The sequence below is a fragment of the Butyrivibrio fibrisolvens genome (assembly GCF_023206215.1).
GTDB lineage: Bacteria > Bacillota > Clostridia > Lachnospirales > Lachnospiraceae > Butyrivibrio > Butyrivibrio fibrisolvens_C.
This window is the reverse complement of record NZ_CP065800.1, coordinates 3,920,600-3,978,270: the sequence shown is the minus strand read 5'-3', so window position 1 is coordinate 3,978,270 and position 57,671 is coordinate 3,920,600. Positions and strand designations below refer to the sequence as shown.

The 57,671-nt window shown below is 39.8% G+C and carries 50 protein-coding genes and 1 riboswitch (2 of these 51 running past the window's edge); of the genes, 41 read left to right on the top strand and 9 right to left on the bottom strand.

What is annotated here, in order from left to right; all coding sequences use genetic code 11:
- On the bottom strand, positions 1-221 hold the beginning of the coding sequence (locus tag I7804_RS16705; RefSeq protein WP_248404241.1) for an aspartate ammonia-lyase. 1,174 nt of this gene lie to the left of the window's left edge; only the first 221 of its 1,395 coding nucleotides appear in the window; the start codon lies at positions 219-221; its stop codon lies off the left edge, out of view.
- A 401-nt stretch (positions 222-622) separates the two neighbouring features.
- Here I7804_RS16705 and I7804_RS16700 point away from each other — a divergent pair, with 401 nt between their 5' ends.
- Complete coding sequence (locus I7804_RS16700) at positions 623-1,093, top strand: Lrp/AsnC family transcriptional regulator (RefSeq protein WP_073388562.1); 471 nt, start codon at positions 623-625, stop codon at positions 1,091-1,093.
- Positions 1,094-1,118: 25 nt separating this feature from the next.
- On the opposite strand, the gene I7804_RS16695 is transcribed toward I7804_RS16700, so the two are convergent.
- Positions 1,119-2,039: a LysR family transcriptional regulator gene (locus I7804_RS16695; RefSeq protein WP_248404240.1), complete on the bottom strand. Its 921-nt coding sequence runs from the start codon at positions 2,037-2,039 to the stop codon at positions 1,119-1,121.
- 399 nt (positions 2,040-2,438) lie between these two features.
- Between I7804_RS16695 and I7804_RS16690 the strand changes: the two genes are divergently transcribed.
- The 11 genes from I7804_RS16690 to hisC all read left to right on the top strand — a co-directional run bounded on the left by I7804_RS16690 (position 2,439) and on the right by hisC (position 13,819).
- The gene (locus tag I7804_RS16690; RefSeq protein ID WP_022757708.1) at positions 2,439-3,425 is read left to right on the top strand and encodes a 2-hydroxyacid dehydrogenase; all 987 of its coding nucleotides are present in this window, start codon (positions 2,439-2,441) and stop codon (positions 3,423-3,425) included.
- A gap of 92 nt (positions 3,426-3,517) precedes the next feature.
- Complete coding sequence (locus tag I7804_RS16685; RefSeq protein WP_248404239.1) at positions 3,518-3,856, top strand: P-II family nitrogen regulator; 339 nt, start codon at positions 3,518-3,520, stop codon at positions 3,854-3,856.
- Between the two features lie 15 nt (positions 3,857-3,871).
- Positions 3,872-5,083, top strand: a complete 1,212-nt coding sequence (locus I7804_RS16680; RefSeq protein ID WP_248404238.1) for an ammonium transporter — start codon at positions 3,872-3,874, stop codon at positions 5,081-5,083.
- 35 nt (positions 5,084-5,118) lie between these two features.
- A complete protein-coding gene (locus I7804_RS16675) occupies positions 5,119-5,457 on the top strand; it encodes a P-II family nitrogen regulator (protein ID WP_022757711.1) in 339 nt (112 codons plus the stop codon).
- Between the two features lie 46 nt (positions 5,458-5,503).
- Positions 5,504-6,997, top strand: a complete 1,494-nt coding sequence (locus I7804_RS16670; protein WP_248404237.1) for an MATE family efflux transporter — start codon at positions 5,504-5,506, stop codon at positions 6,995-6,997.
- A gap of 17 nt (positions 6,998-7,014) precedes the next feature.
- Complete coding sequence (locus I7804_RS16665; protein ID WP_022757713.1) at positions 7,015-7,929, top strand: ABC transporter permease; 915 nt, start codon at positions 7,015-7,017, stop codon at positions 7,927-7,929.
- 12 nt (positions 7,930-7,941) lie between these two features.
- Complete coding sequence (locus I7804_RS16660) at positions 7,942-8,859, top strand: ABC transporter permease (protein ID WP_248404236.1); 918 nt, start codon at positions 7,942-7,944, stop codon at positions 8,857-8,859.
- Positions 8,860-8,883: 24 nt separating this feature from the next.
- On the top strand, positions 8,884-9,948 hold the full coding sequence (locus I7804_RS16655; RefSeq protein WP_022757715.1) for an ABC transporter ATP-binding protein: 1,065 nt from the start codon (positions 8,884-8,886) through the stop codon (positions 9,946-9,948).
- Between the two features lie 11 nt (positions 9,949-9,959).
- A complete protein-coding gene (locus I7804_RS16650) occupies positions 9,960-10,970 on the top strand; it encodes an ABC transporter ATP-binding protein (protein WP_051217033.1) in 1,011 nt (336 codons plus the stop codon).
- A 20-nt stretch (positions 10,971-10,990) separates the two neighbouring features.
- Positions 10,991-12,628, top strand: a complete 1,638-nt coding sequence (locus I7804_RS16645; protein WP_248404235.1) for a peptide ABC transporter substrate-binding protein — start codon at positions 10,991-10,993, stop codon at positions 12,626-12,628.
- A 93-nt stretch (positions 12,629-12,721) separates the two neighbouring features.
- Positions 12,722-13,819 carry a histidinol-phosphate transaminase gene (hisC, locus tag I7804_RS16640; protein WP_248404234.1) on the top strand — a complete coding sequence of 366 codons (1,098 nt, stop codon included), beginning with the start codon at positions 12,722-12,724 and terminating at the stop codon, positions 13,817-13,819.
- Positions 13,820-14,072: 253 nt separating this feature from the next.
- Here the strand turns inward: hisC and I7804_RS16635 are convergent, their stop codons facing one another.
- Positions 14,073-15,656, bottom strand: coding sequence for a family 43 glycosylhydrolase (locus I7804_RS16635; protein WP_248404233.1), 1,584 nt, complete (start codon positions 15,654-15,656; stop codon positions 14,073-14,075).
- A 298-nt stretch (positions 15,657-15,954) separates the two neighbouring features.
- Between I7804_RS16635 and I7804_RS16630 the strand changes: the two genes are divergently transcribed.
- From I7804_RS16630 to I7804_RS16560, 15 genes are all read left to right on the top strand, one after another.
- Complete coding sequence (locus tag I7804_RS16630; RefSeq protein ID WP_248404232.1) at positions 15,955-17,679, top strand: ABC transporter ATP-binding protein; 1,725 nt, start codon at positions 15,955-15,957, stop codon at positions 17,677-17,679.
- A gap of 110 nt (positions 17,680-17,789) precedes the next feature.
- Positions 17,790-18,413: an IS607 family transposase gene (locus tag I7804_RS16625; protein WP_248405985.1), complete on the top strand. Its 624-nt coding sequence runs from the start codon at positions 17,790-17,792 to the stop codon at positions 18,411-18,413.
- Positions 18,376-19,536: an RNA-guided endonuclease InsQ/TnpB family protein gene (locus tag I7804_RS16620; protein WP_248404231.1), complete on the top strand. Its 1,161-nt coding sequence runs from the start codon at positions 18,376-18,378 to the stop codon at positions 19,534-19,536. The genes I7804_RS16625 and I7804_RS16620 overlap by 38 nt, the downstream gene beginning before the upstream one ends.
- Before the next feature lie 179 nt (positions 19,537-19,715).
- A complete protein-coding gene (locus I7804_RS16615) occupies positions 19,716-20,030 on the top strand; it encodes an isochorismatase family protein (protein WP_248404230.1) in 315 nt (104 codons plus the stop codon).
- 106 nt (positions 20,031-20,136) lie between these two features.
- On the top strand, positions 20,137-20,727 hold the full coding sequence (locus I7804_RS16610) for an HD domain-containing protein (RefSeq protein ID WP_248404229.1): 591 nt from the start codon (positions 20,137-20,139) through the stop codon (positions 20,725-20,727).
- 49 nt (positions 20,728-20,776) lie between these two features.
- Positions 20,777-21,046 carry a helix-turn-helix domain-containing protein gene (locus I7804_RS16605; protein ID WP_248404228.1) on the top strand — a complete coding sequence of 90 codons (270 nt, stop codon included), beginning with the start codon at positions 20,777-20,779 and terminating at the stop codon, positions 21,044-21,046.
- 144 nt (positions 21,047-21,190) lie between these two features.
- The gene (tnpA, locus tag I7804_RS16600; protein ID WP_034490426.1) at positions 21,191-21,619 is read left to right on the top strand and encodes an IS200/IS605 family transposase; all 429 of its coding nucleotides are present in this window, start codon (positions 21,191-21,193) and stop codon (positions 21,617-21,619) included.
- Between the two features lie 20 nt (positions 21,620-21,639).
- On the top strand, positions 21,640-22,980 hold the full coding sequence (locus I7804_RS16595; protein ID WP_248404227.1) for an IS200/IS605 family accessory protein TnpB-related protein: 1,341 nt from the start codon (positions 21,640-21,642) through the stop codon (positions 22,978-22,980).
- A 159-nt stretch (positions 22,981-23,139) separates the two neighbouring features.
- Positions 23,140-23,697 (top strand): flavodoxin family protein, encoded by a 558-nt coding sequence (locus tag I7804_RS16590; RefSeq protein ID WP_248404226.1) that lies wholly within the window; start codon positions 23,140-23,142, stop codon positions 23,695-23,697.
- A gap of 52 nt (positions 23,698-23,749) precedes the next feature.
- A complete protein-coding gene (locus tag I7804_RS16585) occupies positions 23,750-23,992 on the top strand; it encodes an AbrB/MazE/SpoVT family DNA-binding domain-containing protein (RefSeq protein WP_248404225.1) in 243 nt (80 codons plus the stop codon).
- A complete protein-coding gene (locus I7804_RS16580; protein WP_248404224.1) occupies positions 23,992-24,297 on the top strand; it encodes a type II toxin-antitoxin system PemK/MazF family toxin in 306 nt (101 codons plus the stop codon). Before I7804_RS16585 ends, I7804_RS16580 begins: the two co-directional genes overlap by 1 nt.
- Positions 24,298-24,729: 432 nt before the next feature.
- Positions 24,730-25,188: an NUDIX domain-containing protein gene (locus tag I7804_RS16575; RefSeq protein ID WP_051212981.1), complete on the top strand. Its 459-nt coding sequence runs from the start codon at positions 24,730-24,732 to the stop codon at positions 25,186-25,188.
- Positions 25,189-25,463: 275 nt separating this feature from the next.
- Positions 25,464-26,237, top strand: a complete 774-nt coding sequence (locus I7804_RS16570) for a CPBP family intramembrane glutamic endopeptidase (protein ID WP_248404223.1) — start codon at positions 25,464-25,466, stop codon at positions 26,235-26,237.
- 125 nt (positions 26,238-26,362) lie between these two features.
- Positions 26,363-26,728, top strand: coding sequence for an Imm1 family immunity protein (locus I7804_RS16565; RefSeq protein WP_248404222.1), 366 nt, complete (start codon positions 26,363-26,365; stop codon positions 26,726-26,728).
- 236 nt (positions 26,729-26,964) lie between these two features.
- A complete protein-coding gene (locus I7804_RS16560) occupies positions 26,965-27,615 on the top strand; it encodes a class I SAM-dependent methyltransferase (RefSeq protein ID WP_248404221.1) in 651 nt (216 codons plus the stop codon).
- A 97-nt stretch (positions 27,616-27,712) separates the two neighbouring features.
- Here the strand turns inward: I7804_RS16560 and I7804_RS16555 are convergent, their stop codons facing one another.
- Positions 27,713-28,717 carry a DUF3048 domain-containing protein gene (locus tag I7804_RS16555; RefSeq protein WP_022754602.1) on the bottom strand — a complete coding sequence of 335 codons (1,005 nt, stop codon included), beginning with the start codon at positions 28,715-28,717 and terminating at the stop codon, positions 27,713-27,715.
- 144 nt (positions 28,718-28,861) lie between these two features.
- On the opposite strand from I7804_RS16555, the gene I7804_RS16550 reads away from it, so the two are divergent.
- Entirely contained in the window at positions 28,862-32,413 is a 3,552-nt protein-coding gene (locus tag I7804_RS16550; protein ID WP_248404220.1) for a PD-(D/E)XK nuclease family protein, read from the top strand.
- The gene (addA, locus tag I7804_RS16545) at positions 32,400-36,371 is read left to right on the top strand and encodes a helicase-exonuclease AddAB subunit AddA (protein WP_248404219.1); all 3,972 of its coding nucleotides are present in this window, start codon (positions 32,400-32,402) and stop codon (positions 36,369-36,371) included. The genes I7804_RS16550 and addA overlap by 14 nt, the downstream gene beginning before the upstream one ends.
- Before the next feature lie 172 nt (positions 36,372-36,543).
- On the opposite strand, the gene thiT is transcribed toward addA, so the two are convergent.
- Positions 36,544-37,254 carry an energy-coupled thiamine transporter ThiT gene (thiT, locus tag I7804_RS16540; protein ID WP_248404218.1) on the bottom strand — a complete coding sequence of 237 codons (711 nt, stop codon included), beginning with the start codon at positions 37,252-37,254 and terminating at the stop codon, positions 36,544-36,546.
- Positions 37,255-37,363: 109 nt separating this feature from the next.
- A riboswitch (TPP riboswitch) is annotated at positions 37,364-37,478 on the bottom strand.
- A gap of 230 nt (positions 37,479-37,708) precedes the next feature.
- On the opposite strand from thiT, the gene I7804_RS16535 reads away from it, so the two are divergent.
- Positions 37,709-38,380, top strand: a complete 672-nt coding sequence (locus I7804_RS16535; protein ID WP_110072881.1) for an HAD hydrolase-like protein — start codon at positions 37,709-37,711, stop codon at positions 38,378-38,380.
- Here I7804_RS16535 and hflX read toward each other — a convergent pair.
- Both hflX and asnA read right to left on the bottom strand, forming a co-directional pair.
- A complete protein-coding gene (gene hflX / locus I7804_RS16530; protein ID WP_248404217.1) occupies positions 38,364-39,677 on the bottom strand; it encodes a GTPase HflX in 1,314 nt (437 codons plus the stop codon). The genes I7804_RS16535 and hflX overlap by 17 nt on opposite strands.
- Positions 39,677-40,687, bottom strand: a complete 1,011-nt coding sequence (gene asnA / locus I7804_RS16525; RefSeq protein WP_022754596.1) for an aspartate--ammonia ligase — start codon at positions 40,685-40,687, stop codon at positions 39,677-39,679. The genes hflX and asnA overlap by 1 nt, the downstream gene beginning before the upstream one ends.
- Before the next feature lie 504 nt (positions 40,688-41,191).
- On the opposite strand from asnA, the gene I7804_RS16520 reads away from it, so the two are divergent.
- The 9 genes from I7804_RS16520 to I7804_RS16480 all read left to right on the top strand — a co-directional run bounded on the left by I7804_RS16520 (position 41,192) and on the right by I7804_RS16480 (position 52,544).
- Positions 41,192-41,425: an HPr family phosphocarrier protein gene (locus I7804_RS16520; RefSeq protein WP_022754595.1), complete on the top strand. Its 234-nt coding sequence runs from the start codon at positions 41,192-41,194 to the stop codon at positions 41,423-41,425.
- Between the two features lie 123 nt (positions 41,426-41,548).
- Complete coding sequence (locus I7804_RS16515; RefSeq protein ID WP_248404216.1) at positions 41,549-43,954, top strand: ATP-dependent DNA helicase; 2,406 nt, start codon at positions 41,549-41,551, stop codon at positions 43,952-43,954.
- 883 nt (positions 43,955-44,837) lie between these two features.
- Complete coding sequence (locus tag I7804_RS16510) at positions 44,838-47,510, top strand: valine--tRNA ligase (RefSeq protein WP_110072883.1); 2,673 nt, start codon at positions 44,838-44,840, stop codon at positions 47,508-47,510.
- Positions 47,511-47,652: 142 nt separating this feature from the next.
- On the top strand, positions 47,653-49,113 hold the full coding sequence (locus I7804_RS16505) for a bifunctional folylpolyglutamate synthase/dihydrofolate synthase (RefSeq protein WP_248404215.1): 1,461 nt from the start codon (positions 47,653-47,655) through the stop codon (positions 49,111-49,113).
- Positions 49,106-49,279 (top strand): hypothetical protein, encoded by a 174-nt coding sequence (locus I7804_RS16500; protein ID WP_022754591.1) that lies wholly within the window; start codon positions 49,106-49,108, stop codon positions 49,277-49,279. Before I7804_RS16505 ends, I7804_RS16500 begins: the two co-directional genes overlap by 8 nt.
- Positions 49,276-50,691: a tetratricopeptide repeat protein gene (locus I7804_RS16495; RefSeq protein ID WP_074755123.1), complete on the top strand. Its 1,416-nt coding sequence runs from the start codon at positions 49,276-49,278 to the stop codon at positions 50,689-50,691. The genes I7804_RS16500 and I7804_RS16495 overlap by 4 nt, the downstream gene beginning before the upstream one ends.
- A 9-nt stretch (positions 50,692-50,700) precedes the next feature.
- The gene (locus I7804_RS16490; RefSeq protein ID WP_022754589.1) at positions 50,701-50,955 is read left to right on the top strand and encodes a hypothetical protein; all 255 of its coding nucleotides are present in this window, start codon (positions 50,701-50,703) and stop codon (positions 50,953-50,955) included.
- A gap of 89 nt (positions 50,956-51,044) precedes the next feature.
- The gene (locus I7804_RS16485) at positions 51,045-51,419 is read left to right on the top strand and encodes a RidA family protein (protein ID WP_022754588.1); all 375 of its coding nucleotides are present in this window, start codon (positions 51,045-51,047) and stop codon (positions 51,417-51,419) included.
- Positions 51,420-51,464: 45 nt separating this feature from the next.
- On the top strand, positions 51,465-52,544 hold the full coding sequence (locus I7804_RS16480; protein ID WP_248404214.1) for a tetratricopeptide repeat protein: 1,080 nt from the start codon (positions 51,465-51,467) through the stop codon (positions 52,542-52,544).
- 296 nt (positions 52,545-52,840) lie between these two features.
- Here the strand turns inward: I7804_RS16480 and I7804_RS16475 are convergent, their stop codons facing one another.
- Entirely contained in the window at positions 52,841-53,329 is a 489-nt protein-coding gene (locus I7804_RS16475; RefSeq protein WP_022757741.1) for a PH domain-containing protein, read from the bottom strand.
- Positions 53,330-53,598: 269 nt separating this feature from the next.
- Between I7804_RS16475 and I7804_RS16470 the strand changes: the two genes are divergently transcribed.
- Positions 53,599-55,260 carry an EAL domain-containing protein gene (locus tag I7804_RS16470; RefSeq protein WP_022757742.1) on the top strand — a complete coding sequence of 554 codons (1,662 nt, stop codon included), beginning with the start codon at positions 53,599-53,601 and terminating at the stop codon, positions 55,258-55,260.
- A gap of 230 nt (positions 55,261-55,490) precedes the next feature.
- On the opposite strand, the gene I7804_RS16465 is transcribed toward I7804_RS16470, so the two are convergent.
- A complete protein-coding gene (locus I7804_RS16465; protein WP_022756060.1) occupies positions 55,491-56,915 on the bottom strand; it encodes an amidophosphoribosyltransferase in 1,425 nt (474 codons plus the stop codon).
- A 368-nt stretch (positions 56,916-57,283) separates the two neighbouring features.
- Here I7804_RS16465 and I7804_RS16460 point away from each other — a divergent pair, with 368 nt between their 5' ends.
- Positions 57,284-57,671, top strand: the 5' portion of a protein-coding gene (locus tag I7804_RS16460; protein WP_022756059.1) for an ABC transporter ATP-binding protein. Its footprint extends 320 nt past the window's final position; only the first 388 of its 708 coding nucleotides appear in the window; the start codon lies at positions 57,284-57,286; its stop codon lies beyond the right edge, outside the window.

The window sequence follows — 57,671 nt, the reverse complement described above, 5'->3', positions numbered from 1 at the left end:
CTGCATATTGCCTTGGCTTTGTCATAGTCTAAAAGTCCGGCTTTATAATTGGTTATTGCCGCAGCTTTTTTAATAAGTGCCAGATTATTCAAAAATTCTGAATTCATCATATTGCCTGTTATTGCAAAGTTTTGTTTGGCTCTAAGAGCCTGTACTCCATAATATGCCTTTTCAGGTACTTCGAGTGATCCGATTGAATCTGATTCGATTCTCTTTTTCATAATAATCTCCTTTTGAAAAAAAGCGCTCTAACAGGACTTAGTGTCTTGTTAAAGCGCCGTTGCTTTGTTGATCATATTTAACCTCATGTCGCGAGTGAAACGAGCGACTAATGGTTCAAATTGATGGAGCTCGCGTCATCAATTTGGTTTTGAAAGTGGAACACTTTCAATCTTAATACCTTTGAGAGCTTATTGTAAATACTTAAGTCGTTTTGATGATTTTATAACGAATAATAGGTCTTCAACTTAATTAAATAAACTTTTTAGACAGAATAGTTTGAAAAATTAGTTTGCAAGGATAAAACCAAAAGTGCTAACATCATTTTATGCAAAGGAGCAGAAGCATTTTGTTTTCTGCTCCTTCTTTTTTATTAGTAATATATCATGAGGAGGATTTTATTATGTATGATATAAAACTTGATAAGACAGATCTGAAGATTCTTCAGATGATAGAAAATGATGCAAGGGTATCTTTAAAAGAGCTTGCCAGTGCCAATTATATGTCTTCTCCCGGAGTAGCGGCACGTATGCGGAGATTGGAAGAACTGGGACTGATCAAAGGTTATCATACAGAAGTTGATTATTCACTTCTTGGTTACAATATCAAGGCTTTTATCAACCTTGAAGTAAACCCCAAAGATAAAGTTTCATTCTACCCGTATATAAAGGAAATACCAAACGTGGTCGAATGTAGCTGTGTCACAGGTGATTATTCAATGCTGCTTAAGGTTCTTTTTAGAAAACCAGAAGAACTGGATCATTTGATCAATGAGCTTCAGCAGTTTGGAAGAACTAAAACGCTTATAGCATTTTCAACTCCTGTGGAACACCGTCCATTACCCTTGGAAAAAATAGGAAAGAGTAATATTTAACAATAAAGATAATGACTTATAGTGCTTAGGTATTAGATGAGCTTTTACTTAGCATATCATTGATAGCTTTTACAAATTGAATAGCGGTGGGACTTAGAGTCTGATTTTTGGACCAAACAAGGGATGTGCCTGAACTTATAGATGGGTTTATTAGTCTTTTGACAATAAGATTTTCACCACCTACAAGCAGGGAAGTGAGTTTAGCTGCGCTGTAAGGAATGATCGATATGCCCATATCACACAGGCACCAGTTAAGTGATGTCATAACACTTTCATGAGAACAGATAATATTAGCATCAAATCCGCAATCAATGCAGGCGTTCTTTATAGGCGTTTCGTAAAATCTCTGAACAATTAGAGATTTATCTTTGAGATCATTAAAACCAAAATCATCATTAGCTGAAGCAAAGTATTTAGGAAGCGCTACAGCGCAGAGACTGTCTTCAGAATCAGAAACAAGACAGTCGATGCTTATATAGTTATATTTACTTTTATCAAAATTGTTCTTAATGATACACAGTTCTGCTGTGCGTTGATCCAGAAGTCTTAAAAGCCCCGAAGTATTACTTTCATACATTTGAAGGTTGAGCTTGGGGTTTTCTTTTACAAAGTCTTTTATAAAATTAGGGAAAAAGAGAATAGCAAGAGATGCGATACATCCTATATGCAGAGTTCCGCTGATACCATTTTTCATATCATCAAATAACTGAATAGTCTGATCAAAATCATGGGAGATAAGACTGGCCTGCTGATATAAGACTCTTCCTTCGTTTGTAAGTTCCAGGCTCTTGTTTTTGCGCTCAAAAAGTTTTACTCCAAGTTCACTTTCAAGAAGCATGAGCTGTTTACTAAGAGGCGGCTGTGACATATGGAGCTTCTTGGCTGCCGCAGTAATACCACCCTCATCCGTTATAGTCAGAAAATATTTTAGTTGTCTGATATCCATACAGATTTCCATTCCTTACAATTCTATATTTGTATCCGTGTAACTTTAAATCTGAATCTTCTATTAATGTATTTTTGAGATCGGCGCCTCAAAATGTATATTTATACTCACTTGGCTGGGGTTTAAACAAAAATCACACACCCTGAATATAAAAAATCCCCGATAACGAATTATTTTTATGTAATAAATTGAAAACGATAGTAGCATTTAATCAGCTGTTGGTCAATATGTTTTGAAAATATTTTAAATTTTTAAATTATTGTGCGGTATGACTAATACTCTTTGTCCCATATCCAAAAGATATGAATAGATATTCAAAAGATATTAGATTTTATCTGATAAATCCTGTACTATTTAAATCAATAAATAACCAAAGACAAAACAGGAAGGGGTGAAAGTATGAAAGTAGCGGTGTGTCAGGGAGATGCTGTTGGTGGTTATCCTAATAAAGAAGACCTTATCGAATACTGGAAACAGCAGTTAGGTGCGATTCCTGAAGTTAGTGATATAGATTTCTATGAAATGTTTGATGAATCCTGGGCTGGTAAATACGATGCGGTAATTGGCGCATGGATAAGAGACGGATATTTCGGAGAAGAATTCTTTAGTAAACATCAGAAACTCAAATATATAGCAACGCTTGGACATGGTTTTGGTAAGATCGATGAACTGGCAGCCAGAAGACATAATGTAACATTTACCAATACTGTATATGGTGATATGACGATCGCACAGTTCGGTTTTGGGCTTCTGATGAATATATGCCACCATATAGAAGATGAAGCAAGGTTCTATAAACAGATGATTGATGAAAATCATGGATTTACAGGAAGAAAAAAAGTTTGTACAAGACAGATCGAACTTTATGAAAAGACTATCGGGATAATAGGACTTGGAAATATAGGCTTGTGGATGGCTAAGATGGCACAGGGATTCGGAATGCATGTCATAGCTTATAGCAGGCACAAGAAAGTTGGACCTGAATATAAAGATATCGAACAGGTTTCATTTGATGAAGTACTATCAAGAAGCGATGTGATATCGATTCATTGTCCGCTTACAGACCAGACACGAGGACTTGTTGACAGAGAAGCTTTTTCCAAAATGAAAGATGGAGTCATCATCATAAATACTGCAAGAGGAGCGATCATAGATGAGGAAGCTTTAGTAGATGCCTTAAAGTCGGGCAAGGTGTATGCGGCAGGACTTGACGTTGTAGATGGAGAACCTGTACACGAGAAAAAACCTATATTCGATTGTGACAATGCAACGATAACGGCCCATATAGCCTGGGCACCTGAAGAGGCAAGATTCAGAACAATACGGATAGCAACGGAAAATTTAAGAAATTATATAGCGGGGGTACCTACCAGTGTTATTGCATAATTTTATAAAGACTTGTGACAAAGACGTCTGAATTTCTATGAAAAATAGAAACAGGCGTCTTTTTTAATAACACAAGTGGGAAGGAGGAGATTATGAAGAGGCTTGAGATCATTATAAAACCTGAAAAATTTGAAATTCTCCAGGAAATACTGGATGAATGTATGGCACATGGAGCTATGGTTTCAAATATTCAGGGTTATGGAAATCAGAAGGGTCATAAAAGTCTTTATAGAGGAGCAGAGCTTGAAATAGAGCTTCTTCCAAAGATAAAGGTGGAAACGGTGGTTGAAGATGAGCTTGTAGAACCGATAATCGCCCAGGTGTTAAAGGAGGTCAAAACCGGAAACTGCGGGGATGGAAAAATATTTGTCTACAATGTCGAAGATGTGGTTCGAATCAGAACAGGCGAGCATGGTAGCAAGGCACTTTGATAGGAGGGGATATATATGGATGCGAAACTTTTGATGAATATAATATGGACCATGCTTGGAGCTTTTCTGGTTTTCTTTATGCAGGCAGGCTTTGCAATGGTTGAAACAGGATTTACGAGGGCTAAGAACTCGGGAAATATCTTAATGAAAAATATGATGGATCTGGTAATAGGATCTATATTCTTTTTCCTGATAGGCTTTGCACTTATGTTTGGCAGTGATAATGCAGTGATCGGAACTAAGGGACTTTTTAATATCAATGCACTCGCTGATGAAAATGGAATGTTTAATGAACTTCCGATCGGTGTATTTATCTTTTTCCACACAGTATTTTGTGCAACGTCAGCAACAATCGTAAGTGGTGCTATGGCTGAGAGAACTAAATTTATTTCATATCTGCTTTATTCAGGAGCAATCAGCATGTTTATCTATCCTGTGACAGGTCACTGGATCTGGGGCGGCGGATTCTTATCCCAGCTTGGATATCACGATTTTGCAGGATCGTGTGCAGTACATATGGTTGGAGGTGTGTGCGCGATAATCGGTGCATCGATCCTTGGACCAAGGAGAGGAAAGTATAGAAAGGATGGCAAGATCAAAGCTATTCCGGGACATAATCTTCCACTTGGCGTTTTAGGAGTATTCATTCTCTGGTTTGCATGGTTTGGATTTAACTGTGGATCAACAACAGCAGCGACAACTAATCTTGGCGATATAGCAATGACAACAAACCTTGCAGCATGTGCTTCAACTCTTGTTACCCTGATCGTTACCTGGGTAAGGTACGGCAAGCCTGATATCTCCATGACATGTAACGGAGCGCTTGCAGGACTTGTAGCGATCACAGCAGGAGCCGATGTTGTATCTGATTATGAAGCTCTCATCATTGGAGCAGTCGCAGGAATACTTGTTGTCTTTGCAATAGAATTCATCGACAGGATCTTAAAAGTTGATGATCCGGTTGGTGCAGTAGGAGTACATGGAGTATGCGGAGCATTCGGAGCAGTAATGACAGGAGTATTTGGTGAAGGATGCAGCTTTATAGTTCAGATTCTTGGAACATTTGCAGTTATCGCATATGTAGCAGTAGCCGCATTCATAGTATTTACTATCATCAATAAGATCGTAGGTCTCAGGGTCTCAGAGGATGAAGAAATTGACGGACTCGATGTTATGGAACATGGCTGCTCTGCTTATTCAAACTTTAATTTCCACAATGACAAATGATGACTGGATTAAAGTTTGGGAATGTGAGGTTGAATATGAAAAAACTTACAGTGGTCGTAAAGCATAGCAGAAGAAATGAAGTTCTGGAAATCTTTGAATCCTGTGCAGCATATGGAATCATGATCGAAGACATATCAGGATACGGAAACCAAAGAGGATCATCTACCAGATATAGAGGTATCATACAGCCGGTAACATGCCTTTCCAAAGTAAAGATAGAAACAGTAGGGGATGATGAAACTATAGAGACTATCATTAAGCTTCTGGAAGAAAGGCTAAGGACTGGGAAGATAGGAGATGGCAAACTCTTTGTAGAAGAATTAAATGATGTTGTCAGAATAAGAACAGGAGAACGTGGCATAAAGGCATTATAGAAATCTAGTAACAAAAATCAGGGCAAAGAGGAGATGGTGTAGGAGTATGAGTGAGATAAAAAATACATCAGCAATGGAAAGAGCACAAAAGGCAAGAAGAAATACCGAGCGAATGGGCTCAGCTCCCATATTTCCACTGCTTTTGTCGATGGCAATACCCGGGCTTCTTGGAACCCTTACAACATATCTGTATAAAACAGCTGATCAGATATTTGTCGGTAATTTTGTAGGAAGAAATGCACTTGGCGGAATCTCGGTACTATCTCCATTTAACAATGTGGTCATAGCCTTAACCCTTTTTCTTACAGTAGGTGGAGCGTCAATGCTTTCTCTTGCAATGGGCAGACAGGATTATGAAAAGGCAAATAAGCTATTTACCAATATCATTATCCAGGCGGTGCTTATGGCAACGGTAGTGTGCCTTTTCTTTACCGTTTTTTCCAGATCCTTTGTAGGCCTTTGCGGAGCCAAAAAAGGAAGTGAAGTTTTTGGCTACGCGGTCATCTATCTTAGGATAACTGCTCTGGGACAGATCTTTAATATGCTTAATGTCGGACTTGCAGCCATTATAAGATCTGAAGGTAATACAAGATATTCAATGGTTGCAAATATGATAGGCGCCGTACTTAATATTTTTCTAAATACTATTTTGATAGTTGTATGTGGTTTTGGTATATACGGAGCTGCGATAGCAACAGTAGGAAGTCAGTTTGTAGGAGCTGTATTTTCGGTAGCATATTTTATATCAGGCAAAAGTAATCTTAAATGGGCCGGTTTTAAAGTGGTTGATATAGGTCAGATGATCACGGTAGCCAAGATGGGTATTGCACCTTCTATATTCCAGATGCTCAGCTTTATAACCAATATCATGATCAATAAATCACTTCAGTATTACGGTGATATCGATCCTTACTACAGTCTCCTTGGAGGAGGAGAGCTTTGTATATCGGCATTATCGGTGGTTAACACAGTAGAAGCTTTTATTACATCAGCTGCCTCAGGAATAAACCAGGCAGGAGCACCGGTCATCAGTTTTAACTATGGAAGGAAAAAATTCAAAAGAGTAAGAAGAGCATCTCTTACATCTCAGGGTATGGCATTCTTCTTTGCAGCGATCATATGGACACTCATGATGCTGGCTCCTGAATTTGTAATAAATCTTTTTAGCAAAAATGATGTTCAGCTTATTGAATACGGCGTGATGGCCATGAGAACCTGCAAGATGTTTGCACTCTTTGGCGGATTCCAAATGCTGGTAAGCATGTACTTTTCTTCTATAGGTAAACCGGAGATCGCAACTTTTGTATCCCTTTCAAGACATGGAATCTTCTTTATTCCGGCTCTCCTGATCCTTCCCAAATTGTTCGGACTTATGGGAGTGCTTCTGGCAACACCTGTATCTGATGCCTGCTCACTTGTTATTGTCACAGCAATGTACATAGGCGAGATGAAGAGGCTTGGAAGACTTCATGAAGGCGAGGATTTTGATGACAGAAGCTGGATAGCCAAAACTTTTAGAAGGCGTGCAAAAGCGGCATGAAAAGGAGGTAGGGGAGAATGCTCAAATATATTTTAAAGAGATTGTTGGTTGGTGTTGTAACGCTTTTTGCACTTGTCACATTGACCTTTGTCCTGGTTCACAGGATGCCGGGAAGCCCATTTGAGGCAGAGAACCTTTCACAGTCGCAGATAGAGCAGATGGAAGAAGCATATGGGCTTAATGAACCGGAATGGAAACAATATGTTATTTACCTTGAAAATCTGATGCATGGGGAACTTGGTGTTTCATACAAAAAGAACATCTCGGTCAATACTCTTATATCAAGAGGGGCACCATATACAGTCAGGGTTGGTCTTATAGCTTTCGGAATCTCAGCTGTGATCGGTATTTCAATTGGTATATGGATGTCGGTTACAAAGAGTCAGATCGTAAAAAATATACTTTTAGCATATGCCACCATGGGAGTAAGTGTTCCGGCATTTGTAATCGCCTTATACCTAATGCTTTTATTCGGAGTTTATCTGGGACTTCTTCCAGTAGTAGGACTGACATCACCACTTCATTATATTCTTCCTGTTGCAGCTCAGGCATTCGGACCTGTTGCAACGATCGCAAGACTTACCAAGAGTACATATATGGAAGCAACGCAGCAGGACTACGTTATCATGGCAAGGGCCAAAGGGTTAAGTAACTTTCAGATCATGTTTAAACATGTACTTAGAAATGCACTGATTCCTGTAATTACATATTTTGGACCTGCAATAGCATTTACTCTTACAGGAAGCTTTGTAATAGAACAGGTTTATTCAATTCCTGGTATAGGAAGAGAATTCACAAATGCAATAACCAACAGAGACTATACAGTAATTCTTGGTTTTAGCGTTTTTATCGGAGCACTTATCATAGTTGCAAATCTTGTGGTTGATATTCTTTGCTCAATAGTTGACCCAAGGATCAAGCTTACAGATTAAGGGGGTGATCATATGGATACAAGGATCATCGAAGACTGGTTTTCGCCACTACCTGAGGAAGAGAAAAACAGTGAATTTATAGCACTGGAAAGTAAGACCTTTATCCAGGAAGCCTGGGAGAGGTTCAGGCAAAATAAGATGGCACTGGCAGGGCTTTTAATACTTATCTTTATGGCTGTTATGGCAATCGTGGGACCTTTCTTATCACCTTATGAATATGATGCACAGGATACGTCCAATGCATATGCAGTCTTTTCTTCCCAGCATCTACTTGGTACTGACAAGTTTGGAAGAGACATCTTCGTAAGACTGTGTTATGGAGCCAGGATAAGCCTTAGCATAGGTTTTGGAGCAGCTATTATCAACAGCTTCATAGGTGTAGTCATTGGCGGTATCTGCGGATACTTTGGAGGCAAACTCGATACGCTGATCATGAGAATAGTGGATATCATCTATGCGATGCCTTCAATGATATATGTAATCCTTATCATGATGCTAAATGGCGCAAATGTAGAAAGTATTCTCATAGGTGTCTGTATCCCGGGATGGATAGGAATGGCCAGACAGGTAAGAGGTCAGGTCATAGCACTTAAGGAACAGGAATTCGCACTTGCAGCCATGGTACTTGGAGCAACAGATAAAAGAATCTTATTCAGGCACCTAATCATAAATGCCATAGGACCAATCATAGTCCAGATGACGCTACTTGTTCCAAGTGCAATTTTTACAGAAGCATTTCTGAGTTTTATAGGAATCGGTATTTCAGCTCCAATGGCGAGCTGGGGATCGATGGCCCAGGACGCAAGACAGGTAATGACGCTTCATCCTATGCAGATGCTTCTTCCAACTATTTGTATCTGCCTTACGATTTTTTCCCTGAACTTCTTTGGTGAAGGAATAGGAGATGCACTTAATCCAAAGAAAAAATAATTTAGTGAAAGGAAGGCCATGGCTATGAGTGAAAAATTATTGGAGATAAGCCATTTGACAACTGAATTTCTAACTCCAAATGGAATAGTACAGGCGGTAAGAGATGTATCCTACAATGTTGCCCCCGGAGAAGTTCTGGGAATCGTAGGTGAGTCCGGATCAGGAAAAAGCCAGGGAATGTATACACTCATGGGACTTCTTGCAAGTAACGGCAGAGTTGTAAACGGTACGATCAAGTTTAATGGCAAAGACATCTCCCCAAGGTATGAGAGTAAGAAAGCCAGGAAAGAATATGAAAAGCTCATGAGAACCGTAAGAGGTAATGAGATAGGTATGATCTTTCAGGATCCCATGACTTTCCTGAATCCGATACTTAAGGTCGGAACCCAGCTTACAGAAGGAATCAGGATACATACAAAATGCAGCAAAAAAGAGGCAAGAAAACAGGCAATAGAACTTTTGAGGCAGGTAGGAATACCAAGCCCTGAAAAAAGACTTAACCAGTATCCTTTTGAATTCTCAGGAGGTATGAGACAGAGGATCATCATAGCAATAGCGCTTGCCTGTAACCCAAAACTTATCATTGCAGATGAGCCTACAACAGCTCTTGATGTTACGGTTCAGGCACAGATCCTTGAACTGTTGCAAAAGCTTACCAAGGAGAGAGGTTCAAGTGTAATAATCATTACTCATGATCTGGGAGTTGTAGCAACCATGTGCGACAGGATCGCAATAATGTATGCAGGCCAGATCGTTGAAGAGGGCACAGTGGATGAAATCTTCTATCATGCAAAGCATCCATATACAAAAGGCCTTCTAAACAGTATCAATAATTCAGAAAAAGATGATGATGAGCCGCTGGTACCTATCCCGGGAACTCCTCCTGATCTGACTTCGCTGACTGGAGGCTGTGCATTTATGAACAGGTGTCCTAATGCCATGAAGGTCTGCGCAGTTCAGGAAGGTCCGGTAACAAGATATAACGGAACCCATTTTTGCAGGTGCTGGCTTGAAAATATGGATGAATCCCTTATCAAGGTTAAGCCAATGAAGACTGTGGACGTAGAACCTGTAAAAAAGATCGTCTAAGGAGGTTTGTCATGGAAGAGAATGTATTGGAAGTAAAAAGACTTACAAAGTTTTTTGAAGTAAACAGGGGAATGAAACCTCAGGTGGTTCAGGCTGTTAACGACATATCATTTGAAGTAAAAAAAGGAGAAACCTTCGGTCTTGTAGGCGAATCGGGATGTGGCAAGAGCAGTCTTGGTCGAACCATATTAAGGATATATGAACCAACTAACGGAGAGATACTTTTTGACGGAAAAGATATTACAAAATTATCCAGAAAGCAGATGCTACCATACAGGCAGAAGCTTCAGATGATATTTCAGGATCCATATGCATCACTTAATCCTAGATTTACAGTTGGTGAGATCATAGGAGAGCCTATGGAAATCCACAATATTGGCACACCGAAAACCAGACAGAAGAAGGTTCAGGAACTTCTGGAAATCGTAGGGCTTAAGCCTGATCATATCAGAAGATATCCACATGAATTCTCCGGTGGACAGAGGCAGAGAATAGGAATTGCAAGAACACTTGCTCTTGATCCTGAATTTATAGTATGTGATGAACCTATATCAGCTCTTGACGTATCGATTCAGGCACAGGTCATTAACCTTTTGGAAGATATTCAGAAGGCGACCGGAATAAGTTATCTTTTTATAGCTCATGACCTTGGAATGGTTAAACATATAAGTCACAGGATTGGCGTTATGTATTTGGGACACATGGTGGAAGTAGGGACATCCAATGATGTGTATAAAAAACCACTTCATCCTTATTCCAAAGCACTTCTAAGTGCAGAACCCATACCAGATCCTAATACAGCCAGAAGGAAAAAGAGAATCCTTTTAGAAGGAGAGATTCCAAGTCCTATCAACCCTCCAAAGGGATGTCCGTTTAATACAAGATGTCCATATGCGGTGGCAGAATGTTTCCATCAAATGCCGGCGAATTTTAAGGTTGATAACAGACAGGTCTCATGTTTCTTATATGCACCTAAATATCTGAGAATGAGAGAAAACTTAAGTATTGAAAATCTTGCTTAAAGTAGAAAGGGAGTGTGATTATGAGAAAAGTATTTAAGAAAGTTGTGGCTACAGGCCTGGCATTAAGTATGCTACTAGGGATGAGCGCCTGCGGTGATAAGAATAAGGCAGGCGATACGGTTACAGCAGCAGGCAACTACAAGTCAATAACTACTACAATGTCTATGGAGTCAGGTACTCTTGATAGTGCCGGTATCACTTCATATTGGTGGTGGAGTTATACTTCTCTTGCAACAGCACCGCTTGTAGAGCTTGCTGCAGATGGAAGTTACAAGAATATCCTGGCAGATTCCTATGAAGTTAATGATGATATGACAGTATATACTTTCCATATCAAGGAAGATGCAAACTGGAATAATGGAGATGCAGTAACAGCTGCAGACTTTTTGAACACGATCACAAGGGCTCTTGATCCTGATTGTGGTAATGGATACTCAACAATGCTCTTATGTATTAAAGGAGCAGAAGCCATCTATAAGGAAGGCGCTGATATATCAACGCTTGGAGTTGAGTGCCCCGACGATAAGACGATCATCTTCAATCTTACAGAGCCTACGGCATATTTTATGGATCTTCTGACACTTCCGGTATTTATCCCGACCCATAGAGAACTTCAGACAGAAACAAATGGCCCCTGGTCAATGGGCGAAGATATGGATGCACTGGTAAGCTGCGGACCATTCTATATGGCTGAATATGTTCCAAATCAGTATTGCGTATATAAGAAAAACGATAGCTATGTTTTAAAAGATGAGATCCATCTTGATGAAGTAAAGACAATGGCTATGGAAGATACACAGGCAATAATCAGTGCATATAAGACAGGTGAACTTGATATAGCAACAGCAGATTATACAGTTCTTGAAGAATATGATGGTAGCGATGAGCTCGTAAAATATGTTGCAACAACAAGTAACTTTGAACTCTTTGATATAACAAAGCCACCATTTGATGATGTAAGAGTAAGAGAAGCATTTTCGATCTCAATTGACAGGGATGCTGTAGCAACAGCCTGCGGTACGAATTATATCGGCACATCATTTTTTGTAGGAACAGGTGTTATATCCAAGGCTTCAGGTAAGACCTGGTCAGAAGAAGCTGGAGGAGAGCTTTTGACCTATGATGTAGAAAGAGCAAAAGAACTTCTTGCAGAAGCCGGTTATCCAAATGGAGAAGGCTTCCCTACAGTAACTTATAAGTATCCAAGTACTCAGATAGAATCCGATATAGCTCAGGCCCTTCAGGCTCAGTGGAAAGAAAATCTCGGAATCGAAGTACAGCTTGAAGCTCAGGAAACACAGGTAAATATTTCAGACAGACGTGCAGGAGATTTTGATATCTGCAGAATGCAGTGGACAGCAGACTTTATTGATCCATATACATATCTTTCAATGTACAGAACAACAGATTCCTATAATGATAATGGTACAAACTGCAGTGAATACGATGCTCTTATGGAAGAGTCCAATAAAGAATCTGATCCTGTAAAGAGGTATGAACTCTTACACGAAGCAGAAAAGATACTTGTAGCAGATTATTTCTGGGCAATTCCTGTACTAAACAGGGAGACAATAGTACTAATGAATCCTAAGCTTACAAACAGGATCGTCGATCCATCAAGAGGAAATATAAGAACCAAGTATCTTGATATTGAGTAATGAATTGAAACCAACCATACACAGACTGTTACCTGGTCAAAGGGGACCAAACCTTTCAGGTAGCAGTCTTTTATTTTTAAGGAGGATGCGGATATGTCAGTTAAAGATTTAATGAGAGAGCCACTTAAAGGATTTCAGATCTATACAGCAGGAGGCATGATGGTAAAGCCGGGCCCCGGCATCATAAAACTTAATGCTAATGAAAATCAGATGGGATCAAGCCCCAAGGCACTTGAAGCCATGGAAAAGGAACTTAGTAAGTGTAATCTGTATCCAATGGAGTCTATTACGAATCTTAAGCAGAAGATAGCAGAGCATGTAGGAATGCCGGTGAGCTGTATCACAGCCTTTAATGGATCAGGAGCCGGAATTCAGGCAGTTGCAGAAGCTTTCCTTAATCCTGATGATGAACTTCTTATCTGTTCACCAACATATATGCAGTACTACAGACTTCCTGCCCAGTTTGGTGCAAAGCTTGTAGAGGTTTTTGGCAAAGATGGTGTGAGTACAGATCTTGATGCACTTTCGGCTGCAATTACTGATAAAACAAAGCTTATATATATCTGTAATCCTAACAATCCTACAGGTACGCTTCTGTGTCCGGACAAGCTTTCAACCTTTATTGATGATCTTCCTGATCACGTTGTATGTGTTATAGATGAAGCTTATATAGACTGGGTGGCAGATGACTCTTATCCCAGCATGGTCTCAAAGGTTCTGTGCGGCAAAAATGTTATCGTACTTCGAACATTCTCTAAGATATATGGACTTGCAGGTATCAGATGCGGATACGCTGTAGCAAGTGAAGAGATCATAACTTGTCTTAGTGCAATATCAGGTATCTTTGGAACTAACAGGGTTGCGGCAGCAGGTGCAGCAGCTGCTCTGGAAGATAAAGAGTTCTATAAGGCAGCACAGGACAACAATACAGAACAAAGAGTTTATCTTTCAAAAGAACTTGAAAAGCTTGGTTGTACGGTAGTGCCGAGTTCTACAAGCTTTATCTATTTTGCACCACACTGTGATACTAAGGAATGCATGAGTTATCTTGAATCTAAAGGGGTTTATATAAGATACTTTTCCGAAGAATATATTCGCGTTAGTATAGGTCTTCCAATGCAGAATCAGAAGTTCCTTGACACTATTGGAGAATTTATTGAAAAGAGCTGTGTAAAAGAGAAGGCAGTATAAGAGAAGGCAGTATAAGAGAAAGAAGTATAAAAGAAAGAAGTATAAAAGAAAGAAGTATAAAAGAAAGAAGTATAAAAGAAAGGAAGTATAACGAGAAGTAGAATAGTGCTAGCTGAATAAAGTAGAATAAAGAAAAGTAGAATAATGAGAAGAATAAAGAAAACAGTATAACAGTAAATGAAAAAAAGAGGGTCGATCACATAATCGACCCTCTTTGTGAATATAGAGCTTCTTCGATTATACTGTAATAATTTTATATTTGACTTTCGCTATACGTCATCAGATCCTCTGCCGCAGACATCTGGAAATACGGCGTCTCATCAGCTCTGAAGTGTACTCGCCTTATACCATCACATCTAAGAGTACTATCTATTGCAGTCTCTCCATGATAAGCTATCATCAGTTCGTCGTCTTCGTTAGTAAAGAATGAGTTGTGACCAGGGCCGAAAACTCCTTTTACAGAATAGAAGTTAAGGACTGGTGTAATGCTCTTGGTCCAGGAGGAGATATCTAACAGATCAGCATCTTCATCAGCTGTCAGAAGACCAACTGCATAGGTATATGAGTTGGCAGCACCGCCTGAATATGTAACATAGAGCTTTCCTTCATGGATAAAGCCATAAGGGCCTTCGTTGTTGATAGTTCCTGATACATTCTCCCAACCAAGAAGAGGTCTTGTAAGGAGCACAGGTTCACTTGTAAGAATCCATGGCTTATCTTCATCAATGGATGCGATATAAAGCATGGAACCAGTATCATTCGGATGTCCGATGAACTGCCTGTATGACCAGATAAGATATGAACCTTTGCTTGTTTTAATATGAGTCATATCAAGGGTTATGGCGCCTTGTCCTATTGGCGTTCCATCCATTTTGCACACCTTTACAGGATCTTCCCAGCTGTCAGCTTCTATGATACTTGCGCCTTTCTTTTTCTTCATCATATGACACTGAGGGCCCCACTCATGGCCGCTAACAGCAAAAAGAATATATAATTCGTCTCCGATTACATGGAATTCGGGTGCCCAGAAGGTCTGCTCGAAGCCTCTTTCAGGATCAAATGGAAGGATGAGATGCTCGGTGACACCTTCTGCAAAGAGACCATGTACATCATCAGCTTCTCGCACATAGATACCTATATCATGACGATTGTCGCTGGTTGATATGAAATACCACCTTCCTTCCCATGGGAAAATAACGGGATCGCCGTATCCCTTTGCAAGAGGGAAGTCAAACTTCTGCTGGTGTATACGTCCATCCGGACCAAACTTTTTCTCTCTTGAAGATCCGTCGCTATATGAAATTAGTATACCTGACTTGTCGTCCTTGCAGGTTACACCGGTGCATACTATTGGATTCCAGTATTGCTCGGCTTTCTTTACTATTTCGGGATCTACTTCAAGGGCGTCTGCATATATTTGATTTTTAGACAGGAACTCTTTTTTTATAGAATCTGATGATTCATATTCTTTGGGGAGATATTTGGAGATTTCATCATCAGAAATAAGGTTTTCCTCTTCAAAGTGAATCAGATCTTTGGTCTTCCAAAGGACTTTTTGGCCTAAAGCATCCTTATCAATCTCACCGTTTTCAAGGACTCTTTCTGCGGTAATACCAATCCATCCGTCTTCCATATTGAATATAAGCGGATTCTGAACACCCTTTGGGATGATGGTATTATCCTTGCTTATAGCACCTTTTGCAAAAAGAATTCCGTAGTTTCTGTTTAAAGGTGCAGCGATCCCGTCATCAGAAATAACTTCGAAATGTACACTTCTTGCAAGCCCTTCCGGGTAATTGTTTTCATTAACTTCTCTTGTAAATACTTTGATTTTCATATTTTAACCTTTTGTGTCGTGGTTTTCTGTTACATCCCAATACTACCGAAATACAGGACCGCAGACTTACTATTTGTTGAGGAATTTTAGTCATTTTTTGCTATCTCTGATTATTAAGTGTGCTTAGATAAAGGCTCTTCTGCCTTTTTTATTTAAGTAATGCCAGATGAATATTCTCAAAATTTATAGAATTGTGCTCAGTTTTGGTGATTGAATTGTGCACTATTCTTTTTTGATATATAATTATCAGAAAATTGGCGCACTGCGCTTTTTTACCAGGATACGGGGGGGACTGTTTATGAAATTGCTATTGAGGCTGAGTAAAGAGGCAGTAAGATACAGATTATTATATGTGATCGCAATCTTTTCAACCCTGATGCTTACTGTTATCAATCTTGCAGCGCCCAAGGCTCTGTCAGAGATGACAGGAATTGTAAGTAACGGCGTTGATGAAAACGGGATGAAGAGAATATGGATACTTACGGCCGTTCTTATTGGACTTTATCTTGGAAGGATCCTTTTCAGATTCCTTAGTAATTATCTTGCTCACAAAGCGGCATGGTACCTTGTGGGAGATCTCAGAACCCGTACTTATGATAAGCTTGAACGCATGCACATCGGATATTTCCATGATAAGCAGACTGGAGATCTGATGAGCCGTATAGTTAATGATACAAGGGATTTTGAACTTTTATATGCTCATATGATCCCGGAGACTATCACTAACATTGTGACTTTCATCGGCGTTCTCGTAATGCTTCTTACTATCAATGTGAAGCTTGCTCTTATTACATGTGCGCCGATTCCACTTATTTTTGTATCCGGAATTATTTTTTCCAAAAAAGTAAGACCCTTCTTCAGGGCATCGCAGAAGAAAATGGGCGAACTTAACGGTAAGCTTCAGGATAACTTGTCTGGTCTTCAGGAGATACAGTCTTTTGGCAGAGAAGAATATGAGACGCAGCAGGTTGATGAGAAGAACTTCGAGCACGTAAAAGCTATGCTTAAGGCGCTTAAGATCAGTGCTGTATTTCATCCTTGCGTTGAATTTATATCTTCTATAGGTACGATACTTGTTGTCGCTTTTGGCGGCTACCTTGCATGGAAAGAAAGTCTTAGAGTCGAGGACGTGGTTGCATTCCTTCTGTATCTTGGATTATTCTATGCTCCTATCACAGGGCTTGCCAACCTTCTTGAGAATATGCAACAGTCTATGGCAGGCGCTGAGCGAGTTATCACGATCCTTGATGCGCCTTGCGAGATCAAGGACAAGGAAGGGGCTCTTGCGTTAAAAAATGTAAAGGGTGAGATCAGGTTTGAGAATGTGAGCTTTTCGTATGAGACTGGTGGTAAGATCCTTGATGATATCTCTTTTGAATGCGAGCCTGGTAAGATGCTGGCTCTTGTAGGTCCTACCGGAGTTGGTAAGACTACTATGACAAAGCTTATATCAAGATTTTATGAACCTACCAATGGGCACATATATATTGATGGTAATGATATTAATGATATTACTATAGAAAGTCTCAGGCAGAATATCTCGCCTGTTCTCCAGGACACATTCCTTTTTAATGGAACTATTGCTGAGAATATCGGCTATGCAGTTCCTGATGCAGACATGGATGAGATCATAGAAGCGGCTAAGGCTGCCAATATTCATAAGGATATCATGAATATGCCTGATGGCTATGATACGCTGGTCGGCGAAAGAGGTCTTAGACTTTCGGGCGGCCAGAAGCAAAGAGTAGCTATTTCAAGAGCTATACTTCGCAAGTCCCCTATAATAGTACTTGATGAAGCTACAGCATCTGTCGATGTTGAGACGGAGAAACAGATTCAGGAAGCGATTAACAACATTACAGGTAAGCGTACGATCGTTGCAATTGCACACAGGCTGTCAACTATCCGTAATGCGGATCTTATCCTTGTCATTGAAAACGGTCATATAGCAGAAAGAGGAACTCACGAAGAACTCGTGGCACTTGGAGGAATATATGCACGAATGAATAAGATACAGGGATGAACTATTAGTAAAGCTGGAGAAGAAATGTTAAGTAGCCTAAGATATTGACTAATGTGATTAAATGTGTTTAAATGTGCTCGAAGGAGTAAGTTATTATGAACACATCAAATATCACAAATTACAAGCCAAAAGATTTTGCCGAACTATTGGGTGTTTCCGTTAAGACATTGCAGCGATGGGATAGGGAAGGAACTCTAAAGGCGAACCGAACTCCAACTGATAGGCGTTATTATACTTATGACCAATATCTTCAGTTTAAAGGTATAAACACAGAAAATGATAATCGTCAGATTGTTATTTATGCCAGAGTGTCTACAAGAAATCAAAAAGATGACTTACATAATCAGGTATCTTTTTTACGGCAGTTTTGCAATGCTAGAGGTATTATTGTAGACCAATGTATTGAAGATTATGGAAGTGGTCTAAATTACAACCGTAAAAAGTGGAATGAACTATTAGATGAAGTCATGGAACAAAAAATCAAAACTATCATAGTAACGCATAAAGACAGATTTATCCGTTTTGGCTATGATTGGTTTGAAAAATTCTGTATGAAGTTCAATACGACCATAATGGTAGTAAACAATGAAGATCTATCACCACAAGAAGAACTAGTACAGGATATTGTTTCAATACTCCATGTGTTTTCTTGTAGGTTGTATGGACTTCGCAAGTATAAAAAACAAATAGAAAGGGATGAGGAAATTGTTAAAGAGCTTCAAGACGGAAATTAATCCGACAGCCGAGCAAAAAGTTAAAATCAATAAGACTATTGGTACTTGTAGATATGTCTACAACTTCTATCTTGGTCATAACAAAAGCTTACATGACAAGGGTGAGAAGTTCATGACAGGCAAGAGTTTTAGTGTGTGGCTTAATAATGAATATATTCCTAATAACCCTGACAAAGTATGGATTAAGGAAGCATATTCAAAAGCAGTAAAGAAATCTATTGAAGATGGATACACTGCTTTTACAAGGTTTTTCAAACATCAGAGTGCTTTTCCAAATTTCAAAAAGAAAGGCAAGTCAGATGTAAAAATGTATTTTGTAAAGAACAACCCAAAGGATTGTTGCTGCGAAAGACATAGACTAAACATACCGACTTTAGGTTGGGTACGTCTTAAAGAAAAGGGCTATTTACCTACAACTAAAGACGGATGGAAAATTAAAAGCGGTACAGTGTCCATTAGAGCAGGTAGATACTACGTATCAGTTCTTGTTGAAATTCCTAATGTCAAGATTGCCAATAATAGCAATGATGGCATAGGGATTGACTTAGGCTTAAAAGATTTGGCGATTGTCTCTAACGGTAAGACATATAAGAATATCAACAAATCAACAAGATTAAGGAAATTAGAAAAACAATTGCGTAGAGAACAAAAATGTCTCTCTCGTAAGTATGGAAATTTAAAGAAAGGAGAGTCCACTCAAAAAAATATACAAAAACAAAAGCTCAAAGTACAGAAAATCCATCATAGGATAGACAATATCCGTACGGATTACATCAATAAGACAATAGCTGAGATAGTGAAAACCAAGCCGTCTTATATAACTATTGAGGACTTGAATGTGTCGGGAATGATGAAGAACAGGCATCTTTCAAAAGCTGTTGCATCGCAGAAGTTTTATGAATTTAGAACTAAACTAAAAACAAAATGTGATGATAACGGTATTGAACTTAGGATTGTAGACAGATGGTATCCATCATCAAAAATATGCCATTGCTGCGGTAATATCAAGAAAGATTTAAAACTTTCAGATAGAATTTATCGATGTGACTGCGGTTATGTTGAAGATAGAGATTTTAATGCAAGCCTAAATCTTAGAGATGCCAAAACTTACGAAATTGCATAACTAAAGCAAACGTAAGTATGTACTGTGGGCTATCGCAGGAATTTACGACTGTGGAGTGTACAAGAACTTGTGAGTAGCGTATTGCTTGCAATCGCCAAAGCATACACGTTGAAGCAGTAAGAAGTACCCGTGAGGGCTTCAATTTCTCGATGTGTTAAGTATATTTAAACACATTTTGAGTGGCAGAGAAGATATATACTAAAGAAATTAATAGCTGCTTTGGTAATAAAGAACTTGCAGGATATCTTGATGAGCAGGCTGACAAAACGCTGATGATCGTAGGACTTCAGACGAATTTATGCATTGATGCATCAGTGAAATCTGCCTTTGAAAGAGGTTATAAAGTCATAATACCGGAAGGTACGAACTCAACTTTTAATAACGATTATATGGACGGTGAGACAACCTACAAGTATTACAACGAAATGATTTGGCTGAAGAGATTTGCAGATTGCGTTTCTTTGGACGAAGCACTTGGAATGATGGAGAGATAACTTATGTGTTTTGTATGTGACAGAGTTAGAGAGACTAGAGAAGGCAAGAACCCAACATTGGTAAAAGAGCTTGAGACTATGACAATACTAATAGTAGGTGAATAAGATGGATGAGAGACTTAGGAAACAGCTGGATTTTGCATTAGAAGTTGATAAGGAAAAGAATATTTTTAGACAGACCCATCTTTCAGGCCATGGCAGAAACGAGAACGACGCAGAGCATGCCTGGCATATGGCGCTGATGGCGTATCTATTAAAAGAGTATTCTAATGAGCCTGTAGACATCGCAAAAGTCATGCTTATGTGCCTGATCCATGATGTGGTAGAAATCGATGCCGGAGATACTTACGCTTATGATGCAGACGGTCTTAAGACTCAGAAAGAGCGTGAAGATAGGGCAAAAGAAAGAATCTTCTCACTTCTACCGGAAGACCAGAAAGCAGATTTGATAGCTCTTTTTGATGAGTTTGAAGCATATGAGACGCCGGAGTCAAAATATGCCCATGCCATGGATAATCTTCAGCCACTGATCCTTAACAACAGTAACGGAGGCTCAGACTGGAAAGAACATGGCGTTACTTCCAGCCAGGTCTATGGTCGACAGAGTAAGACCAAACTCGGTTCTGAGAAACTGTATCAGGAAGTTGTCGATAAGATTATCCAGGAGCAAATAAGAAAGGGAAATATCAAGGAATGATGGGAATTACAGGATGTACTTCAAGGTACGGAAGAAAGTAAGGGGCGATATGGATCTGAATTCTTTTGCTAAATTGATATCGGATAAGCGAAAAGCTTTAGGGTTATCGATGACCGATGTTTCTGAAAAAACAGGTATTAATATCGAGGCTTTGGAAAAGTATGAAAAAGGTATACAAAAACCCACGGCAGGTGATATTAAAAGTCTGGGGAAGGCTCTTGGTATCCCACCTGTTATACTTATGCATGGCCCAGGAATGGTGCATTCTAGTGGCTTCGATGAGAATGGACATAGAACGTCAAAATTGACTGAGTTTTAATATGACTATACTTTTAGAATAGTTGGAGATTTAGATGTGGTTATAAATATTTTTTGAAAATTGCGGCGGCGCATTCTCGTGACTTTAGTCGTGAGTTAGCCGTCGCACCTTTTATTTTATCAGAGCATATGGTATAATGTATTCATGGACAAAATAATATATACTACTAATATATCTAATCTTACATATGGTAGAGGATATGTTTATTCTTTGCAGTATCACATAGTATGGTGTACCAAGTTTAGAAAAAAGGTTCTTTTGGACGGGATAGATAACGAGATCAAAGATTATCTTAACGATCTTGCAAAGGAATATTCTTTTTCAATCATGGCCATGGAAGTTATGCCAGATCATATTCATATTCTTGTCGATTGCAAACCGCAGTTTTTCCCATCAGATATGATCAAGATATTAAAAGGAAATACCGCACGATGGTTGTTTATGAAACATCCTGAGTTAAAGAAACAGTTATGGGGCGGACATCTTTGGAATCCGTCCTATTGTATTGTTACGGCCAGTGACAGAAGCTATGATCAGGTGAAGCAGTACATAGATTCACAGAAAACGCGTTAAAAGAAAGGAGGTTCTGCGATATGAAGATCATGTCAACTTATTCAGTAAAGATAAAAGAATACAATCATATATTTAAAGACACGATCAGACTCTATCGCAGAGCTGTAGACTTTTATATTGATGTCATCCTTAATGAATGGGACAGCTTTTTGTTATGCCCCAATCAGAATAAGGTTGTGAGTCTTGCTGAAAGCTATAGCGTAACATCAAAGAAAAGACCTGTCGTAAAGTATGATTTTGGTATGGATTTTTATAAATTTCCATCATACTTAAGAAGGGCAGCCATTGCGGAAGGCTATGGGAAAGTCTGTTCATATAAGTCAAATCTAAAAAACTGGGAGATCCTTGATCCTCGTCAAAGAGGAGAGGCACCATCATTACCAAAGTCAGGATACATATATCCAGCCATGTATAAAGGGAATACATTTAACAGACTTGATGAACTTCATGCAAAGCTTAAGGTCTTTTATAACAATACCTGGGACTGGATCACGGTAGCACTCCGTAAGACAGATGTAGACTATATCATGAAACACTGCTTTTTGAGAAAAGAATGTGTGCCGACATTGCAAAAGCGTGGCAAGCAGTGGTTTCTTGATTTTGCATTTGAGGAAAAAGTAAAACTTAGTGATACAGACATCTTTGATCAGACAATACTATCTGTAGACCTTGGAATAAATAATGCCTGTACATGCTCAGTAATGCGTGCGGATGGCACGGTCCTTGGAAGACGGTTCCTTCGTCTTCCAAGAGAATACGACTCTCTAAAGCGTAAGACTGATCGCATCAAAATGGCACAGCGTCATGGTTCACAAAAAGTCTCCAAACTCTGGAGGCTTGCTCGTGGTGTCAATGATGACATAGCAGTCAAGACAGTAAAGTTCATTGTTGATACAGCAGTAGAATATAAGGCAGATACAATAGTTTTTGAGCATCTGGATCTTAATGGACGTAAACGGGGATCAAAGAAGATGAGACTTCATATGTGGAAAGCCCGCTATGTACAGTCGATGGTAACTGACAAGGCACACAGACTTGGCATGCGAATATCAAGGGTGAACGCATGGGGAACATCAAGACTTGCATTCGATGGCTCAGGAAAAGTATTACGAGGAAAAGAATCATCTAAAACAAAAGGTAATTACAGTCTGTGTGAGTTCAGCACAGGAAAGATATATAACTGTGATCTGAATGCAACCTACAATATAGGAGCAAGATATTTTATACGTGAGATAATAAAGACCTTTTCGGCGACGAAAAGGCAGCGGCTTTTGGCTAAAGTTCCAGAGGCCGTGTATAGGAGCACATGCACGTTGTCTACGTTGATTAGTCTGGATGCAGAACTTCACGCTGAGGCGTGATGTTTCGGTGCCAGACCGTATATGTAGTCAATGAGTTCATACCTCAGATAAACGGGTATGGAAGCACGCGACTTTAGTGTGAGGCTTCACTGAGATAAGAGAACGGCTTTAATAAAGCTGCAGACAGAATAACTTACTAAACAAATAAAGGAGTTAAAGTTGAAAACGTTGATCCTAAATGGATCTCCGCGTGTTTCAGGAGATACAGTAAGCTTAATAAATTTAATCACATCAGGATTAAAAGGCGATACTAAAATAGTAAATGCTTATTATTGTGATATTTCTCCTTGTATAGATTGCCGTCATTGTTGGAAAAATAGTGGATGCACAATAAATGATGAAATGCAGGATGTATATAAGTATATAGAGGAATGCGATAATGTCATTATTGCCTCACCCATCTATTTTTCTGAATTGACAGGTAAATTACTTGATATAGGAAGTAGGTTACAGACTTATTTTTGCGGAGAGTATTTTCGTAAGGAAGAACTGAGCATCAAACCTAAAAAGGGCGCTGTAGTTTTGGTAGGTGGTGGTGACGGAAAAATAGAAAAGGCATATGAGACGGCTTGCACTCTTTTACACCACATGAAATGCTTTGATATTCATAATGTGGTGTACATCCATAACACTAATTTGGTTCCTGCATTGGATGACGAACAAGCTGTTAAAGGAATCAATGATATAATCGCATTTTTGAATAGCGCTGGCGAATAAATTGTTTTTTGCCTTAAGGATATACAATGTATATACAAAGGAGGTATTGCATATGCAAGCTCAAATAAAAACATGGGGCAATAGTCAGGGAATTAGAATACCGAAAGAAGTACTTCAAGAAGCTGCATTTTCAGTTGATGATATCCTTGATGTAAAGGTATCTAACGGTATGATTATGCTTGTCAAACCATTTAGACATAAATCATTAGAAGAGCGTGCTGCTAAATATGGTGGGAAGCTCCATTTGAATGGCGAATTTGACTGGGGTGAACCGGTAGGAAGAGAGTTTTGGTAATGAAGGAAGAGTTACATCAGGGAGATATACTTAGGATTGAGCATATCAAGAAGCCGGTTCTTGTTGTAAGTAAGGATTTTTTTAATCAGTCATATGAGATAATTGGTTGTCCTATTTTCGAAAAAGGAGAAGCAGGGCCACTTCACATATATATCAAGACAGATGATGTTGAAGGATATGTGCATTGTGAAAAAATGGCACTTCTTGATATGAACATTAGAGGATATTTAAAGATAGATAGGATACATTATCCTGACATAATAAATATAACAGATGCTATTCAAGGAATCTTTGACTGCGTTTAAGAACAAAACAAAAAGGAATGCATTTGGGGCAGCGTATGATTCAAATTACGGATTGTACGCTACTTTTTATATGTATATAATAATCCGTAGACTTGAAATTACTAGACTAGACACACCTTGTCCGGTGCTATAATACGGCATTTCTCGCTTTACATCTTTATATGTTACTGGTTTATTGGAAAAGATAGTCAAACATAAGAAGCGTTTTGCAATAATTGCACCTGCTCTTGGCATTAAAGTGCAATTATTGCATCATAAATATGAATCGAATTTGAACACAGTCTTTGTAAAAATTCGATTATCGATATGATTTCCTTTTAGGAGAGGATATTACAGCTTAATAGTCGATCATGGTCTCTTTGGGACAGGGGAGTGGTAAATTATATTCAAAGTCACCTGCCCATTGTTAATCGTATTTGTGGGGATGGCATTATGGTTAAATTTACATGGTTCAAAGATTCTGTTCCTAAACAGTTACCAGTAAAACAAGTCTATGGAATAGCATTTTCAGCTGACAATCGAGTCGTTTTGAGAATTGAGGATGGGAAATACAAATTGACTGGTGGAAAGCCTGAAAATACAGAATCCTTTGAAGAGACATTGAAACGGGAATATATTGAAGAATTAAATATTGAATTGGAAGATATCCATTACCTCGGGTATTTATTGGTGGAGGAAAACTCAGATAAGTATGCTCAGGTAAGAATGATAGCGAAGATAAAAGATATTTATGATAGCCATGTTGATCCGGCTACAGGAAAAATTTATGGGAGAGAGCTGGTAGCAGTTAATGGGATTAAAGATCATCTAAACTATTCTGATCATGCAGGTAATGAGATGATTGATGATGCTATACAACTTGCCAAGGACAAAGATCTCTTGAGATATTGAAGATGCAGCGGAATGCTTGATAGGTGGCATCCCTTATGCAGGATTCGGATAATACTGAAATTTTGGCATATTATTCACATAAATGTACCTGTTATTCATAATTTATTGATGAACCCACAGCTTGAAGGTATAAAGGATACATGGAGGCAGAAAATTGAAGCTCTTTGTACGGGAAAATCAAAATCTAGCAGAAACGGAAGTGGAAATAAGGTGTAAGGAGAGGACAGACCGTATGAACGATGTTCTTTTGGAATTTCGAAAGGAGCAGAAGTGGGATGAAGAATGGTATAGCTGTGTTAAGAGTTTCTTTGGGACTTGCAGTGTGGTTTTTGATCACAATAGCGTTTTCAAGAATTTTGGTTCATAAGCTTCCTGAGGGAATACCGGATATTGTAATACTGATTTTGAGCAGTATGATCGCTCCTTATACTTTGGGACTTGCCGGATTCCTGGCGGTTGCAGGTAGGATGGAAAAGGTAATGCCTAAGGCTGAAATCCCTGTAACTAGCGCATTACTACTAAAAAGCCTGATAATTCAGCTTGGACTGTCTATACCGGTTATTACGGTCATTAACATCATTATCAGAATGCTTGGCGGAAACGTTGGCAGCAGTATGTCTGCAGATCTCTTTGGAAAGAACTGGTTGTTCTATGCAGCTTTGCTTTTGGTGTTCAATCCGATTTTCGAAGAACTTCTTTTTAGAAAAATGATTCTTGAAAGGCTTCTGATACTTGGCAAAAAAGAAGCCATCATTATCTCAGCAATCCTTTTTGCAATTCCACATGCTATATCCCAAGGTATTCCTCAGATGTTTGGAACTTTCATTGTCGCTCTGGTTTGGGGATATATCAGGATAAAGACCGGAAGACTCTGGCCATGCATGGTTCTACATAGCTTGTTTAACCTGTTCTGTGGATATATTGTTTCGGCTTTATCTGGTACGCCAGCAGGGGCAGTAGTAATAATGTTAACTTTTATGTTATGTCTTCCTGCGCTATCAGTGTTTTTGCTGGTCAGGAGCAGATCAGTTTCTAATAGGTGCATTTGAGAAACTTGTTTGTTATATATGTACAAACAAGTTTGGTGTAGCTACATTGTAAAAGAACATAGGCATGCATATAAGCGATACGATAAAAATAGATTCAGATTTTATGATAGGTGTATAGAAGAGGCATGGGATTAATAAGCACTAATAATGGAGATTACGCTTTTGAAAATGTAGATGAAGCAATTGATATAGTAAAATCCAAATTACTAGATAAAAATGATATTTGGATCAGCCTTGATGATAAGTATCCTTGCCTGGTTGTCTGGATATTCGGAGAGTATGCTGCTTTAAATTTTTATCAGGATGAAGCAGGAGAAATGTGGCTGTCCTATAACGCTGACAACCATGAAGAAGTGAGCTTTATGGCTGGCGGAGAAGAGTGGAGCCCCGAAGCGACAGCTATTGTAAGTGCGGATGATGCATATGCCTGCATTCGCACATTTCTTGAAGCAGGCAGCAGACCGGATTGTATACGATGGCAGGAACTGTAGAGGCGCTTTTTTGCATGAGTGCTGAGAAATTACAATAATAAGGTTACAAGATCAAGATGAAAGATTTATTGTTTTATAACGAATACGAAAAGTTCTATGAAATGGCTAATGAATCTAAGGCATTCAAGAATTGAGGATTAAAATGACACCTAGTGAAATGATCTTCAGAAGATACTCGATATTGAAAGCATTAAGCAAAATTCAATGTAGGGAGATTACAGGGGAGAATATATCAAATGCTTGAAAAGATGGATGATTTCTTCACCGCTCGCGTTAATGGATATGACGAGCATATGAAGAACAATATTGAAGGGGCAGATTCATTTTATAAGTATACAGCATCGCTTTTACCAAAAGAGAAAAATGCTAATGTCCTGGATTTAGGATGTGGCACAGGCCTTGAATTAGAAGAATTCTTTTCCATAAATCCTTCTTCTAAAGTTACAGGAATTGACCTGACTAAGGCAATGCTGGATTCGCTTAAGACTAAGTTTCCGGATAAAGACATTACTACTATCTGTGGATCTTATTTCGAGGTTTCGTTTGGTGCAGATATATTTGATGCAGCTGTTTCGGTAGAATCGCTACATCATTTTACAAAAGAGGAAAAAATACCATTATATACAAAGCTCAGAAAATCGCTTAAACCTGACGGTTACTTTATACTTACGGATTACTTTGCTGATCTTGATGAGCAGGAAGTATGTTTCAGACAAGAACTCTTAAGAATACGACAAGAGCAGAATCTGCCTGATGATGTATTCTATCATTACGATACGCCATTAACCGTTGAACATGAAAAGGAAGCTCTTCTTGCTGCCGGATTCACACAGGTTGAGGAGTTATGTAGCTGGAAAGCAACACATACCTTAAGAGCGATAAAATGAAATGTAGTTGTAATGTTGCGTAATGTTGATGTAATGTTGTATCAAAAAGGGGATCATATCCGCAGATATGATCCCCATACTTTTAATATATAGATAATTATTTGATTCCAACCTGACCCCAAGCATCAGATGGAACAAGTGCTATATAAGTCTTTCCTGGATTAACTACAAGCTCAGCACCATCTAATGTGTAGAATTTTGTAGCTCCTGTATAAGATGTCTTAAGCCATGTTACAGGGATTACCATACCGCCTGTGAGGTAGTAGCCTACATTGGTTCCGATGCAGTTATATACCATATATCCGTTCTTATCAAGAAGTGTGAAGTCGCAGTCCTGAAGGAATACATTGGTGAATGTAACCTGCTGCTTGTCATCACCGTCTACTACAGGACTTCCGAATTCATAATAGTCATATGTACCTGTTGCAGCGTTGTATACGAACTGTGTTGAATTGTGTGGAAATGGTACAGATACGTTTGTAGCAACAGCTACTCCTGCATCATCTGCAAGTGAGTTGGCACCAAATGTATAGTGCTGTCCTTCATATGCGGTATAAGCTGATGGATATCCGGCCTTGGCCATTCTGGAAGCAGCTTCACCGGCTGTGCAGTATTCTGTGAATTCTCTTGGCTTACCGTTAGGTATTCTTGAAAATCCGCCTGATAAGTGGTTAAGACCTGTTGCATCAAAATATGGATAGATATAGAATGGACCGCCATCATGAATAAGAACTGCATTGTACTCAGCAGCCAGCATGATATTGGTAGGTCTTGTAGAGCGGATGTTACCGATCCTTGATACAGAGTTGTAATCCTTATAGACAGCCATAAGACGTGTTACACGGTTGTTGTGAGTTGAGTTGATCATCTCATATACAACATCAGCTTCTGACAGACCATAATGAGGATTGGCCCTCTTATCATTGTCGATCATGACAGCTATAGGACGCTGATTTTCAGGCGCTGTTGTAGCAAGTCCTGTAAGTTCATTGATGCCGGCCTGAGCATTAACAGTAGCAGCATTAGTAAGTGCTCCTATTGCAAGAACAGCACTAAGAGCAGATACAGACACTGCCTGCAATAACTTCTTTTTAGAAATCATTAATTATATTCCTCCTTGATACCCCTTTTTTAGAATTTGGATAAAATAATTATAGCTAAAAGTGTGCTATAGTAAAAGTATTAATGAATAGAGATATTGGATTTTGAGGGATGTTACAAAATTTTTTACATCCCGGAGGGACATATGCTTAGATTTTGCTTTGGAGCTTCAGGCTCAGGTAAGAGCCACAGACTATATGAAGAGATCATAGATCGTAGTACCAAAGATACTGACAGGAACTACCTTATCATAGTGCCTGACCAGTTCACCATGCAGACGCAGATGGACATCGTCAGGATGCATCCCGATCAGGGCATCATGAATATTGACGTCTTATCTTTTGGACGACTATCCCACAGAATATTTGAAGAGACAGGAAGGCGCACAGAAGCTGTCCTTGATGATGTAGGTAAGTCTCTTATCTTAAGGCATGTTGCTGATCTTAATAAGGACGAACTTCCTGTTATTGGCTCTCATATGCACAGAGCAGGATATATAGACGAAGTCAAGTCTACAATATCAGAGCTGATGCAGTATGATGTAGGGCCTGATCAGATGAAGATATTGATTGACAATTGCCAGTCAAGAAGAGCTCTTAAGAGTAAACTCTCTGATCTACAGCTGCTATATCAAAAGTTTCAGGAATATACAGAAGGTAAATACGTTACTCCCGAAGAGACTCTCTCATTTTTGTGTAAGAGACTTGCCGCTTCTAACCTTGTCAAAGACAGCGTTATCGTATTTGACGGCTTTACGGGATTTACTCCTATTCAGTACAGGGTCATAGAAGAGCTGCTTACATGTGCTAGCGAAGTTATCGTATCACTTGAGATGGATGATGAGTCAGATCCTTACAAAGATAATATAAGCGAGCAGGAGCTCTTTTACCTGAGTAAGAAAACTGTCCAGAGTCTTCTTAAGTGTGAGTGGAGATGTCTTCAAAGACTTGATCCTATGGGAACGCCTGATTATGACAGGTGGAAGGGATACAGGGATCTTCACAACGACGATATAGTCCTTAAGGGGACTAATTACAGGCTCAAAGGCAATGCGCCTATGGCATTTCTTGAGCAGAATCTGTTCAGATACAGAGCATCTTCTTATGATGGTGATAGTGCTGATGTTTCAGATAGTATAGTTATAGCTCAGTGTGACAGTCCTTCTGAAGAGGTGCGACAGGCTCTTATCTTCATAAGCCGCATGATCAGGAAGGATCCTGAGCTGTTCTACCGCGATTTTGCGATAGTCTGTGGTGATCTGTCTACTTATGGTGAGAAGATCAAAAGAGATGCTGATACTTTTGGTATACCTGTTTATATTGATGAGACCAGAGGTATTAAGCTCAATCCCTTTATAGAATACATCCGCAGCGCCCTTGATATAGTCAGAACCGATTACAGCTATGAGACGGTCTTTCATTTCATGCGAAGCGGTATGATGGATTTTGATGATGACAAGATAGACCTTCTTGAGAACTATGTCAGATCTCTTGGCATAAGGGGGCATAAAGCCTGGGAAGATATATTCACAAGGCGCCCTAGAAGCCGCAGGAAGGCTGATGCTAAGGACGATGAGAGGATGGTCTTGTTCCTGGATGAGATGAATCGCATGAGACAGGAACTTGTAGATATGATAAGTCCTATCATGGACAATCATAAAAAGACTGTGCTGGAACTGTCTAAGGGTCTATATGAATTTATACAAAAAGGTAATGCAGGTGCCAAGCTTTTAAGATATGCAGAGCGTTTTGCCATAGAGGGTGATGGTGTCAAGGCTGATGAGTACAGCCAGATATATGGCAAGATCATGGAACTTCTGGATCAGGTTGCCCTTCTTCTTGGAGATGAGAAGATATCATTAAAAGAATATATGGAGATCCTGGATGCTGGATTTGGAGAGATAGAGGTTGGTACTATCCCGCAGAATGTTGATACTGTAAGAGTCGGAGATATAGAGAGAAGCCGTCTTTCTAATATCAAGTATCTACTTTTTCTGGGAGTCAATGATACCAATATTCCTAAGCATGCATCAGAAGGCGGTATATTGTCGGATATAGACAGGCAGTTCCTTATGACAAGCGTTCCGGATATAGAGCTTGCGCCGTCTCCAAGGCAGCAGATGTATATCCAGAGGCTCTATCTGTATATGAATCTGACTAAGCCTTCAAAGCTTCTGTATATGTCATATGCAGGGATATCTGCAGATGGTAAGAGCCTTAATCCTGCATATATCATAGGCAAGATCAGGGCTTTGTTCCCGGATCTTAAAGTCAGAATGCCAGGCACGGATCCTATAGAGAGACAGCTCCTTAATATGAATGATGCCAGGACCTATATCTGTATGAAGGCCAGAGAGTATGCAGATGGCAATATGAAGGAGGATGAGGAGAAGAAGTTCCTGACACTCTATGATATTTTGAATAAAGATGATCCCGCCGCTGCTAAGAGGGTTCATGAAGCGGCCTTTTTAAGATATACCAATTCGCCTCTGCCCAAGGCACTTGCATCTGCTCTTTATGGCAATTATCTTGAGAATTCTGTCAGCAGACTTGAAGTATTTGCATCCTGCTGCTACGAGCATTTTGTTAAGTACGGACTTATGCTTGATGAAAGAAGTGAATATGATTTTGACAATGCAGACCTTGGTAATGTCTTCCACAGCGTTCTGGAACTTTTTTCCTTGAGGCTTGAAGAAAAGGGCATAGAATGGACCAAGTTTACAGATGAGCAGGGGCAGGAGATCCTGTCGGAGGTCATACAGGAAGTTACAGGCGAGTATGGCGAGAATGTCCTGTATTCATCTGCTCGTAATGTTGCTGCTATTGATCGTATGTATCGTATCCTGCTTAGAAGCGTCAAGACACTTCGCTATCAGCTGCAAAAAGGAGATTTTAAGCCTGAGAAGTTCGAGCTGGACTTCAAGGAAGCCGGTAATATAGACGAGATCAATATAGCTCTGACTCCTGAAGAAGAGACCAGGATCAGGCAGAAGATGCAGCTGCATGGCCGCATAGACCGTATGGATATTGCAACTGATGAAGATGACAATATATATATCAAGATCATAGATTTTAAATCAGGCAATAAGTCTTTTGACATAGCTTCTGTGTATTATGGACTGCAGTTACAGCTTGTAGTCTACATGAACGTGGCTATGGCTATGGAGCGTCACGATAACCCTGACAAGGAAGTCGTACCTGCTGCGATATTGTACTATCATGTGGCAGATCCTCTGGTGGATGCCAAGGATACAGACAATGATCCTGAGAGGATCAATCAGAAGATCATCAAAGAGCTCAAAGCATCAGGTGTTATCAATGCTGACAAGAAGGTCATAGATCTTCTTGATAAGTCTATAGCACAAGGCGCTACGGAATCAGATATCCTGCATGTAAAGCTCAAAAAAGACGGATCTTTCTATGCATCATCGCAGGTAATGGAAAATGATTCATACATGGCGGTATCGTCCTATGTAAGGCACAAGATAAGGGAGTATGGCCGCAGAATCCTGGACGGAGATATAGAGGTCAATCCTTATAGTCTTGGCAATAAGAATGCATGCACCTATTGCAATTTCAGGTCTATATGCGGTTTTGATGTATCAACGCCCGGATATCAGCTCAGGGAGCTATCTAAGTTATCTGAGGATGAAGTTATGACACTTATCAAAGATGAGGGACAACATGGCAGAAGTTAAGTTTACAAGTGAACAGCAGTCGGTCATAGACGCAAGGAATTGTAATATTCTGGTATCTGCTGCGGCAGGATCAGGTAAGACAGCTGTTCTTGTTGAGAGAATAATACAACTAATAACGAATGGGGAGGATGGCAAAGAACCTCTTGATATAGATCATCTTCTGGTGGTTACATTCACTAGAGCTGCGGCAGCTTCTATGAAGGATAAGATAACTGCAGCTATAGCCAAAAGGCTCCTTGAAAGTCCTGACGATGCCCATCTTCAGAAGCAGGAGACACTTATTCATAATGCGCAGATCACTACGATAGACTCTTTTTGCCAGTATATTATAAGGAATAATTTTAATGATATTGGTATAGATCCATCCTACAGGGTTGCAGATGAAGGTGAGATCAAACTCCTCGAAGAGAGTGTTATGAAGGACCTGCTTGAAGCCAAATACGAAGAAGCTGACGAAGATTTTATGTATACAGCTGAGTATTTTTCAGAAGGATCAGGGGATAAAGGTCTTGAGCAGCAGCTGCTGCGCCTGTATCACTATTCTATTAGTATGCCATGGCCGGTTGACTGGCTTAGAGACAGGAGTCATGACTATGATATAGATGAAGAGACTTTCGATACCAAGGACTGGGTCACAGAGTACATAGAATCTGTAAGGACAGATCTATACGAGCTTGCTGCTAGTATCCAAAGGGGCATAATTATCTGCAATCAGCCGGATGGCCCGTATATGTATGAAGAGCTTCTTGAATCTGAGAAGGATATGATACAGAATGCTGCGCAGCGTATGGATTATGAATCACTTCGAAATGCCCTGAATACTATGTCCTTTGCAACCCTTCCTCGCAAAAAGGATGACAGCGTATCTCCTGATAAAAGAGATATGGTCAAAAAGATAAGAGATGATGTCAAAAAAAGCATTAAGGCTTTTAAAGAAAAATATTTTGCTCAGGACAAAGAGACGATAATCGCTGCAAGTATGCTGGCATCACGCGCTCTTAAAGGCTTATCTGAACTTGCGATAGATTTTAAACAGGCTCTTGATGACAAAAAGCGTGAACAAAATATCATCGACTTTGGCGATATGGAGCATTTTGCTCTGAATATCCTTATAGACCATGATCCCGAGACCAGGAAGAATAAGCCTACAGATGTGGCAATGCAGTATGCTGAGTTCTACAGGGAGATCCTGATAGATGAGTACCAGGACAGTAACTCTGTTCAGGAACTGATACTATCAGCTATAGCAGGAAGTACCGAAGATACCTATGACAGATTTATGGTAGGTGATGTCAAGCAGAGTATCTACAAGTTCCGTCTTGCAAGACCTGAGATCTTTATGGATAAGCTCAGGACTTACGATAAGTCAGATACAGCGTCTCTTAGGCGTATAGATCTTCACAGGAATTTTAGAAGTAGGCGTAGGGTCCTTGATTTTGTCAATTATATATTCAGAAGGATAATGGGGGCTGACCTTGGCAAGGTTTCTTATGACGAGGATGCTATGCTCATAACAGGTGCTTCGTATCCTGATGATCCTAGCGAGGAAGATTTTTTTGCTCCGGAGATAATACTGCTTCAGGATGATGATGCTAGTACTGGCTCTGATAGCGAGTCAGGTGAAGATAGCGCACCGGAAGATGAGGATGGGCCTGATATATGGGGACTTGAAGATGAACCTATAAGGCCCGGACAGAAGCTTAACCCAAGACAAAAGGAAGCTATGGTAATAGCCGGAAGGATCAAAGAACTGATCAAAGACGGCTATGTATCTGATGGAAACGGCGGCTTTAGAAGTATTCATTATAGCGATATAGTGATCCTATTAAGAGCAACCCTTGGATGGGATGATACTTTTAGAAAGATTTTAGAGTCAGAAGGTATACCTGCATATATTGAGTCAAGAACAGGATATTTTGCAGCGATAGAAGTTGCGACACTGCTGAACTACCTGCGCATTATTGACAATCCTCTTCAGGATATACCTCTTGCATCTGTGATGCATTCTGCGATCGGAAGATTCACTGATGAAGATCTTGCCCGTATCAAAGCCTTTGTATGCGGCGACCTTAGAAAAAAGGAAGAAGAGATCCCTGATAAGTTCTATGAGCATCTTGTGTATATAGAGAAGTTTTCAGGACTTATATGTGATACAGGGCTTAGCGAAGATGACGGATGTGAAGATGATACTGAAAAAAGACAGGACACAGGATCAGAAAATACAGTACCGGATGAGATTAAAGAACTGGCGATAAGAGTTCATGCATTTCTTGATGCTCTAAGAGACCTAAGGCGCAGGGCTGTATATATGCCTGTTCATGAACTTCTTGAATTTATAATAGATTCTACCGGGTATCTTAACTATGTTACAGCTATGCCGGGAGGTATCAGAAGGCGTGCCAATATCGAGATGCTGCTTACAAGAGCAACCTCTTTTGAAAATACCAGCTTCAAGGGCCTTTTTAACTTCATACGTTATATAGAGGAACTCGAGAAGTATGAGGTGGATTTTGGCGAAGCCAATGTCATAGATGAAAATGCCGATGTAGTGCGCATCATGAGTATTCATAAGAGTAAAGGTCTGGAATTCCCTGTAGTATTCGTATCAGGTACTTCCAAAGGCTTTAATAAACAGGATACCAATGCGCCTGTACTTCTTGAAGAGGACGTAGGTATAGGCCTTAATGCAGTAGATCTGGATCTAAGAGTCAAGTCCGTAACTCCAAGGCGTATCATGATAGCTGACAGGATGAAAAAAGACAGCCTTGGCGAAGAGTTAAGAGTTTTGTATGTAGCACTTACAAGAGCCAAGGAGAAGCTTATAATAACAGGCCAGATAGGTAAAATGGATACGTTCATACAAAATGAGCAGTATCTGGCTTTTAGTAAAGGACCTAAAGATCAGGAACAGCTCCTTCCCTATTCTGCAAGGAATAAAGCCGGAGATTATCTGACCCTTATCCTTCGCTCTATGATAGGACATCCTGCGATGAAGGAAGTCGCAGATGCTCTTGGCGTAGACGTAAGCCTTATAGGATATGACAAGATAGCTGTTACGGACTCAGAGAACTGCAATACCGCAATTGAGGCAGCAGGCATAACTCCTCCTGCCAAGATAAAACTTGTGTATTCCGGTGATCTAAACTCTATGGTGCTCAAAGACCAGGTTGATAGTGTGATACGTAGGGAGAAACTTGAAGGCGGCATAACACCTCTTGATATAGATCAGGATCTTGGCAAGGCACTTGCAGATAACTTTGCTTTTGAATATGGTCACAAGGAATATGCTTCGCTATATACCAAGACAACAGTATCTGAACTAAAAAGAGCTGCTTATACCGAAGCTCTAGAGCCTGATACCAGGATCATAAGATCAGATGAAGAAGAATATGTCCCAAGATTCATCAAAGGTTTCGATGACGAAGATAAGCTGTCGGGAGCAGGAAGAGGAACAGCTTACCATAGAGTTATGGAACTTCTGGATGATGAGATACTGGCCAAAGATGACATTACTGCAGCGGACATTCTTGATTTTCTAAAACGTAAAGAGTCAGAAGGAAGAATGGACGAGCCGTCAGTAAAGAGCATCTATGCCAAAGATATCGTGGCATTCCTTGATACAGAACTTGGAAAGAGATTCAGGCAGGCTTCTATCAGGGGAGACCTATACAGAGAGCGTCAGTTCATGATGGGAATCCCGGCAACAGAAGTATCTAAAGATCTTCCTGATGGCGAGATCATGCTGATACAGGGTGTTATCGATGCATGGTTTGTAGAAGGAGATGAGATAGTGCTTGTAGATTACAAGACTGATCGTGTAAAGGAGGCATCTGAACTTCTATCAAGGTACAAGGTCCAGATAGATTACTACACAAGAGCTCTTGAAAGGATGACCCATAAGAAGGTCAGGGAGCGGTACCTGTACTCCTTTGCACTTAGCGAAAGCGTAGTCATATGATTGATGTATAAAAACTTCTCACCAGCCAAGGAAGCGTCCCTTCGGATTTGCTGGTGCTGCCATGGCTGGTGAGAAGCTTTTTTATGACAAAATTCAGATCTATAGAAAGAGGCTGCTACCTTAAATTGAAAATACATTTAAGGAAGCAGCCTCTGATTTTGGCAATGTGATATTATGAAGCCAGCTTATTTACAGCGATTCTCTTGGAATCAGCTTCGTTGGCAGCAACTCTGATCTGATTAAGTCCCTTTCTGACAGCAGGGATGAGGAGCACTACGATAGTGATAGCTGCTTCTGTGATGATATACAGTCCGTTATATCCAAATGAATATACCCATACATTCTGACCTTCAGGAGCATACATTCCGAAGAAGATAACACCTGACAGAACTGCAAATACCATACGGCCTACTATACCTATTAAATATCCGGAATACAATCCGTATTTTCTGGTGCTTGTAAGACCTGAAAGTCCCAGCGCTGTGAATGAGAATATATAGTCGAACAGCATCTGAGGGAAGCTTATGATATAAGGGTCTACGATCATCTGCAGAAGACCGTATGCAAGTCCTGCCATAAGTCCGCTTCTAAGACCATACAGATATCCAACAAAGCATACAAAAAACATGGATAGAAGGGTTATAGATCCACCCTGTGGCATTTTGAAAATCTTGACATTAGAAAGTACAAATGCAAGTGCTATGCACATGCCTGATACTACAAGCTGGCGTGTGCTGAATTTGTGCTGGTCTTTGGTGTTCTTAAAAAAACATGCGGCTACAACTGCAGCGATCAGCACGATAATAAGGGCTGCGTAGCCTGCGGTAGTGAATGAATAAGTGGTTTCGCCATCACTTGTGACAGCATTGAAGAATAATGACATTGAATATCCCTCCTTGCAGCATTAGCTGAAAAAATGTAATAAAATATTAGTTTTTTGAATATGCCCAAGGAAACGATCCGTTAGAATTAGTGCGTCACACTTACAGAAAGTTGATAATGAAATGCTTCCTTACGCCGGTATTACCCGGTTCAAGTAATAAGGGTCAAGCCATGTTATCAGTATAACAAAAGGCTCTTCTCAGCAAAGCTCCCCTAGCAGGTATTCAATTCTTAACCTTATTAAATCTAACACAGTAAGAGGATTTATTCAAGATATCCTTTGAACATAACCTTCCCTCAAACGTCATATTGATAAGAAACGAAATAATGCACAAAAAGTTCCGTAACTATTTATGCATTTTGAATATAATGGCTATTGCGTGAATGTGTCATTATATCGTACATTTAATAATGCGCACGTATGATAATCCATATATCCAAAGGGAGACGAAAACATGCTGAAGTACGTACTATTTGATCTTGATGGCACATTAACAGATTCCGGTCTTGGCATTACCAAGGCTGCGCAGTATGCGCTTAAAGACCAGGGAATAGATGAACCCGATCTTTCTAAACTTGGGTTCTTCGTAGGACCTCCGCTCAATGTAACATTTATGGAGCGATATGGTATGGACGAGCAGCATATGCTTAATGCCGTAGCCAAGTTTCGAGAATATTATAATCCTATCGGGGTATTTGAAAATAAACCTTATGAAGGTGTTGAAGAAATGCTCAAAGCTTGTCACGAGGCAGGTCTTAAGATAGCTATCGCATCCAGTAAGCCTGAAGTTATGGTCTATAAGGTGCTCAATCACTTTAAGCTTACATCATATTTTGATGTTATCGTAGGAAGTGAGCTTGACGGTCGCCGTACTGACAAGAACGAAGTAGTAGAAGAGGCTCTTAGAAAGCTTATGGCCAATGCTGATGAGACAGCAATGGTTGGTGACAGATGCTATGACATGGTTGGAGCAGTCAATCATGACCTTATGGCTCTTGGCGTAACCTATGGCTACGGAACATATCTTGAATTAAAAAATGCCGGAGCAGACAAGACTTTTGATACTGTAGAAGATCTTAAGAATTACCTGCTGGCGGCATGTGGTGCACTTAAGAAGTGCTGCTGATATATTCAGCGTATTTGTTTATATCCTGTTTTTTGAGCTTAGCTCTTATTTTGGTTCCTTCCGGAAGATATTCAGTAGTAAGGACTTCACTTCCATCGAGGATAGCAGCAACAACTGCTCCTTGAGAATATGGAATTATAAGTTCGCATTCCTGACTCCCTTCCAGAAGGACTTTGTCTATAAGGGACAGTAGTTCTTCTGTTCCGATATCCTTTTTTGCAGCCATATATATTCTGTGATCACGAACATATGGAAGCTGAACCATTGTAGATCCCTGTTCATCAGCTATATCTGATTTGTTGAAGACATATATTTTAGGTATATCCCCGGCGCCAATCTCAGACAGTGTCTTATCAGTGACTTCCATATGCCTGTTATAGTCAGGATCAGAGAAGTCTATAACTTCCAGTAGAATATCAGCATATTTGATCTCTTCAAGAGTTGATCTGAAAGCTTTGACAAGTGTTGTTGGAAGATCGTCTATGAATCCTACTGTATCTGATAGAAGAAATGACCTGTGACCTGCAGGAGATATCTTTCTTACAGTAGTATCAAGGGTAGCAAAGAGCATATCCTGTTCCAGAACCTTCTTGTCATCAGTATTACCATCCGCATAGTCTGTAAGGAGATGATTCATGATGGTTGATTTGCCGGCATTGGTATATCCTACAAGTGCTACCTTGGGAACAGAAGATGATAGTCGTCTGTTTCGCTGAGTAGATCGTTCCTTACTTACTGCTTCAAGTTCTCTTCTAAGTTCTGCAAGGCGGTGTTCGATACGACGCTTGTCAAGCTCTAGTTGTTTCTCGCCGGCACCTTTGCTTGACTTAGAACCGGAAGCTCCTCCTTGCCTTGTAAGACCTTTCCTCATATGGGAAAGTCTTGGCAGGAGATACTGAAGTCTTGCAACCTCTACCTGGAGTCTGGCTTCTCTTGTTCTTGCTCTATCTGCAAATATTAAAAGGATAAGAGCTGTCCTGTCGATAATTTCTCTGTCGAGGATCTTCTCAAGATTTCGTATCTGCATAGGTGACAGTGTCTGATTGAAGATAACAGCATCAGCATCGTCATATTCGATCCTTGCTTTTATCTCGTCAACCTTGCCGCTTCCAACAAAAGTGGCCTGCACAGGTGACTCAGCATTCTGAGTCACAACAGCGCAGACCTTCATTCCTGCCGCTTCAGATAGACCTCTGAGTTCCTGCATGGAACTTGCAAAGACGTCTTCATCGCGATCTGTATTAAGTCCGACCAGTATTACGACCGGTTTCTTTTCTTCTTTTATGATATCTATCATTATAAGAGCTGAATTCCGTTCTCTGCGCAGGCTTTCTCGGTCTCAAGTGGCCATAGAGAGCTCTGAACTTCACCTATATGTGCCTTGCGCAGGAAGAACATACATATACGTGACTGTCCGATACCACCACCGATAGTATAAGGAAGTTCCTTATCAAGGATTGCTTTCTGGAAAGGAAGCTTAGCACGATCTGTGCAGCCTGCCTTCTCAAGCTGAGATTTAAGTGAGTTCTCATCTACACGGATACCCATGGATGAAAGCTCAAGTGCGATATCAAGTACAGGATAGTATACAAGGATATCTGCATTAAGTTCCCAGTCATCATAGTCAGGAGCACGTCCATCGTGAGGCTCGCCTGATGCAAGTTTATCGCCGATCTTCATGATGCATACAGCACCTTTGGCCTTGGTGATGTAGTATTCACGTTCCTTGGGAGTGTATTCAGGGAACATATCTTCAAGTTCCTGAGTTGTTATAAAGAAGATATCATGAGGCAGGATCTCTTCGATATAGTCGTACTGGATAGAAAGGAACTTTTCAGTCTTTCTAAGGATCTTGTAAACCTGGCGTACTGTCTCCTTGAGATAGTCAAGATTACGGTCTTCCTTGCGGATAACCTTCTCCCAGTCCCACTGATCTACGAATATAGAATGAATGTTGTCAGTCTCTTCATCGCGGCGGATAGCATTCATATCTGTATAGAGACCTTCTTCTATATTAAAGCCGTATTTCTTAAGAGCGAATCTCTTCCACTTGGCAAGTGACTGAACTATCTCACCTGTATGATCCTTATCATTGAGGATATCGAATGCTACAGGACGTTCAACACCATTGAGGTTATCATTAAGGCCTGATGTAGGATCTACAAACAGAGGAGCTGATACACGCTGAAGATTAAGGCGTGCTGAGAGCATGCTCTGGAAAAAGTCTTTGACTGTTTTGATAGCAACCTGTGTATCATGGAGACTAAGCTCGGAATGATACTCTTTTGGAAGTTTAAGTTTCTCCATAATGGTATATACCTTTCGAATTTTGTATAAAAAAACTACTTTCTTATTAAAACTCTTTTTTTTTATTCATTTCAAGAGAAGTTTGAATAAATGTGAGCTGATTTTTATACAAGAATAGAAGTGATAAAACTGGTGCGCAAAAATGCGCGGATGAGTAAGTAATCATTTTATGAAACGAATCAGAAAAAGTCACGAAAATATATATCAAATACACGTAAAAATGATAATAATACATACAAATATGATAATTATTGAGCATTATTAAGCGCCTTTGAGTATATTTGATGGTAAAGTTTGTGCAATATTTAGCCCTGTAAAGCCTTTACAATCATCATGTATGATTTATAATAAATTGAAATTGAACGAGGAAATGTATAAGTTCGATTCGGTTTTTGGTATGAACTTCATCTTGTAAGAGATTGATGCTATTAGTATCATGATGGAGTCATGGGTTATTGATATACGGTTTCGGCAATGCCGTATATAAGAAAGGATGTTTTGATAATGGTAAAAGAGAGAATACAGCACGTTATAAAGTTATCACCTTCACAGGTCAAGGATTTTGTAAGAGCTGCAGAGAAGTGCGATTTTGATATTGATATTTCTTACGGTCATGTTGTAGTAGATGCCAAATCTATCCTTGGTATCCTCGGACTTGATCTTACTAGAAAGCTTACAGTAAGCTTCTTTGGACAGAATGAAGATTTCGAATCATATCTTGCAGGTGTTGCAGTATAATTTCTTATATTAAGTTAATTAGATCTTTTATGATTATAAAGCTCTTCGTGGTATAATCCATGAGGGGCTTTTTTCTATGCCTTTTTACATAAAAATAATCATAGATCAACATGAGGTTTATTAATGCAGATCAGAATCTCTGTCAGAGGCCTTGTCGAGTTCATATTACGACAGGGTGATATAGACAATCGAATACATACATCAGCTGAAAATGCCATGCTTGAAGGCGGCAGGATCCATCGTAAGATTCAGAAACAGCAGGGATCCAGTTACCATGCTGAGTATCCTCTTTCTTATAATATACATTCGTCCAAGTATGACCTTATCATCGAAGGACGTGCAGACGGAATCATAGAAGAAGATCCTGTTATCATAGATGAGATAAAAGGAACATACAAAAATCTTGATCACATGGATGAACCTGTGCCTGTACACCTATCGCAGGCTAAGGTTTATGCGGCCATATATCTGATTCAGAATTCGCTGGAACAGATTGGGGTCAGGATGACCTATTGCAGTCTTGAGACAGAAGAGATCAAAAAATTTGACTATACCTATTCTGCTTCACAGATCGTGAGCTGGTTTGAAGACGTTGTCAGTAAGTATAGAGTATTTGCTGATTTCAAAGCAGAATGGAACAGTATATGTACAAACTCAATTAAGAATTGCCCATTTCCTTTTCCTTATAGGAAAGGCCAGAAGGAACTTGCTGCAGGAGTATACAGGACGATAGTTCATGGCAAAAAGCTCTTTCTTGAAGCTCCTACAGGTACAGGTAAGACTCTTACGACTGTTTTTCCTGCAATAGCAGCTATAGGGCAGGGCAAGGCAGAGAAACTTTTCTATATGACAGCCAAAACTCTTACAGCAGCTGCGGCATCAGATACTTTCCAGCTTCTTAGAAGAACCGGCAAACTTAGGTTTAAAACAGTAACCATAACAGCTAAGGACAAGATATGTCTTTCTAAAGAATGTGACTGCAATCCTGAGAAATGTCCATATGCCAAGGGACATTATGACAGGGTTAATGAAGCTATGCTGGATATGATGAGGAGCGAAGACAATTACAGCAGAGATACTATTTTGTATTATGCAAGGAAGCATATGGTATGTCCCTTCGAGCTGTCACTTGATATAAGCCTTTTTGCTGATGGGATAATCTGTGATTATAATTATGTTTTTGATCCTTTTGTGTATCTTAAAAGATACTTTGCTGAGAACAATTCAGGAGAATATATATTCCTCATAGATGAGGCTCACAACCTTGTAGACAGAGGCAGGAGTATGTATAGCGCAGACCTTATGCTATCCCCTTTGGCTGATCTTAAAGAGATGCTTTCGGGAGCCTATGTACCTTTTAAATCTCATATGACAGCCCTTTATAACCAGATTATGTCTATGGCGAATTCTTCTGACAGACCTATGATGCTAGAGACTATAGAACCTCTTGTGGAGATGATAGACAGACTTTCTTCGTCTATGTCATCATATCTTGATGATAATTCGGAAGGTCCTTTCCATGATGAGATAGTTAATTATTATTTTGAGCTTTCAAGATTTCTTACAATCTATGATAAGCTTGATGACCATTACAGGATATATCAGGAATGGGATGATAAAGAAGGTTTCAGGATAAGACTTTTGTGCGTGGATCCGTCACTAAATCTGGGTGCATGTATGTCAAGAGCCGTATCTACGATACTGTTTTCGGCTACATTTCTTCCCATACAGTATTACAAAGAGCTTCTGGGCGGAGATGATGAAGACTTCGAGATGTATTCAAGTTCAAGCTTTGATCCTGACAAAAGATGTATCATAATAGCCAAGGATGTCACAAGCCGCTATGCTATGAGAGGGCCGGAGCAGTATGAGAAGATATCTGAATATATTCATAGGATCGTACAAAAAAGACGTGGCAACTATATGGTATTTTTCCCATCTCATGCATTTCTTGAAGAGGTATATGATGTATATCTATCCAAATATGCAGAAATTGATGGAGCGCAGGTCCTTGCTCAGGGGAGCAATATGTCAGAAGAAGAGCGTGAGATGTTCCTTGATATGTTCTCTGAGGGCAATAATGTGAATCTAAGTGACCTTATCAATATGGAAGTAGATATTGAGGATGACAGGATCGTTATAGGATTCTGTGTTACGGGAGGAATATTTTCTGAGAGTATAGATTTAAGGAAAGATTCACTGATAGGGTCCATAATTGTGGGATGTGGTATCCCTCTTGTCTGCAATGAAAGGGAAGTTTTAAGACATTTCTTTGATGAAAACGGAAGAGATGGATATGACTTTGCTTACAGGTATCCTGGCATGAACAAGGTGCTTCAGGCAGCGGGACGCGTCATCAGGACAGAAGAAGATACAGGTGTAGTAGCACTTCTTGATAACAGATTCCTTCAAAGTAGCTATAGATCGCTATTTCCAAGAGAATGGAATGATGTTGAAACGGTTACGACTCAGACGGTCAATAATGCGATAAGTGAGTTTTGGGCGCGGTTAAGCCAAACTCAGGACTAGTTTGAGGCCCTGATATAATAAATCATAAAAATCAGCAAATAGGTTAACATAAACTTTTTTGATCAAGATATATGTTAACCGAACAATTGCATAAAATTGTTCGAATTTTTGCAAAAAAAGCATCTGTGAAGGTACAAAAGTAGTTAAAAGATCATGAAACTGACACTAATGTCTATGTGGATAACTCCGTGGAAACTGGGGATTATTTAAAAAACGAGTTTCAAGAATCGCATAAGAACGCTATTTTGACAAACTTATGAAATACCGTTAAACGCGTAATGGATTTTGGAACAAGAACTGGTGTAGTCAATAGAATTATGTAAACCATAAAACGTATGACACAGGTGTCATTTTTCTGATAAAATCATATTTGGATATATAAAAGTTATATTCTTGTTATGAGATCATGAACTTAATATATTTTGAATAAAACTTGACAAGTCTTATGCAAGTGATAAGATAAAAATAATTTTAATATGGCGTAGGTAGTTTTATAGATGCCTTCGCTTAGGCGATAAGGAAGAGGAGTAAGGTTACAGACACTCAACAGAGAGCATTTGATAGGGTGGAAAAATGCGTGTTGTCGTATCCCGAAGGTAGCTTCTGGACATGGTACATAGAAATGCATCCATGCATTTCTAAAAACGTATTATGTACTAGCCGGATTGCTCAGAAAGTATTTGTATGAATACAAAGGCAGTCCCGGGTGCTCTCCGTTACAGGCTAAATGAGCATGGATCTTTTGTACTGGTCCATGGAATCAAGGTGGTACCGCGTTTATGACGCCCTTGGCCGATAATGTCCGGCCGAGGGCTTTTATTATTGCAATAAATAGCCAGGCAGTGGACGAAACCAGATCATAGTCATAAGAAAGGAAGAAACCATGAAAAAAGAACTGGCAAAGAATTATGATCCTCAGGGTATTGAGAATCGTCTTTACAGCAAGTGGGAAGAAAAAAAGTATTTCCATGCAGAAGTTGATGAAACTAAGAAACCATTCACTATTGTGATCCCGCCCCCAAATATCACAGGACAGCTCCATATGGGACATGCCCTTGATAACACAATGCAGGATATTCTCATTAGATATAAGAGAATGGAAGGATATAATGCACTCTGGCAGCCAGGAACAGACCATGCTTCCATAGCAACAGAGGTTAAGGTTATAAATGAGCTCAAGAAGCAGGGCATCACCAAGGCTGATCTTGGTCGTGAAGGCTTCCTTGAGAAGTGCTGGGACTGGAGAAAAGAGTACGGCGGACGTATCGTTAAGCAGCTCAAAAAACTCGGTTCTTCATGTGACTGGGACAGAGAACGTTTTACAATGGATGAAGGCTGTAACAAGGCCGTTACCGAAGTATTCGTTAAGATGCATGAAAAAGGATATATTTACAAGGGCAAGAGAATGGTTAACTGGTGCCCTATATGTAAGACCTCTATCTCAGATGCAGAAGTAGAATACAAAGAGCAGGCAAGCCATTTCTGGCACATCAAGTATCCTCTTATCGAGGACGATGGAACTGTTTCTACAACTAAGTTCCTGGAGTTTGCAACAACACGTCCTGAGACTATGCTTGGTGATACAGCAGTAGCTGTAAACCCTGAAGATCCAAGATACAAGGATTATATCGGCAAGAATGTAATGCTTCCTATAATCAACCGTCCTATTCCTGTAGTTGGCGATGAACACGCTGATATGGAATTCGGTACAGGTGTTGTTAAGATCACTCCCGGTCATGACCCTAACGACTTTGAAGTTGGTAAGCGTCATAACCTTGAAGTTATCAACATACTCAACGACGATGCTACTATCAATGAAAAGGGTGGCAAGTTCGAAGGTATGGACCGCTACGAAGCAAGAAAGCTTATCGTAGAAGAGCTTGATAATATGGGACTTTTAGTATCCATAGAAGATATGACTCACAACGTAGGAACTCACGACAGATGCGGTGAGACAGTTGAGCCTATGGTTAAAGATCAGTGGTTCGTTAAGATGGACGAGCTCATCAAGCCTGCAGTTAAGGCTATTGAAGATGGCGAGATCCAGCTTATTCCTAAGTCTATGGAAAAGACATATTATAACTGGACCAATAACATCAAAGACTGGTGTATATCACGTCAGCTCTGGTGGGGACACAGAATCCCTGCATGGTACTGTGATGAGTGCGGTGAGATCGTTGTTGCCAAAGAGGCACCTACAGTATGTCCTAAGTGCGGATGCAAGCATCTGACACAGGATCCTGATACACTTGATACATGGTTCTCATCAGCCCTTTGGCCTTTTGAGACACTTGGATGGCCTGAGATCACAGAGGATCTTAAGTATTTCTATCCTACAGATGTTCTTGTAACAGGATACGATATCATCTTCTTCTGGGTTATCAGAATGATATTCTCAGGATTTGAACAGATGGGAGAGAAACCTTTCAAGACAGTTCTGTTCCATGGTCTTGTAAGAGACTCTCAGGGTCGTAAGATGAGTAAGTCACTTGGTAACGGTATCGATCCTCTTGAGATCATCGATCAGTACGGCGCTGATGCACTTCGTCTTACACTTATTACAGGTAATGCACCTGGTAACGATATGCGTTTCTACATCGAGCGTGTTGAGAACAGCCGTAACTTTGCCAATAAGGTATGGAATGCTTCACGTTTCATCATGATGAATATGGGTGATGATGAAGAGAGTGCTATCAATAAGCCTGCACCAGAGGGACTTGAACCTGTTGACCACTGGATACTGTCCAAGTTCAATAACACTGTAAAAGAAGTTACAGACAACATGGACAAGTTTGAGATGGGTATCGCTGTTCAGAAGGTTTATGACTTTATCTGGGAAGAGTTCTGTGACTGGTACATCGAGATGGTTAAGCCTAGACTCTACAACTCAGACAATAAGGTATCAAGAGATGCTGCTATGTGGACACTTCAGACTGTTCTTATAGGCGGTCTCAAGCTCCTTCATCCGTTCATGCCTTTCATTACAGAGGAGATCTTCTGCACTATTCAGGACGAAGAGGAGTCTATCATGATCTCTTCATGGCCTGTATACAAGGATGAATGGAACTTCGCTGATGATGAGAAGAGTATTGAGACTATCAAGGAAGCTGTTCGCGGTATCCGTAACGTTAGAACTCAGATGAATGTTGCACCAAGCCGTAAAGCTAAGGTATTCGTAGTATCTGATAGCGATGAGATGCTTGATATCTTCAGAACAGGTAAGCTTTTCTTTGAGTCTCTTGCATATGCTAACGAATCAGTATGCCAGAAGGACAAGGAAGGAATTGCAGATGATGCAGTTTCTGTAGTTATCCCCGGATGCAATATCTACATTCCTTTCGCAGAACTCGTAGATATAAAGGCGGAGATAGAGCGTCTTAATAAGGAGAAGGGCAAGCTTGAAGGTGAGCTTAAGAGATCACAGGCTATGCTCTCTAACGAGAAGTTCCTTTCTAAGGCTCCTGAAGCTAAGATTGCTGAGGAAAAAGAAAAGCAGGCAAAATATAAACAGCAGTATGATCAGATTGTTGAAAGACTTGCTCAGCTTGAGAAATAATAGTATTAAAATGTGAGATCATAATAACGATACGGTCTTACATCATTACAGAAAAAACGGTATATCCGCAGGTAAAAATATAGTGCCTGCGGATATATATTTATAGAGGACTCGCTTGCTCACGGCATAAGCTTAAAGATGAATGAGTCAGCACATCATATCAAAGCAGGCAATGGAATATATGACTTACAATACAAATGATCTCAAACAGAATATTATTAATATAAAAAACATACAAAAACAAAACAAACTGACTCTTGCAGCGTGTGAGGAGTTTCTAAATAGCCTGCCTTACTGCACAGTCAAGCATACTATTTCTGAAAACAAAGCTTTTCTTGAATATATGAAAAGCCCTGACAAGGATATGAAGATCATCCATGTTGCAGGAACCAACGGCAAGGGCTCCGTATGCAATTATGTATCATCGATACTGCTGCATAGTGGCTATCATATAGGAATGTTCACTTCTCCTCATCTTGTAGATATTACGGAGAGGTTCAAAATAGATGGATCAGATATATCCGAAGATGTATTTAGAGATGCTTTTTGCAAAATCCTTGACATTATAGAGAGATACAATAAGCAAAAAGATCACACGTATTCAATAAATAAGACAGATAAAATAGATGAAGACGATGCTGGTTTCTTTTTTCCATCATACTTTGAATATCTTTTCTTTATGTCGATGATAGTATATACGGATCATCCGGTAGATTATCTGGTACTTGAAACAGGCCTTGGCGGGCTTTTGGATGTTACAAATACTATAGATAAGCCTGTAGTATGTGTGATTACTGAGATCGGCATGGATCATATGCAGTATCTTGGAGATACTTATGAGAAGATAGCAGCTCACAAGGCAGGGATTATCAAACCGGACGTACCGGTTATCTTTTTTGACAAAAGACCTGAGAGCACACAAGTAATCCGTGAAACTGCCATGCAAAAAGGTGCCAGAACCCATATGATTTCAGAAGAAAGCATAAAAAACGTCAAGCTTTGCAGGGATGATGAGGGCAATAAGTACGTTGATTTTTGCTATGATTCTGAGTATTATAATTATGTTGGATTATGCCTTCATACAAGTGCAATATATCAGACTCAGAACAGTGCACTTGCCATAAGTTGTATCGAAGAACTCAAGAATACAGGGGCTTTGGTATCTTATGATGATATAAGGATGGGATTATCTGGTGCTATGTGGCCATGCCGCATGGAAGAGATAAGACCGGGATTTATAGTAGATGGAGCGCATAATACAGATGGAATGGAAGCTTTTCTTGCAAGTACAAGGGATATAGACACGAAAGGTCGCAAGATTCTACTGTTTGGAGCTGTTTCAGACAAACAGTACAAGCTGATGGCTTCCATGATCGGTGATAGCAGGATATTTGACATTATCGCGGTGACTTGCCTTAAGACTTCAAGATCTTTGGACATGGACAGACTTACAGATGCATTTAAAGGTTATGACAATGTATCATTTTATGATAGCGTATCAGAAGCTACCGCATATATAGATTCAATTAGAACACAAGACGATTTGATCTTTGCGGCCGGTTCATTATATTTGGCCGGTCAGCTCAGGGAGACATATGATTAATTTCGAAGAAGAACTCAAAAAATTCCGCCCAAGCCTTGAAATAGAAGATGCTGAAGAACTGATACATAATCAGGATCTTGATGATATGGCGGATATTCTTGTAAGGATGATGAAAGAAGCTGAAAATGCTCCCAAAAAATCCAAGAATGGGCGAGGCAATATATGATTTGCTACAGATGCGGAAGTACTCTAACTGAGAGCGAGTTCTGCCCGGAATGTGGTGAAAATGTAGCCTTGTACAAAAAGGTTATAAGCCTTTCCAATGTATATTATAATGACGGCCTTCAGAAGGCTACAGTCAGAAATCTTTCCGGTGCTATTAACTCTCTTCAGCACAGTATAAAACTTAATAAAAATAATATCGAGGCCAGAAACCTTCTGGGCCTTGTCTATTATGAAGTTGGCGAAGTCGTTCCGGCTCTGTGTGAATGGGTCATAAGTAAGAACCTTCAGACATCAGACAATCATGCAGATGACTATATGGAAGAGCTTCGCAACAATCCTACTCATCTGGATGTTGTAAACCAGTCTGTAAGAAAATATAATGTAGCACTCAGATACTGCGAAGAAGGAAGCCTTGATGTTGCAGTTATCCAGCTCAAAAAAATACTGCAGTCCAATCCTAATTTTCTTGCAGCTCATCAGCTCCTTGGACTTTTGTATCTTAACAACGGTTCATATTCCAAGGCCAAAAAAGAGCTTACAAGAGCTCTTCGAATAGATAACGGAAGCACCAAGACCAGGTTTTATCTTCAGGAAGCGGAGAAGATGTTGTCTCCTGATGATGACGATGATAAGACTGTCAAGGAGAGATCCGAAACAGGTGATGTTATCGAGTATAGAAGCGGTAATGATACTATCATCCAGCCTGTACATAGTATGCAGCCCAAAGGAACAGTATCTCTTATAAGTGTGTTTATAGGTATAGTACTGGGACTTCTTGCAGCAATATTCCTCGTACTTCCTGCCAAGATACAGGATATCAATGATGAGGCAAGCGCAAGGATTGCTGCTATAAGCGAAGAAGGTGACCTTAAGTCATCGCTTCTTCAGGAGAATCAGAATACTGTAAATGATCTGAATGACCAGATAGCAGACCTTCAGGCGACAATAGAGTCTTATTCAGAGAACGATGTTACAGTTGAAGCTATGAATGAGCTGATGGCAGCAGTTGATGTATACATTCAGACGCCAAATGATACAAAGAGTATAGCTCAACATATGGATCTTGTTAATATGGACAAGATAAGTGAATCAGCATCTGAAGAGTTTTCTACTTTGTATGGCACTATGATGGAGCTGGTAGGACCTACACTTAGCGATTATTATTATAAGCTTGGTTATAAAGCATATACTTCACAGGACTATGACAGCGCGATAACAGATCTTGCCAAATCTTACGGCTATGACAATACCAATGAGCCTGCTCTGTACTTCCTTGGAAGTGCATATTATGAAAACGGCGATTATGACAAGGCCAAGAAAGCATATAATGAAGTCATGTCACTGTTCCCGGATACCAAGTATGCTAATAATGCAGAGACCAAGATTGCAGAGATCAATAATTTAGAAGAGTGATTATAGATTATGGAACGAGTTATGGAATTTAAGATGGAGCGTCCCGGCCTTTTGAAAGAAGGCGATACCATCACGGTCACAGAGGGAGTTCTTCCGAGTAATTATTATTATACAATTGATCCGTCTCTTGCTATGAGTGGCAATTATCCTTTTAATCAAAGGATGCTTGCAAGAGAAGGTAAGGTCATTAAAGTGGAAGAGAATGCCAGAGGCTTCTACGTTACAGCGGTATTTGAAGAACAGGAAAACAAATCTGTTTTTTAAAAACGCTTTGGATCATGTGTATTTAGTATAAGTATTATTATTTGTACTATAAGTATTTTTTTAAATCTATATCTAAGGAGGAAGTTATTATGAAAAAAGTATCTACAGACAAGGCTCCGGCAGCTATCGGACCATATTCACAGGGTATAATCGCGGGAGATTTCCTTTATGCATCAGGTCAGATTCCGATCAATCCTGCAACAGGTGAGATTGAAGGAGCTGATATCGAAGAGCAGACTGATCTTGTATGCCGCAATATCGGAGAGATATTAAAGGCAGCAGGAACAGATTATGAGCATGTAGTTAAGACAACATGCTTCCTTGCAGATATGGGCGACTTTGCCAAGTTCAACGGAGTATATGAGAAATACTTTACAGGTAAGCCTGCAAGAAGCTGTGTTGCTGTCAAGCAGCTTCCTAAGAATGTACTGTGCGAAGTTGAGATAATTGCTTATCTTAAATAAATTATTCTATGATATATGTCAATTAAGAACCGGGGGATACTCAGAATGAGGGGACGAGATAAAGCGCTTATTGCTATGGCTCTTACAATGGTGATGATGCTAAGTGGATGCTCATCATCACAAACAGATAATCTTCTTGATTCCGGAATCAAATATATTCAGGATCATGAGTATCAGAAAGCTAAAGAGACGCTTGAAAAGGCTCTTTCACAGGGCGCAAGCGAGCATGACTGCTGTAGGGCTCTTGGCATATGCTCTTTGGAGCAGGGCGATTATGATAGTGCTATAGAGTACTTCAAAACAGCTCTATCCTCAGGCAATGGCATAATTCATGATGTAGACTTTGATACCAACTTCTATCTTGCCAAGGCATATTATCTTAATGATGATTACAGTGATGCTATTAGTGTATATAATGCGATACTGAATCTTCGAAAGAATGATAAGAATGCTATATACATGCGAGGCGTCTGCTATCTGGAACAGGGAGATCATGATCTTGCAATGACGGACTTCCAGACTGTTATGAAGCTGGATCCTAAGGGATATGACAGGATCATAGAGATCTATCAGCTCCTTGCAGACAACGGGTATGAAGATGAGGGCATAGAAATCCTTGAAGGCGTAAGGGATCAGAACCATATGACCAACTATGAACTGGGACAGATAGCTTTCTATCTTGGCAATAACGCTCAGGCTCAGAACTATCTGGAGCTTGCCAGGAATGAAAAGAATGAGATGGACAAATCACCTATCATCCTGCTCCTTGGCCAGACCGGTGAGAAACAAGGTGATTATAACTATGCAATAAGTGTATATAAATCATACCTTGAGGAAAATGGCGAGCATGCTGAGATATACAACAGGTTGGGACTGTGTGAGATGCAGATGGCTGTATCTTACAATGATATAAGTTATTACAGCATGGCTATTAATGATTTTGAAGCAGGTCTTGCACTTAATGATCCCAATGAGAACAAGGCGCTTCTTCGAAATGAGATAACAGCATATGAGTATACCGGAGATTTTGAAACAGCCAATTCTCTTATGAGTACCTATCTGTCATTGTATCCGGATGATGAAGAAGCTCAAAGAGAAGCTGTATTTATAGCAACAAGGATATAGATGTTGTCTCTGTAAGTACAGTATCTTCGAAGACTTAGCATAAGATACGTGTATGCTTGGCAGATGACTATGTCTAAAACAGTAAGTCTATGACAGTAGATTTATATCAGTAGATCTAAGTTAGTAAATAAAAAGGCAGTGGTCTTTCGATTAATGAAAAGACCACTGCCTTTGCTAGTGTACTGACTCATTCATGTTTGATCAATTATGAACGAGTCACCACACTAGTGTATAAGCATGAAAATGTATTCTAAAATGAATCTTGAAACACAACTATACTAATCTTATATAAAACATCAGTGCTGGAGATCATCAGGGATTCCGTCATGGTTTAGATCAACGCCGTGATCCATTCCGGGATATTCATCCATATGATGATGACCATCATGGTAACTTAAGTTCTGGGTCGCTACAGTTCTTCTGCGAAGTCTGCAGGCTTCTGACTGAGATAGAAGGAAGTCCTTGATCTCTTTGCCATGCTTGATATTCTTAAGCTCGATCTTGTCACCTGAAGCATCTGAAGCTACAAAGCAGGTTATAGTAGAGAGACCGAAAATCCTCTGGCCTAGAGTACGTTTGATATTAACATCAGCTATCTTGTAAAGATAGCAGTCATCTTCGTCGAGATTGAGAAGTCCCTTAATGACTACAAGGTCATTCTCATAGATCTGATAATGTGTGAAAGGCCACGGAATTCCAAAAAAGCGCAGACGCGTAGTCTCCTTGAATACTAGATTACCTTTGGCTGTAAGAGATGGACCTGATTCCATGATTGGATCTGCCATTGTACACCTCCTGTTATTTTGTGGTTTTTTCTTATAATAAGCGAAAACATAGTAAAAGTAAAGATTACTAATATGGGAACGGTGACGGAATCTTGTATATAATATAGGGCAAAATGTAGAAATTTAACGAAATTATCTAAAATAATGGCATTTTTGTCAGTAATGACATAAAATATAAATGCGATACTATTTTTTTATATCAGATTCAAAATATTATCTAGTTTTATGTACGGCTGGGGAGAGTGATATTAGCCGTATAGGGAGGAAATATGCCTAGGACCGGACTTAATGACACAATAAGTAGGATATTTGATACTTTTGTAGTTGTATCTAAGAGCCGATACGCAGTTGTGTATGATATCTTTAATCACTATGCAAGATGGTCAACCAATGCGGTAGAATTTTTCGGACTGTCAGGAGAATATATAGAGAATGCCGACGATGACTGGCACAAACGTATCCATCCTGATGACCGTAAGAATTATGAACAGCGTATAACCGCCATGATAGCAGGTATCAATCAGGAAGCTCCTATGGAGTATAGAGCTATGGACAAGAATGGTGAGTACGTAGCCTGCTCCAGCAAAGGAACTATCATAAAGGATTATTCGGGTAGACCTGCTTATCTTGCATTCTTTATTACCAATCACGGAATAGTTTCAAACAGAGATCCGATCACAGATACAGACAATCTGTATCAGCTGTTCAATGAACTTCGTCAAAGACGTGATCGCAAGCAGAAATCTGTTGTTCTTGTAATTGATACAATAAGATTTGATGATATTAACCGTACATACGGTTATTCTTTTGGTAATCAGCTTCTGAGAGCACAGGCAGATCTTTTTTCTAATCTTGTTAAGAGTGATGGCAAGATATACAGAGGTGATGGAACGAGCCTTGTAGCTATAACAGGTTCGCTGTCTCTTGATGAAGTAAGGCGTCTGTATTCGAGAATGCGTGAGCAGCTTAAGACTGCGTTCTACGTTGCCGGCACAAGAGTTCCTGTAAGTATTGCAGGTGGTATAGTCGTTGTTGAGAACTTTGCTCTTGATGAGCATACTATATATACAAGTGCCAAGTATGCTTTGGATGTATCCAAGGATATGAATCATGGCGGACTTGTAGTATATCACAATGAACATCAGGAACAGAATGCAAGACGTATAGAGCTCCTTGATGCAATACGTGCAGATATCATGAACAGATGTGAAGGCTTCTATCTTGTGTACCAGCCTATAGTATCTTCCAAAGATAATCATATGATAGGTGCAGAGGTTCTTATTAGATGGAAGAGTGAGAAATATGGCGAGGTAATGCCTGATACATTTATACCTCTTTTAGAGAATGACAGTGTATTCTTTGAGCTTGGTAACTGGATCCTAGAGCAGGCATTTAATGAGACTCGTGGAATAGTAGCAGTATTCCCTGATTTCATGCTCAATATAAATCTTACATTCATGCAGCTTGAGCGAAGCGAGTTCAGAACTTCTCTTATGGAACTGCTGCGACGTACCAGATTCCCGGTTAAGAATCTTACGCTTGAACTTACCAAGCGTTGCCGTGACATGAGTAGAGAGCATCTTAAGAGTCAGGTAGACTTTATGAAGTCACTTGGAAGCCAGATAGCTCTTGATGTGGAAGACTTTAGCTCACTTGATCTTCTAAGACTTCTTCCTATAGACCTTATCAAGGTTGACAGAAGATTCCTTAGAGATATAGACAAGAACCTTGTAAACCAGTACATAGTAGAAGCTATGTCAGGCTTTGCACACAACATGAATGTACATGTTGCACTTACAGGTATCGAGAATGCTGAGATGCTTGGCTTTGTAAGAGATAAGTTCCCTGCAGATTCTTTCCAGGGTTATTACTATTCCAAGCCTGTAAGTATCGAAGAGCTCAAGAAGCTTCCTTTGTATCATGCGACTTGACAGACGCTGAATTGATAAGAATTTAGATAAGAAAAAATAAAAGATTATTGTATATATTATTTTTATAATTTATATCATGATGATATATACGATATGTTTAACAAAATGAACATAAAAAAAGCTTTCTTACTGATGATCAAAATAGTAAGAAAGCTTTATTATTATTATTATTATCTCAAGCTTCCCATTTGGTGATACTGCACCATCCAAGTGGGAAGTTTAGTTATTATTTAGCCTTTGCCGTTCCAGCAGTATGTGCAGAGCTTGCAGGACTCTATACCGATACCTTCGATCATATCGTCAAGTCTGTGATAGTGAAGAGAAGTGAAGTTGAGCTGCTTTCTGATCTCTTCAAGCATTGCTGCGTACTGCTCTGAATCCGGATCTGTATATTTGTCAAGAGTTTCTCTTGAAGGATTAGGATTGCCTTCAAGCTGTTCGATAACTCGTCTTGTGATAAGTTCTCTGTCTGAGTTGGATCTGGAGAAGCTTATATAAGGACATCCGAATACAAGCGGAGGGCATGCGGGACGGATGTGTACTTCTTTAGCTCCCTTGTCATACAGATATTCTGTAGTCTCTCGTAGCTGTGTTCCTCTAACGATAGAATCATCGATAAGGAGGAGTTTTTTATCTTTGATAAGGTCCTCTATAGGGATCAGCTTCATCTTGGCAATAAGATTACGCCTTGACTGGATAGTAGGCATAAAGGATCTGGGCCATGTAGGTGTGTACTTAACAAATGGTCTTGCATATGGGATACCTGATCTGTTAGAGTATCCGATCGCATGTGCAACTCCGGAATCCGGAACGCCGGCGATAAGATCAGGATATACGTTCCTTCGCTGGATATCTCTGTCAGCAAGTTTGAAACCGCAGTTATATCTTGCCTGCTCTACATTGAGGCCTTCATAGGATGCTGCAGGGAATCCGTAATAGATCCAGAGGAATGTGCAGATCTTCATCTCTTTGCGGGGAGCTGAGAGTGTCTCTACTCCGTCAGCAGTAAGGAATACGATCTCTCCTGGTCCTAGTTCTTTATAAGGTTCATATCCAAGGTTAAGATATGAGAAGCTTTCAAAACAAGCACAGTATGCGCCTTCTTTATGGCCGATCTCTACAGGAGTACGGCCGAACTTGTCGCGGGCTGCATAGATTCCGTCTTTGGTCATAACAAGAAGTGTCATAGAACCCTTGATATGATCCTGAGCAAAGCGGATACCGTCTACTATGGTATCCTGCTGATTGATAAGAGAAGCTACAAGCTCAGTTGGATTTACATCTCCGCCGCTCATCTCAAGGAAGTGAGAACGGTTATTCTCAAAGAGTTTATCTGTAAGCTCGTCAACATTATTGATTCTGCCGACTGTAGTGATAGCATATGTGCCATGATGAGAGCGAACGATAAGAGGCTGAGGCTCAAAGTCTGAAATACAGCCTATTCCGATATTTCCTTTCATGTGAAGGATATCTTTGTCGAATTTAGGACGGAAGTTTGAAGATTCAATGTTGTGGATAGCGCGGTCAAAACCCTTTTCACTGTCGTATACCGCCAGACCTGCGCGTCTTGTTCCCAAATGTGAATGATAATCAGTTCCATAGAATAGATCAAAAACTGCATCCTCGTGAGATGCTAATCCGAAAAAACCACCCATGCATGCCTCTTTCTGGAATAAAATAGGGATTTTATTGCCATGTTTAAAATTGTAGTTTGAACGTTCAGTCAAACTTTTTGCCACGACAATAATACCATGAAATAAGTCATTAATAACTACAAAATTAATATTTTGTATAGTTGCATAAAAACAGTCCATTATAAAGGAAATTTATATCAAAATTTATATAGTCTAAAAAACCGCTTTATGAGTCGGTAGATTTATATGTAAAAAGGGAGGGAACGATTCATTGTCAGAAGCAGGGGATATTCCCGACAGACTCTTATAAAATCCTTCAAATAAGCCGAAAAATGATAAGGATAATTGTACAACAGATAACTTGCTAAGTATAAAAGAGGTTATGAGATATGGATAGTAGTTATATCACATTTGACAATGTTGTAAAGCAGTACAACATGGGTGAAGTGCCGATCAAAGCAGTAGACGGAGCATCTTTTACCATAGATAAGGGTAAGTTCACTATCATAGTGGGACCTTCCGGAGCCGGCAAGACTACAGTTCTAAATATGCTAGGAGGAATGGATGTATGTACATCAGGGACCATCATCGTGGATGATGTCCTTGTCAGCGGCTTTAACAGGCGTCAGCTCACTATGTACAGACGATATGATATAGGATTTGTATTCCAGTTCTATAACCTGATACAGAATCTGACAGCCAAGGAAAATGTGGAGCTTGCTTCCCAGATCTGTAAAGAGCCTATGGACGCCCTTGAAGCTCTCGAAAGAGTGGGAC

Coding starts and splice junctions, on each gene's coding strand:
- I7804_RS16700 (WP_073388562.1), top strand. CDS start 623: ATGTATGATATAAAACTTGATAAGACAGATCTGAAGATTCTTCAGATG.
- I7804_RS16695 (WP_248404240.1), bottom strand. CDS start 2,039: ATGGATATCAGACAACTAAAATATTTTCTGACTATAACGGATGAGGGT.
- I7804_RS16690 (WP_022757708.1), top strand. CDS start 2,439: ATGAAAGTAGCGGTGTGTCAGGGAGATGCTGTTGGTGGTTATCCTAAT.
- I7804_RS16685 (WP_248404239.1), top strand. CDS start 3,518: ATGAAGAGGCTTGAGATCATTATAAAACCTGAAAAATTTGAAATTCTC.
- I7804_RS16680 (WP_248404238.1), top strand. CDS start 3,872: ATGGATGCGAAACTTTTGATGAATATAATATGGACCATGCTTGGAGCT.
- I7804_RS16675 (WP_022757711.1), top strand. CDS start 5,119: ATGAAAAAACTTACAGTGGTCGTAAAGCATAGCAGAAGAAATGAAGTT.
- I7804_RS16670 (WP_248404237.1), top strand. CDS start 5,504: ATGAGTGAGATAAAAAATACATCAGCAATGGAAAGAGCACAAAAGGCA.
- I7804_RS16665 (WP_022757713.1), top strand. CDS start 7,015: ATGCTCAAATATATTTTAAAGAGATTGTTGGTTGGTGTTGTAACGCTT.
- I7804_RS16660 (WP_248404236.1), top strand. CDS start 7,942: ATGGATACAAGGATCATCGAAGACTGGTTTTCGCCACTACCTGAGGAA.
- I7804_RS16655 (WP_022757715.1), top strand. CDS start 8,884: ATGAGTGAAAAATTATTGGAGATAAGCCATTTGACAACTGAATTTCTA.
- I7804_RS16650 (WP_051217033.1), top strand. CDS start 9,960: ATGGAAGAGAATGTATTGGAAGTAAAAAGACTTACAAAGTTTTTTGAA.
- I7804_RS16645 (WP_248404235.1), top strand. CDS start 10,991: ATGAGAAAAGTATTTAAGAAAGTTGTGGCTACAGGCCTGGCATTAAGT.
- hisC (WP_248404234.1), top strand. CDS start 12,722: ATGTCAGTTAAAGATTTAATGAGAGAGCCACTTAAAGGATTTCAGATC.
- I7804_RS16635 (WP_248404233.1), bottom strand. CDS start 15,656: ATGAAAATCAAAGTATTTACAAGAGAAGTTAATGAAAACAATTACCCG.
- I7804_RS16630 (WP_248404232.1), top strand. CDS start 15,955: ATGAAATTGCTATTGAGGCTGAGTAAAGAGGCAGTAAGATACAGATTA.
- I7804_RS16620 (WP_248404231.1), top strand. CDS start 18,376: ATGAGGAAATTGTTAAAGAGCTTCAAGACGGAAATTAATCCGACAGCC.
- I7804_RS16610 (WP_248404229.1), top strand. CDS start 20,137: ATGGATGAGAGACTTAGGAAACAGCTGGATTTTGCATTAGAAGTTGAT.
- I7804_RS16605 (WP_248404228.1), top strand. CDS start 20,777: ATGGATCTGAATTCTTTTGCTAAATTGATATCGGATAAGCGAAAAGCT.
- tnpA (WP_034490426.1), top strand. CDS start 21,191: ATGGACAAAATAATATATACTACTAATATATCTAATCTTACATATGGT.
- I7804_RS16595 (WP_248404227.1), top strand. CDS start 21,640: ATGAAGATCATGTCAACTTATTCAGTAAAGATAAAAGAATACAATCAT.
- I7804_RS16585 (WP_248404225.1), top strand. CDS start 23,750: ATGCAAGCTCAAATAAAAACATGGGGCAATAGTCAGGGAATTAGAATA.
- I7804_RS16580 (WP_248404224.1), top strand. CDS start 23,992: ATGAAGGAAGAGTTACATCAGGGAGATATACTTAGGATTGAGCATATC.
- I7804_RS16575 (WP_051212981.1), top strand. CDS start 24,730: ATGGTTAAATTTACATGGTTCAAAGATTCTGTTCCTAAACAGTTACCA.
- I7804_RS16570 (WP_248404223.1), top strand. CDS start 25,464: ATGAAGAATGGTATAGCTGTGTTAAGAGTTTCTTTGGGACTTGCAGTG.
- I7804_RS16565 (WP_248404222.1), top strand. CDS start 26,363: ATGGGATTAATAAGCACTAATAATGGAGATTACGCTTTTGAAAATGTA.
- I7804_RS16560 (WP_248404221.1), top strand. CDS start 26,965: ATGCTTGAAAAGATGGATGATTTCTTCACCGCTCGCGTTAATGGATAT.
- I7804_RS16555 (WP_022754602.1), bottom strand. CDS start 28,717: ATGATTTCTAAAAAGAAGTTATTGCAGGCAGTGTCTGTATCTGCTCTT.
- I7804_RS16550 (WP_248404220.1), top strand. CDS start 28,862: ATGCTTAGATTTTGCTTTGGAGCTTCAGGCTCAGGTAAGAGCCACAGA.
- addA (WP_248404219.1), top strand. CDS start 32,400: ATGGCAGAAGTTAAGTTTACAAGTGAACAGCAGTCGGTCATAGACGCA.
- thiT (WP_248404218.1), bottom strand. CDS start 37,254: ATGTCATTATTCTTCAATGCTGTCACAAGTGATGGCGAAACCACTTAT.
- I7804_RS16535 (WP_110072881.1), top strand. CDS start 37,709: ATGCTGAAGTACGTACTATTTGATCTTGATGGCACATTAACAGATTCC.
- hflX (WP_248404217.1), bottom strand. CDS start 39,677: ATGATAGATATCATAAAAGAAGAAAAGAAACCGGTCGTAATACTGGTC.
- asnA (WP_022754596.1), bottom strand. CDS start 40,687: ATGGAGAAACTTAAACTTCCAAAAGAGTATCATTCCGAGCTTAGTCTC.
- I7804_RS16520 (WP_022754595.1), top strand. CDS start 41,192: ATGGTAAAAGAGAGAATACAGCACGTTATAAAGTTATCACCTTCACAG.
- I7804_RS16515 (WP_248404216.1), top strand. CDS start 41,549: ATGCAGATCAGAATCTCTGTCAGAGGCCTTGTCGAGTTCATATTACGA.
- I7804_RS16510 (WP_110072883.1), top strand. CDS start 44,838: ATGAAAAAAGAACTGGCAAAGAATTATGATCCTCAGGGTATTGAGAAT.
- I7804_RS16505 (WP_248404215.1), top strand. CDS start 47,653: ATGAGTCAGCACATCATATCAAAGCAGGCAATGGAATATATGACTTAC.
- I7804_RS16500 (WP_022754591.1), top strand. CDS start 49,106: ATGATTAATTTCGAAGAAGAACTCAAAAAATTCCGCCCAAGCCTTGAA.
- I7804_RS16495 (WP_074755123.1), top strand. CDS start 49,276: ATGATTTGCTACAGATGCGGAAGTACTCTAACTGAGAGCGAGTTCTGC.
- I7804_RS16490 (WP_022754589.1), top strand. CDS start 50,701: ATGGAACGAGTTATGGAATTTAAGATGGAGCGTCCCGGCCTTTTGAAA.
- I7804_RS16485 (WP_022754588.1), top strand. CDS start 51,045: ATGAAAAAAGTATCTACAGACAAGGCTCCGGCAGCTATCGGACCATAT.
- I7804_RS16480 (WP_248404214.1), top strand. CDS start 51,465: ATGAGGGGACGAGATAAAGCGCTTATTGCTATGGCTCTTACAATGGTG.
- I7804_RS16475 (WP_022757741.1), bottom strand. CDS start 53,329: ATGGCAGATCCAATCATGGAATCAGGTCCATCTCTTACAGCCAAAGGT.
- I7804_RS16470 (WP_022757742.1), top strand. CDS start 53,599: ATGCCTAGGACCGGACTTAATGACACAATAAGTAGGATATTTGATACT.
- I7804_RS16465 (WP_022756060.1), bottom strand. CDS start 56,915: ATGGGTGGTTTTTTCGGATTAGCATCTCACGAGGATGCAGTTTTTGAT.